This is a genomic window from Pseudomonas sp. B14(2022) (assembly GCF_012030485.1).
Lineage (GTDB): Bacteria > Pseudomonadota > Gammaproteobacteria > Pseudomonadales > Pseudomonadaceae > Aquipseudomonas.
On sequence record NZ_JAAUVM010000009.1, the window covers coordinates 1 to 55,467 of the forward strand.

Sequence of the window (55,467 nt, forward strand, 5' to 3'; positions counted from 1 at the left end):
AGCCAATCCAGAGGCTGACTGACCTTGCGCTATCGGGGGCAAGCCCCCTCCCACATTGGCCCGCGTAGGACCGTTAGTCTTTTTTCAATTTCGGATTCGGGAAGAATTGCACTGCCTGAACCTTGGGATCGGCTGGCGCTTTAAGCGCAGACGTATTCACCCGCGTGCCCAACTCCTTGGGCACCGACAGCCCTTGGTCATTGAGCGTATCGGTATACCCGCAGGCCACGCATTCGCGATGCGGCACGCTGTCCTCGGTCCACATCTTCAACTTGTCCGGTTCGCTGCACGCCGGGCACACCGCCCCGGCGATAAATTGCTTTTTGGTAGTCACAGGCCCTTCGCTCATGCTGCTGCGTCCTCACTCAGGCCGCTGTGGCGCAAGAGTGCGTCAATCGACGGTGCACGTCCGCGGAAGTCGACGAACAGCACCATCGGCGCCTGGGAACCGCCACGCGCCAGGATTGCCTCACGGAAGGCACGACCGGTCTCGGCGTTGAGCACGCCGTCTTCTTCGAATTTGGAGAAGGCATCCGCCGACAGCACTTCGGCCCATTTGTAGCTGTAGTAACCCGCGGCATAACCGCCGGCAAAGATGTGCGCAAAGCTGTTGGGGAAACGGTTGTAGGCAGGAGGACGCATCACCGACACCTCATCGCGCACGCCTTCGAGCACCTGGGCCACGCTGCGGCCATCGCCATGGGTGGCATGCAACTCGAAGTCGAACAGCGAGAACTCCAGCTGGCGCACCATCATCAGGCCGGACTGGAAGTTCTTCGCCGCGAGCATTTTTTCCAGCAGGTCCTGGGGCAGTGGCTCGCCGCTTTCATAGTGGCCGGAGATCAGCGCCAGGCCTTCCGGCTCCCAGCACCAGTTCTCCATGAACTGGCTCGGCAATTCCACCGCATCCCACGCCACACCATTGATACCGGACACGCCGGCATGCTCGACGCGGGTCAGCAGGTGATGCAGGCCATGGCCGAATTCGTGGAACAGGGTGGTCACTTCATCGTGGGTCAGCAGGGCAGGCTTGCCGCTGTCGGCCGGGGTGAAGTTGCACACCAGGTTCGCCACCGGGCTTTGCAGCACGCCGTCGATGGTGCGGCGGCGGTCGCGTGCGCCGTCCATCCAGGCACCGCCACGCTTATTGGCGCGGGCGTACAGGTCGAAGAAGAAGCGCCCGACGTGCTGGCCGTTTTCCTTGATTTCAAATAGGCGAACATCCGGGTGCCAGGTGTCGAAGCCTTTTTGCTCGGCAATCTCGATGCCGTACAAACGCTGCACAATGGCGAACAGGCCGCCCAGCACCTTGTCGATCGGGAAGTAGGCGCGCAGGGCTTCCTGGGACACGCTGTAGCGCTGCTCACGCAGCTTTTCGCCGTAGAAACCGCTGTCCCAGCTTTGCAGGTCGGCGCAGCCTTGTTCGGCGGCGTAGGCCTTGAGCTGTTGCAGGTCCTGGGCAGCGAACGGCTTGCTGCGCTTGGCCAGGTCACGCAGGAAGCTCAGCACCTGGTCGCTGGACTCGGCCATCTTGGTGGCCAGGCTCAGCTCGGAGAACGAGGCGTAACCCAGGAGCTTGGCCAGTTCCTGACGCAAGTCGAGGATCTGTTCCATCACCGGGCCGTTATCGTTCTGACCGGCATTCGGGCCTTGGTCTGACGCACGGGTGCAGTAGGCCGCGTAGATTTCTTCGCGCAGGGCGCGGTCCTGGGCGTAGGTCATGACCGCGTAGTAGCTTGGAAACTCCAGGGTGATCAGCCAGCCGTCGAGGCCTTTGGCCCGCGCGGCAGCGGCCATCTGCGCCTTGGCCGAATCGGTCAGGCCGGCGAGGGTGGCTTCCTCGGTGACGTGCTTGGTCCACGCCTGGGTGGCGTCCAGCAGTTGGTTGGAGAATTTGCTGCCCAGCTCGGAAAGCTTGCTCTGCACTTCGGCGTAACGTTTTTGCTGCTCAGGCGGCAAGTCGATACCCGAGAGGCGGAAGTCGCGCAGGGAGTGTTCAAGGATGGTTTTTTGCGCCACGTCGAAACCGGCGGCTTCCGGGCTGTTGGCCAGGGCTTCGAAGGCTTGGAACAGCGCGCGGTTCTGGCCCATCTCGGTGGAATAGGCGCTCAATGCCGGCAGGCACGCCTCGTAGGCTTCGCGCAGCTCGGCGCTGTTGCACACAGCATTGAGATGGCTGACCGGGCTCCAGGCGGCGCCCAGGCGATCATTCAGTTCGTCCATGGCCAGCACCAGACCGGCCCATGTCGGATTTTTACCCTGGCTTTGCAGGATGCCTTCGATGGCAACACGGTTGTCGGCGAGGATCTGTTCGATGGCCGGCTGCACGTGCTCGGCACGGATCGCCGAGAACGGCGGCAGGTCGTAGGACTGCAGAAGAGGGTTGTTCGCGCTCACGGTTGGCACCTTGGCTGAAGAAACATGTAAGAACAAAGATGGGGCCATCTTAATTACAATCAACGTCCACCGCAGCTATCAGCACATAAGAGAGAGGCTATCGTGACCCTTCGCACCTATCAGAACCACACGCCAACCCTGGGCGCCGGGGCTTTTGTCGATATTTCGGCGGTGGTGATCGGCGATGTCGAAATCGGCACCGACAGCTCGGTCTGGCCGCTGACCGTGATTCGCGGCGACATGCACCGCATCCGTATCGGCGCGCGCACCAGCGTGCAGGACGGCTGCGTGCTGCACATCACTCACGCAGGCCCCTTCAATCCGGACGGTTTTCCCTTGCTGATCGGCGATGACGTGACCATCGCACACAAAGTCATGCTGCACGGCTGCACGGTGGGCAACCGGATTTTGATCGGCATGGGCAGCATCGTGATGGACGGCGCCGTGGTGGAGGACGACGTCATCATCGGCGCCGGCAGCCTGGTGCCACCGGGCAAGAAGCTCGACAGCGGTTTTTTGTATGTCGGCAGCCCGGTTAAACAAATCCGCCCGCTGACTGACAAGGAACGCGCCTTTTTCACCTACAGCGCCGCGAACTACGTGAAGCTCAAAGACCTGCACCTGGCTGAAGGATTCGACCAATGACCCTCCATTACCAAACCGTGCTGTTCGACCTGGATGGCACCCTCACCGACCCGCGCGAGGGCATCACCCGCTCGATCCAGTACGCCCTTGGCAAATTGGGCATCGACGAACCCGACCTGACCCAACTCGAACACTTCATCGGCCCGCCATTGCTGCAAGCCTTCATGCAGTTCTACGACTTCGATGAGGCCAAGGCCTGGGAGGCAGTGAATTTCTACCGCGAGCGCTTCAAAGTCACCGGGCTGTATGAAAACCGCGTATTCGACGGCGTGATGCCGCTACTTGAAGACCTGGGCAAACAGGGCCGCCAGTTGTACGTCGCCACATCCAAGCCCTGGGTGTTTGCCCGCGAGATCGCGCGGCATTTCGATTTTGCCAGGCACTTCAAAGTGATCTACGGCAGCGAACTGGACGGGACACGCACCAACAAGGTCGAGTTGATTGCGCATTTGATCAGCGAAGAAGGCCTGGACCCGTCCACCACCTTGATGATTGGTGATCGTAAGCACGACCTGATCGGGGCGCGCAGCAATGGGCTGGATTCGGCGGCCGTCGGTTATGGGTTTGGTAGTTTCGAAGAGTTGAATGCTGAGGCGCCGACCTGGCACTTTGAGACGCTGGCGCAGATGCATCAGGCGTTTTTGCAGCGGCCCTGAGACCGCCATCGGGGGCAAGCCCCCGATGAGGCCCTACGGATCAACCCCTTCCAACTGCCTCAACGCAGCCTTGCGCTGCACCACCGGCAACTCGCCCATCTTCTCCACCGCCGCGTAGAACTTCGGCCAATCCCCACCTTCCTGCCTGAATAACGCCGCAAACGCCGGCACCCACCGGTCATACAGCCCGAACGGCAACAACCGCGCATTGTTCATCGGCAGGTTCATCCAGGCGTCATAACGCTTGTCTCCACCCCATTGGCTATCGCACATCTGCCGGTACGCACGACGCAAATCCTCGAATTCGGCCGCCTTGGCCTGGCGCATCGCCTCGGCAGCCAGCGGTTGCGCGTAGAGTTTTTCCAGGCGCTGACGTGTATCGAGGATCAGTTGGGTAAATTGGTCCCGCTGTTGCCGCGTCGAGTTGCCAAGCGGCGCCAGGCCCTGGGCCGCGCGCCACTGGCGGGTGCCTTCCTGCTCGACGAAGCTGGCAAACGACTCGTTGAATTCGGTGTCGTCCTTCACGTAGAACCGCTGGTGCGCCAGCTCATGGAAGATCAGCGTGGCCAGGCGTTCGTCGCCCCAGTTCATCATCGAATTCATGATCGGGTCGTTGAACCAACCCAAGGTTGAATAGGCTTCCACGCCGCCAATCGACACGTCCATGCCTTGTTGGCGCAACAACGCCGCTTCACCGCGCGCCGCGCCTTGGCTGTAATAGCCGCGATAGGCCACGCAACCGGCAATGGGGAAGCAATGGGTTTGAGGCGCCAGGGAAAATTCCTGCGTAGCGAAGACATTCCAGACTACATAAGGACGGCCAATATCGGCATACAGCCGGTAACTTTGGTTGTCAGGCAGATGCAGGTGTTCGCTGGCGAAGGTTCGAGCTTTCTGTGATTGAACCAGATGATCACGCAGCAACTGCGGCGTCGATGGATCGGCGATGACCTCGGCAACCGGCTCCCGAGCCCGCAACAGCTGCCACTGGCCGTCCGCCAATTGGCTGTAGTAACTGACGCTGGAGCAACCACTGAGCAGCACAACCAGCAACCCTGGAAGAAAACGCCTGACCATGCACCGACCGCTCCTGGGTGATTTGTTCGCCAGACTATCGCGCCTGAAGGGGATTTTTCCACGTCGTAGCGTGTTTATACTCAAAGCTCTCCTTGCGTTGAGTAACTGCCATGCGCCAGCTCCTGCTTCCCGTCGTCGCCCTGTTGCTCAGCGCCTGCGCTTCGCCCCCCCTGCCGCCGGCCGACCCGCATCAGGCCTGGGTCGATTTTGCTACGCCGACGCCGGGAGCCAAGCTGGTGATGGCGCAGCGCCTGGATGGTAAGAATCTGCCTGACGGACGCTACTTCCAGGTGCCACCGGGCAGTCACGAGCTGATGGTGCGCTTTGATTTCGAGGTGCCCACCGGCGGCAGCCTCAATGGCTTTGGGCAAACCGCCGACCGCACCTGTTTCATCACCCTGCAGTACGACCATTTCGAGGCTGGCCAACGCTATCGCCTGGAAGGGCGCTCATTGGCCTTCACGCCGAATATCCGGCTGTATAACGCCGCTCGCCAATTGCTGGCGGAAGAACGCAGCGTCAACTGTCTCTGATCAGTCGTTGTTCTTCTGATAGATGATGGCTTTGGTACCGTTCTCACAGCTGCCGACGACCATGGCGACGTCGTGCTTGTCAGCTTCTTCCTTGCTGACAATTTCCAAGGTGTAGGACGGAACGGCGTTCGCCTGGATCTTGACCTCAATCTCTTTCCTGAGCTCTTCGCAGTCTTTTGGTGCGGCCACAGCCGATGTGGCCAACACACCGCAGATGATCGCCAAGGCAAAACGTTTCATGTGTGAAGCTCCCTGAATGCATGCGCACGGGTGTGCGCCTAAGGCTGCATAGGCTATAGGACCACATTCGGGAAACACGAGTTCTGATTTAACGCAGAACAAAATGTGGGAGGGGGCTTGCTCCCGATAGCAGTGCATCAGTCAACATCGCTGTTACTGATAGACCGCTATCGGGGGCGAGCCCCCTCCCACAGTGGACCTGCTGTGTCAGCTAACCAGCGTGGCATCCAGGCTGATCTTCGCATTCAGTACCTTGGACACCGGGCACCCTTCCTTGGCCTTCTTGCTCAATTCATCGAACTGCGCCTGGCTGGCGCCTGGGATCTTGGCCTTGAGCACCAAGTGCACGGCGGTGATCGCGAAGCCGCCATCGATCTGGTCCAGGGTCACTTCGGCCTGGGTGTCGATGCTGTCAGCCTTGAGCCCAGCGTCGCCCAGAATCATGGAAAAGGCCATGGAGAAACAGCCAGCGTGGGCCGCGCCGATCAATTCTTCGGGGTTGGTGCCCTTGCCGCCTTCGAAACGGGCCTTGAAGCCGTAGGGTGCTTCGCGCAGCACGCCGGTTTCGGTGGAAATGGAGCCCAGGCCAGTCTTCAGATCACCTTCCCAATGCGCGGATGCCTTTTTAACGATACTCATAGCTTTCTCCTCGAACGGTGGTTTTGCGTCGGTAAGGTTCTGAGGATAGACGCCAAGGCAAAGTTCATTTGTAAGAGAGACCTAGCGATTAAGTAGGAAATTTAACCCTCGCTATTGAATCTCGGGTATATGCCCTCATTGCATAGGACATGCACATGAAGCGGCAGGTTTTGGTTCGTCTAAGAAGCCTGCGCCCCCCTTTGGAGAAGCAGGCTTATGAAATCGCTGTCCGACGTAAAGTTCTCGACCCTCGACCTCGTGCCGGTGCGCGCCAACGGCAGCCCGGCGCAGTCGCTGCGCAATTCCCTGGATTTGGCCCAGCATGTGGAAAAGTTCGGCTACCACCGTTTCTGGGTGGCGGAACACCACAATATGGATGGCATCGCCAGCTCGGCCACCTCGGTATTGCTGGGTTACCTGGCCGGCGGTACCTCGACGATTCGCGTCGGCTCCGGCGGCGTGATGCTGCCCAACCATGCACCGCTGGTGATCGCCGAGCAGTTCGGCACCCTGGAAAGCCTCTACCCCGGGCGTATCGACCTGGGCCTGGGCCGCGCGCCCGGCTCCGACCAGATGACCGCTCGCGCTCTGCGCCGCGAGCGCTCCGGCAGCGCGGATGACTTCCCGGAAGACGTGGCCGAGCTGATGGCCTACCTCGGGCCACGCACACCGGACCAACGGGTGATTGCGGTGCCCGGCACCGGCACCAACGTACCGGTGTGGCTGCTGGGCTCCAGCCTGTTCAGCGCGCAACTGGCGGGCGAACGCGGTTTGCCCTACGCCTTCGCCTCCCATTTCGCACCGCGTTTGATGCACGAGGCGATTCGCGTGTACCGCAATCACTTCAAGCCTTCGGCTGTGCTGGACAAGCCTTACGTGATGCTCGGCATTCCGCTGGTGGCGGCCGACACCGATGAGCACGCCGACTTCCTGGCCACCTCGGTGTACCAACGCATCCTCGCCTTGATGCGCGGGCAGAGCCTGGTGCAGCGCCCACCAGTGAAAACCATGGACGGCCTGTGGCTGCCCCATGAAAAAGACGCGGTCGGCAGCTTCCTTGGCCTGGCGATGGTGGGTAGCCCAGCGAAGATCCGCGCCAAGCTGGAAGTGTTGATCGAACAGACCGGCGCGGACGAATTGATCTTCACCTGCGACCTGTACGAGCACGCCGACCGGATTCATTCCTACGAGCTGCTGGCGCAGTTGATGAAGGGCTAAACCCCCGACTAAAAAAAACCGACGCACCCGCGTCGGTTTTTTATGTCTGCGACACGGGATTAACCGCGCTTGTAGACGATTTCCTTGGTACCACCTTCACAGGTACCGACCACTTTAGCGTCGGTCGAGGTGCCTTTATCCACAACTTCCAGCGAATAACCCGAAGCGCCCTTGGCGTCGATTTTCGCTGCAATTTCGCTTTTCAGCTCTTCACAAGGCTTGCCCGCCGCCAGGGCCGTGCCCGCAATGCTCAACAAACCTACCGCTAACAGGAGCTTCTTCATCCGTCACTTTCCTTGCGCTGATTGAAACGAGCGTGCCGACGCTGCTGGCATCGGCACCCATTGTTTGTAGCGCAAGTTATGGCAATCGGCCAGCCGGCAAGTTCAACCGACGCGATCAACTACTGGCAATTCGGAACCCCACCTTGAGCGTAACCTGATAGTGCGCGACCTTGCCGTCCTTGATATGACCACGGGTTTCCGTCACCTCAAACCATTCCAAGTGCTTGATGCTCTTGTTGGCTTCGGCCAGGGCATTGTTGATTGCGTCTTCGATGCTGGTGGTGGACGAACCTACCAATTCCACTTTCTTGTAGGTGTGATGATCAGACATGGTGTTTCTCCTGAGGGTCGTCAATAAAGCCTAGCAGTCATTGTTCATACTGCTTCTGGCGACCGTTCCTACCTGAAAGTTCAGATTTACTGCACTTTCTGAAACGGCCGCAGTCGGTATCTACACACGCCACTCAATCACTTCAGGAGATTCCAAATGGCCAACACTTCTTTACGCAAAGCGTCGCTGGAAAGCATGGAAGCCGAGATTTCGAGCCTGCTCAAGTCCCTTGAGAGCCTCAAGGACGATGCGTCCGATGAGTCGCGCAAAACGCTGAAGGCCCTGAAAAGCAATGCCGAGAATGCCCTCAAGCACTCTCGTCACCTGATCAGCGACGCCTACGAAGAAAGCAAAGTCAAAATCCGTGAAACCGGTGTTGCCACCCGGGACTACGCACAAGAGCACCCATGGACTACCGCCGGCGTCGCCGTTGGCGCGTTGGGCCTGCTGGCGGCTTACCTGCTGTGCAAACGCGGTGACTGATTGACCGGCTATACCGGCTGGCGCGCCAGCTCAGCCTTGAGCCAGTGCGCCAACTGACTCGCGCGCCCGTCTGCGGCGCGCTTGGGTAGCCACAACGCCAGGTGCGCCGGGGTTTCACTGAAACCCCACGGCGCCACCAGGCGACCCGCGCGCAGGTCCTCTGCCACCAGCGGCTGCGGCGCAATCGCCACGCCCAACCCCGCCACCGCCGCCTCCAGCAAATAATACAAATGCTCAAAACCTTGGCCGTGTTTCAACGCGCCGGGCTCGATGCCGTGCTGTTGCGCCCAACTGGGCCAGGCTTGCGGGCGTGAAGTGGTGTGCAATAAGGCTTCGCCACACAAGGCTTGCGGCGGCGCCTGGCGCAGGCGTTCGTACCCGGCAAAACGCGGGCTCATCACCGGCCCGATACACTCGCTCGCCAGCTCATACACTTGCATATCCGCCGGCCACGGTGGTTCGGCGAAGACCAGCAGGGCATCGAGACCGGGGCGTCGGGGGTCGAGGTCGCCGTCACCCGCCGACAGGTGCAGGCGCAGGTCCGGCAGGTCGGCATTCAAGCGACCCAGGCGCGGGATCAACCAGCGCGCCAGCAGGCTGCCCGAACAACCGAGCACGAACGGCGCATCAGCGCTGGCCTGGGTGAGTTCGGCGCAGACGTCGCGCAAGCGCTCGAACGCCTCGGCGCTGGCATCTCGCAACCGCACACCTGCATCTGTGAGTTTAATGCCGCGTCCATCCTTGATGAACAAGCTGACCCCCAAATGCTCTTCCAGCACCTTCAATTGGCGGCTGACCGCGCCGTGGGTCACGTGCAGTTGCTCGGCAGCCTGGCTGACGCTGTTCAGGCGCGCGGTGGCTTCAAAGGCGCGCAGGGCATTGAGGGGTGGGAGGTCTCGGCTCATCTGTGAGTTTTCCTGACATGTTGCAGCGATCTTATCGGTTTTCAGCACCGGATGTGAGGGGTAGAGTGACCGTCATTGCTTCTCACACAAATTCCTACCTGGAGCGTCCCATGACTCAGTCCCAGACCGATCTGCGCAACGGCCCTGACGCCAACGGCCTGTTTGGCGCGTTCGGCGGCCGCTACGTCGCCGAAACCCTGATGCCGTTGATCCTCGAACTGGCCCGCGAATACGAAGCGGCCAAGATCGATCCGGCGTTCAACGAAGAATTGGCCTACTTCCAGCGTGACTACGTCGGCCGCCCAAGCCCGCTGTATTTCGCCGAGCGCCTGACCGAGTTCTGCGGCGGTGCCAAGATCTACCTCAAGCGCGAAGAGCTGAACCACACCGGCGCACACAAGATCAACAACTGCATCGGCCAGATCCTGCTGGCGCGGCGCATGGGCAAGAAACGCATCATCGCCGAGACCGGCGCCGGCATGCACGGTGTGGCGACCGCTACCGTGGCCGCGCGTTTCGGCCTGCAATGCGTGATCTACATGGGCACCACCGACATCGAGCGCCAACAGGCCAACGTGTTCCGCATGAAGCTGCTGGGCGCTGAAGTGATCCCAGTGGTCGCCGGCACCGGCACCCTCAAGGACGCGATGAACGAAGCCCTGCGCGACTGGGTGACCAACGTCGACGACACCTTTTATCTGATCGGCACCGTGGCCGGCCCACACCCATACCCAGCGATGGTGCGTGACTTCCAGGCCGTGATCGGCAAGGAAACCCGCACCCAGCTGCAAGCTCAGGAAGGCCGCCTGCCGGACAGCCTGGTGGCATGCATCGGCGGTGGTTCCAACGCCATGGGTCTGTTCCATCCGTTCCTGGACGACACCAGCGTCGAGATCATCGGCGTTGAAGCCGCCGGCCACGGCATCGAGACCGGCAAGCACGCCGCCAGCCTCAACGGCGGCGTACCGGGTGTGCTGCACGGCAACCGTACCTTCCTGCTGCAGGACGACGACGGCCAGATCATCGACGCCCACTCGATTTCCGCCGGCCTCGACTACCCAGGCATCGGCCCGGAACACGCCTGGTTGCACGATATCGGCCGCGTCCAGTACACCTCGGTGACTGACCACGAAGCCCTGGATGCCTTCCACAAGTGCTGCCGCCTGGAAGGGATCATTCCTGCCCTGGAAAGCGCCCACGCCCTGGCCGAAGTGTTCAAGCGCGCGCCGACCCTGCCGAAGGATCACCTGATGGTGGTCAACCTGTCCGGCCGTGGCGACAAAGACATGCAGACCGTGATGCACCACATGGAACAGTCTCAGCAGGAGAAACACTAAATGAGCCGCCTGCAAACCCGCTTTGCGCAACTCCAAGAACAGAACCGCGCCGCCCTGGTGACCTTCGTCACTGCCGGCGACCCGGGCTATGACACTTCGCTGGCGATCCTCAAGGGCTTGCCTGCTGCTGGCGCCGATGTGATCGAGTTGGGCATGCCCTTCACCGACCCAATGGCCGACGGCCCGGCCATTCAACTGGCCAACATCCGTGCGCTGGAAGCCAAGCAGAACCTGCTGAAAACCCTGCAGATGGTGCGTGAGTTCCGCGAGGACAACAACGATACCCCGCTGGTGTTGATGGGCTACTTCAACCCGATCCACAAATACGGTGTGCCTGAGTTCATCGCTGACGCCAAAGAGGCCGGCGTCGACGGCCTGATCGTGGTCGACATGCCGCCCGAGCATAACGGCGAGCTGTGCGACCCGGCCCAGGCCGCCGGTATCGACTTTATCCGCCTGACCACGCCGACCACCGATGACGTGCGCCTGCCGACCGTGCTCAACGGCAGTTCCGGGTTTGTGTACTACGTATCCGTGGCTGGTGTGACCGGTGCCGGCGCCGCTACCCTGGAACACGTCGAAGAAGCCGTGGCCCGCCTGCGTCGGCATACCGACCTGCCGATCAGCATCGGTTTTGGTATCCGCACACCGGAACAAGCGGCGGCCATCGCGCGCCTGGCCGATGGCGTGGTGGTCGGCTCGGCCCTGATCGATCACATCGCCAATGCCAGTAACGATCAACAAGCGATCGATGGCGTATTGAGCCTGTGCGCGGCGCTGTCGGAAGGTGTGCGCAACGCCCGTAAGTAAGCGCCATGTAGCGAGAGGTAAAGTTCCTGATACAGAGGAATCAACGCGAGCAATCACGGCCTAAACAGCAAGACCAAGGGATTTCGAACCGCGTTCGAGATCCCTTTTTTGTATGTGTGCCCTGAGGAATACCCGATGAAAATGCCTAAATCCGTGATTGCAGGTCTTGGTGTGCTGGTACTTGGCGCCAGCGCCCTGGTGCAAGCCGCGCCGCCTGACCCGCGGGGTGACGACCGTGGCGCCCCGCAGGGCCAGCACGAGCAACGTGGCGACGACCATCGCGGCCCGCAGGACGACCGTCGCGGCGGCCCGCCCCAGGACTTCGGCCCGGTACGCCAGATCATTCGCGACAACCACGGCCAGTTCTCCCGTGGCGCACCGCCGCCGCCGAATGTGCGTCTGGTGCGCGGCCGCCCCCTGCCGCATGGCTACTACGGCGAGCGCTTGGACAACCGTGCCCTGGCGCGCCTGCCGGTCTATCCAGGTTATGAATGGCGCCGTTCGGGGCCGGACGTGGTACTGATCGCTGTAGGCACGGGCATCGTCTACGAAATCCTTGACGGCGTACTCAACTAAAACCACGCAATAACGTTGTAGCAACGTAGCTTCCTGTGGCAAGCCCGCTCGCCACGGGAAGTCTGCTCGCCATTAGAGGTCAGTCTCCAGAAAGCAATCTTCCCGCTACCGGCTTAAAGCTCGATGCGTTCAACTTTACCTACGAGCAATATGTAAGAAAGCGCCCCAAGCAATGCCAGTACCGCGATATAGGTAATCGCCGGCGCAAACGAATCGCCGCTGGCCAGGAAGCCGATAACGATTGGTGTGGTAATCGCCGCCAGGTTGCCGATGAAGTTGAACACACCGCCAGTCAGTCCCAGCAGACGTGCAGGGGCAAGGGTCGAAACCAGGGACCACGTGATTGAGGCCAGGCCGTTGCCGAAGAACGCCAAGGCCAGGAAGGCGATGACCAACGGTGTCGATTCGACGAAGTTGGCGCCAATGATCGCCGTAGAGATCAGCAGGCCGCTGATGATCGGCAACTTGCGGGCAAACCCCACCGAGGCGCCACGGCGGATCAGCCAGTCGGAAAACAACCCCGAGCACAACACGCCGACGAAGGCCGCGAGGAAGGGCAGTGATGCGAGCATGCCGGACTTGATGAAGTCCATGCCGCGGTATTTCACCAGGTAGGTCGGGAACCAGGTCAGGAAGAACCACAACGTGGAGTTCAGGCAGAACTGCCCCAGGTAGATGCCCCACAATTTGCGCTTGCTCAGGACAATGCCCAGGTCGACCCAGCTGAATGGCGCCTTGGTCTTACCCGCTTGTGCACTGAGGTCCACCAAACCGCCACCTTCGCGGATCAACTCGATTTCGGCTGCGTTGACGCCTTTGAAGTCCCGGGGCTCGCGATACACGGCATACCAGATCGCCGCCCACAGAATGCCCACTCCGCCAGTGACGACAAACACCATGTGCCAGCCGTAATGATGCTGCAACCAGGCCAGGACCGGCGTCAGGAACGCCAACCCGACAAACTGCCCGGAGGTGTAAAAGCCAATGGCCGTGGCGCGCTCACGCTCGGGAAACCAACTGGTGACCACGCGGCTGTTGATAGGGTAGGCCGGTGCTTCCAGGGCGCCTACCGCCATGCGCAGCACAAACAGCGCAATGAAGCTGGCGGCAAAGCCGAGCATCACGGTGGCGATGGACCAGAGCAACAGGGCGGCGGTGTAGAGGATGCGCGGCGGCACCCGGTCCACCAGCCAGCCGCCGGGAATCTGCATGGCGGCGTAAGTCCAGCCGAACGCCGAGAAAATCAGCCCGACATGTACCGGATCGATGCCCAGCTCGCTGGTCAGCGCCGGGGCGGCAATCGACAGGTTGCTGCGGTCGAGGTAGTTGATCACGACGGTGATAAACAGCAACACCATGATGAAGTAGCGCTTTCGGGTAGGCGTGACTAAAGAAGCCTGCCCGCTCAAGGATTCAGGTTGCATGGTAGGTGCCTATTCTTATGTTTGTTTAGGAAGGGACTTCTGAAGAAACCGGCTCAAAATGTGGAAGGGGGCAAGCCCCCTCCCACATGTTTGACCGTGTTCTTTCAGGCAGAAATCACCACTCGGCGAAACTGCCGTCGGCGTGGCGCCAGATCGGGTTGCGCCAGCGGTGACCGATGGCTGCACGTTCGATCACGTATTCCTCGTTGATCTCGATCCCCAGGCCCGGCCCGTTGGGGATCTTCACAAAGCCCTGGTCATAGTCGAACACGCCCGGGTCGCGCACGTAGTCGAGCAGGTCGTTGCTCTCGTTGTAGTGAATGCCCAGGCTTTGCTCCTGGATAAACGCGTTGTAGCAAACCGCATCCAGTTGCAGGCACGCCGCCAACGCAATCGGGCCCAGCGGGCAGTGCAGCGCCAGGGCCACGTCGTAGGCTTCGGCCATGTTGGCGATCTTGCGGGTTTCGGTGATACCGCCCGCGTGGGAAGCATCCGGCTGGATGATGTCGACGTAGCCTTCGCTGAGCACGCGCTTGAAGTCCCAGCGCGAGAACAGGCGCTCGCCCAGGGCAATCGGAGTGCTGGTCAGCGGCGCCAGTTCCTTGAGGGCTTCGTAGTTTTCGCTGAGCACCGGCTCTTCGATAAACATCAGCTTGTAGGGGTCCAGTTCTTTCATCAGCACCTTGGCCATGGGCTTGTGCACACGACCATGGAAGTCGACGCCGATGCCTACGTTGGGACCGACCGCATCACGCACAGCCGCGACGTTGGCCAGGGCCAGGTCGACTTTTTCGAAGCTGTCGACGAACTGCAACTCTTCAGTGCCGTTCATTTTCACCGCAGTAAAACCACGGGCCACGGCCTCTTTGGCGGCGCGGGCGGTGTCGGCGGGGCGATCGCCGCCGATCCACGAGTACACGCGGATCTTGTCACGCACCTGGCCACCCAACAGGTCGCTGACGGAAACGCCCAGGGCCTTGCCCTTGATGTCCCACAGCGCCTGGTCGATGCCGGCGAGGGCGCTCATGTGCACGGCGCCGCCTCGATAGAAGCCACCGCGGTAGAGCACGGTCCAGATGTCTTCGATATTGCGTGGGTCTTTGCCGATCAGGTAGTCGGACAGTTCCTCGACAGCAGCGGCCACGGTGTGAGCGCGGCCTTCGACCACGGGCTCACCCCAACCGGTCACGCCCTGGTCGGTCTCGACCTTGAGGAAGCACCAGCGCGGCGGGACGATAAAGGTCGTCAGTTTGGTGATTTTCATCTGTTATCTCTCTTATAGATGCAGCGCCTGCGGGCGCGGAACTTGATCTCAGTTCAGGGCTTTCCAGGCGGCGACATAAGCCTGGGCGCGGCTCGCTACCTGATCCACTGTCATACCCGGTTTGAACAACCCGGAACCCAGCCCGAACCCCTTGGCGCCGGCGTCGATAAACACCTGCATGTTGTCCGGGGTAATGCCGCCCACCGGCAGCAGCAACGTGCCTGCAGGCAATACCGCCAGCCAAGCCTTGATCACAGAAGGGCCCATTTGCTCGGCCGGGAACAGCTTCAACACGTCGGCACCTTCGTCCAACGCCGCGAACGCTTCGGTGGGCGTGGCCACACCCGGCGACAGGTACAGGCCGGCGGCTTTCGCGACGCGCAAGACCTTGGCATCGCTATGGGGCATGACGATCACTTGGCCACCGGCAGCTTTCACTTGTTCGACCTGCCCAGGCGTCAATACCGTGCCGGCGCCGATCAGGCAATCGGCGGGCAGGCTGTCGCGCAGGGTGCGAATGCTGGTGTAAGGGTCCGGCGAATTGAGCGGGACTTCGATCACGCGAAACCCGGCGTCGTACAGCACTTGGCCGACCGCCTGGGCTTCGTCCGGGCGTATGCCGCGAAGAATGGCGATCAAACCGTTTTGTGCGAGTGCTTGCTTGAGCATGTCAGGCCTCCATTGCAGGTTGAGTGAGTCCGGCGGCCACTGCCAGTTGCCACAGCCCGCGCTCGGTCGCTTCCTGCGCCAGGCTGACGTGGGCGAAACCGCAGAGGGCGAGGGCGCGTTGGTAGCGCACGCAGAGCAGGCCGGCGCCCACCAGGATGATGGGTATGTGCCGTGCACTGGCTGGCAAGCCGGCCAGTTCATGGCCGATCAGCAGGCCGGACAGGTAGTCGGGCTGCTGCTCAGGGGTGAGTTCGCCGGTCAGTCCCAGAGTGCGCGCACTGAACAGGGTCGACAGCACGCCACGCTGGCCATCGTTCGACAGCGCCACTTGAACACCGCGGTCAAAGGCCTCGGCCTGGAACTGCTCGGATACCTTTTGCGTACGACCAAGCAGGCTGTGCTTGCTCAGCACCGCGAACAGTTCACCGGTCATGAAGGTGTCGAAATGAGTGATGCAGCCTTCCACCACCTCGACCCATTTGGAATGGCTGCCGGGCAGGCCGATCAGCATTTCACCGCTGGCCGACAGGCTTTGCAGCACGCCCAGCACCTGGGTTTCTTCACCGCGCATCACATTGGGCAAGCCGACCTGCTCGATCACTCCGGGCACGATATGCACATCGACACCGCGCAGGCTGCGCACCTTGTGCAACGCCTGGCCCAGGCTGGCGACGTCGACCGGCGTACTGCGATACGCCGCCTCGCTCCAACCCTGGGCGCTGCCGACCATGCCGCAGGCGATCACCGCCAGGTTTGGCTCGGCGTCGAGCCAGTCGCCGCACGCTGCATCAAACGCCAACTCGAAGCCATCGCTGCAGCGAACGCCGCCGATGTCCCGGGGCTCGCTGGGCAAATGCATGATGCCCGACGCCAGCGAGCGCTGTTCCAGCACTACGCCCGCGGGACCGAGTTTGTAAGCACGAAGGGAGCTGGTCCCCCAATCGAGCGCGATCAATTGCGCCTGCATCGCTTCACCTGAAATGAGTGGGTGCTGAAAAAAGCAGATGGGCGAATATAAACCTACGGCTGGCAATATCTCAATATATAAATAACTGTCCCACATATTGAGATTAAACGAGATAAATCCTACAGGCTCCTCGCTTTTTACTGCGGGAGGAAACTGGTTCTATCTGATAAGGAGGGGTTAAAAAGCCGACAAGTCCAGCTCGCGCATCGCACCCATCCAGATCGCGTAATCGGTGTGATCCTTCAGGTCATCGCCGGTTTCAGGGTGCAGGAACACCACCAGCCCATTGCGATGCAGCGCCAGCCACGGCAGCACCACCCCAATGTATTCGGGGTCGAACGCCAACTGGCAGCTCCAGTCCGGGTGCGGGCCTACGGGCCGCTCATGCACGCGGCCCATGCGCAGCGGGAACAGTTTCGCGCCGTCCTCGCACAAGGCACGCGCCTGATCGAGGGTGCTGGCATCGAAGTAGATATGGGCATGGTAGCCCTTGATACGTTGCATGACGGACTCCGGATCCAATGTGCGGCAAATCCTAGACCGCAATCGACGGCAGGGCCAGTCCGGTCAGGGACTGCGCGCTGCTGGCCTGTTCTGCCTGCAACCAGTCGACGAAACGTTCGACCAACTGCCCACGCCGCTTGCGCTGGGGCTGCACCACGTAATAGCCAAAGCGCGAAACCACCGTGTTGCCGATCGGTCGGCACAACCAATTCTGTTCCAGCAGGTTATCCACCAAATGGCGCCAGCCGATCGCCACCCCTTGGCCGGCAATCGCTGCCTGGATCAATAAGGTGTAGTTGTCGAATCGCAGCTGGCCGGGCGTGGGCGCGGCGGTGATGCCCAGTTCGCGGAATACGCCGCTCCAGTCGAACCACTGGTTGTTGTTTTCCTGGCGCAGGTGCAGCAAAGGAACGTCGTGCAAGTTCTGCAGGGTCAGCGGCGTGGCCTGGTCCTTGAGCCACTGCGGGCTGCACACCGGAAACACTTCCTCGTTGAACAGCCAAAGGCTGTCGCCCTGCTTGAAACGACCATCGCCAAACAGCACCGCCACATCGATATCGCTGCGCAAGGTGGCGTGGTTGCGCTCGCTGGTCACCAGGCTCACGTCCACCTGCGGGTTGGCAGCGTGGAAGCGATGCAGGCGCGGCATCAGCCAGTAGGCAGCGAACGCAAAGTCTGTGGCCACTTGCAGCACTTCGTGCTGGTCCTGCTGGGTAATCACACTGAGGCCCTGGTTGATGCTCTGCAAACCGCCTTGCACATGCTCGAACAGCAGGGCGCCGGCGTCGGTCAGCTCGATGCCCCGATAGATGCGGTCAAACAGGCGGATCGCCAGTTGTTCTTCCAGGCGCTTGATCTGCTGGCTGATGGCCGGCTGAGTGGTGCCCAACTCCATCGCTGCTGCAGTAAAGCTGCGATGGCGCGCGGCCGCCTCGAACGCGCGCAGCAGGTCGAGGGACAGGTCTCCAAGGGCTTCATACATAAGCTGTGCTTATCCTAGACATTGCTCGTCATGGGCTTTACCCCATTTTTCATGGGCTGCATGCTCATTCGCATAAACACCGCCTATGGAATGCCGAAGACCTATGAAGCGCAAGAACATTCTTTTCATCATGGCCGATCAAATGGCCGCGCCGATGCTTCCGTTCTACGGACCTTCCCCTATCAAGCTGCCGAATTTGAGTCGCCTCGCCGAACAGGGCGTGGTGTTCGACGCGGCCTATTGCAACAGCCCGCTGTGTGCACCGTCACGCTTCACCCTGGTCAGCGGCCAATTGCCGAGCCAGATCGGCGCCTACGACAACGCGGCGGATTTCCCTGCAGATGTGCCGACCTATGCCCACTACCTGAGGCGCCTCGGTTATCGCACCGCGCTGTCGGGCAAGATGCACTTCTGCGGCCCCGACCAACTGCACGGCTATGAAGAACGCCTGACCAGCGACATCTATCCCGCCGACTATGGCTGGGCGGTGAACTGGGATGAGCCGGACGTACGCCCCACCTGGTACCACAACATGTCCTCGGTGCTGCAAGCCGGCCCGTGCGTGCGTACCAACCAGCTGGATTTCGACGAAGAGGTTGTGTTCAAGGCCCAGCAATACCTGTTCGACCACATCCGCGAAGACGGCGACCAGCCGTTCTGCCTGACCGTGTCGATGACCCATCCCCACGACCCGTACACCATTCCCAAGCCGTTCTGGAACCTGTACGACGACAACGACATCCCTTTGCCTGCAACGCCGAACCAGGAAGATCTCGACCCGCATTCCCAGCGTCTGCTCAAGGTCTATGACCTGTGGGACAAGCCGCTGCCTGTGGATAAAATCCGCGACGCCCGCCGCGCCTACTTCGGCGCGTGCAGCTACATCGACAGCAATGTCGGCAAGCTGCTGCAAACCCTGGAAGACACCGGCCTGGCCGACGACACCATCATCATCTTCTCCGGCGACCACGGCGACATGCTCGGCGAGCGCGGCCTCTGGTACAAAATGCACTGGTTTGAAATGGCCGCCCGCGTGCCGCTGCTGGTCAGTGCCCCGGGGCAATTTGCGCCGGGCCGGGTGACCAAGGCCGTGTCTACCGCCGACCTGCTGCCGACCCTGGTGGAACTGGCCGGCGGCGAACTGGACCCGCGCCTGCCGCTGGACGGCCGCTCGCTGGTCCCGCACTTGCAAGGGCAGGGCGGGCACGACGAAGTCTTTGGCGAATACATGGCCGAAGGCACCATCAGCCCACTGATGATGATTCGCCGCGGCGCCTGCAAATTCATCTACAGCGAAGACGACCCTTGTCTACTGTTCGATGTGCACAACGACCCGCACGAGCGGGAAGACCTCAGCCAGTCACCGGAACACCGGCCACTGTTCGAGGCGTTTTTGAATGAAGCGCGGGCCAAATGGGACATCCCGGCGATCCACCAGCAGGTACTCGCCAGCCAACGCCGTCGTCGCCTGGTGTTCGAGGCGCTGACCGAAGGCAAGCTGAAGAGCTGGGATCACCAGCCACTGGTAGACGCCAGTCAGCAATACATGCGCAACCATATCGACCTCGACGACCTGGAGCGCAAGGCACGTTATCCACAACCCTGCCAAAACCAATAACACTGAGGGAAGGCCATGCAAAAGTTAACTGCGGTAGTGGGCATGTTAGTGCTGAGTAGCGCCAATGCGTATGCGGACACCAGCTGTGACACGGTAAAGATGGCCGACCCAGGCTGGAGCGATATCGCCGCCACCAATGCCATCACCGGGTTTCTGCTCAACGGCATGGGCTACAAGGCCAAGGTCGACACCCTGGCGGTGCCGATTACCTTCGGCGGGCTCAAGGACGGCCAGGTGGATGTGTTCCTGGGTAACTGGATGCCGGCGCAGCAAGGTTTCTACGACAAGTTCGTGGCCAACGGCGATGTGGTGCAACTGGCGAAGAACCTCGACGGCACCGAGTTCACCCTCGCCGTGCCGGATTATGTCTGGGATGCCGGGGTGCATGACTTTGCCGACCTGAACAAATTTGCCGACAAGTTCGACAAGAAGATCTACGGCATAGGCTCGGGCGCGCCGGCGAATATCTCGCTGCAGGAGATCATCAAGAAGAATGACTTCGACCTCGGCCAGTGGAAGCTGATCGAATCCAGTGAACAGGCGATGCTGGCGGAAGTATCACGGGCGGTGAAGAAGCAGAAATTCGTCACCTTCCTCGGCTGGACACCGCACCCGATGAACGTGCAGTTGAAAATGCACTACCTCAAAGGCGGCGAGAAATACTTTGGTGACACCGGCAGCGTGTATACCTTGACCCGTAAAGGTTATGCACAGGCCTGCCCCAACGTAGGCAAGCTGCTGACCAACCTGAGTTTCACCCAGGATATGGAGAACAGCATCATGGCTGAGGTGGTCAACAAAAAAGTCAGCAATGCCGAGGCGGCGAAGGCGTGGATCAAGGCGAACCCGGCGGTGCTGGATAAATGGCTGGATGGCGTGAAAACCGTGGATGGCAAGGACGCGTTGCCGGCAGTAAAAGCCAAACTCTAGGGCCTTGCGCTATTCCAATGTGGGAGGGGGCTTGCTCCCGATAGCGGAGTGCCAGTCAGAGAGATTTAGACGGGTCCACCTAAATCGGGAGCAAGCCCCCTCCCACAAGGACCCGTGTGTACTGATACCCTGAGTCAAACCTTTTCAGCCGAGTTATAAATGCCCCGGCCCAACCGCCATACACTCTTCCCCTTCCTCAGTTGGCTTGCGCGCCAGACGCGCGCCAGCGTCGGCCGGGACGCGCTGGTCGGCCTCAGCGGCGCCGTGCTCGCGCTGCCCCAATCGATTGCCTACGCGCTGATCGCCGGTCTCCCACCAGAGTACGGTCTGTACGCCGCGATCATCCCGGTGCTGATCGCGTGCCTGTGGGGTTCATCCTGGCACCTGATCTGTGGCCCCACGGCGGCGATTTCCATCGTGCTGTACGCCAGCGTCAGCCCATTGGCCGTGCCGGGGTCTCAGGACTACATCACCCTGATCCTGTTGCTGACATTCCTGGCCGGGGTGTTCCAGTGGCTGCTGGGCATGCTGCGCTTTGGTGCGCTGGTGAACTTCGTCTCGCATTCGGTGGTGCTGGGTTTCACCTTGGGCGCCGCCGTGGTGATTGCCCTGGGGCAGCTGCCTAATCTGCTGGGCCTGGATTTACCGAGCCAGGCCACAGCGATCAATAGCCTGCTGGCGCTGATCGACCACGCTGGCGAGTGGGACCACGCATCCCTTGCCCTTGGGCTCGGTACTTTGCTGGTGGGCGCACTGCTCAAATACCTTGTGCCTCGCTGGCCAACGCTGCTGATCGCCCTGGGCTTGGGCAGCCTGGCAGCCTGGCTGTGGCCGGGGGCGTTCGGGCATGTGGCGCTGGTCAGTTCGTTTATCGGCAAGCTGCCGCCGTTCAGCCCGTTGCCGCTGGATCTGGACATGATCCTGCGCCTGCTGCCCAGCGCCGTTGCGGTGGGCATGCTCGGGCTGGTGACCAGCCTGTCGATTGCGCGTTCGCTGTCGGCACGCTCGCAACAATTGCTTGATGCCAACCAGGAAGTTCGTGCGCAGGGTTTATCCAACATCGTTGGCGGATTTTTCTCCGGGTATCTGTCGGCAGGGTCCTTCACCCGCTCCGGCCTCAGCTATGAGGCAGGCGCCTGTTCGCCGCTGGCAGGGGTATTTTCCGCATTATGGGTGGCCTTGTTTGCGCTGTTTGGCGCCGCACTGATCGCGCATATTCCCATCCCGAGCATGGCCGCCAGCATCTTGCTGATTTCCTGGGGCCTGGTGGATCGGCGGGGTATTCGTGCGTTGTTCCGCGTGAGCCGTGCAGAATTCGTGGTGATGAGCCTGACCTGTGTCGCCACCTTGCTGCTTGAGTTGCAAACGGCGATTTATGCGGGCGTGTTGGCGTCGTTGTTTTTCTACCTCAAGCGCACCTCACAGCCACGGGTTCAACAATGGCGTGATGGAGAAGAGGATGTGCTGCGGGTGGGCGGGTCGATCTTCTTTGGCGCCAGCCATTACCTGCAAGTGCGCCTGCAAAGCTTGCAGGGTGAGCGGGTGGTGATCGAGGCGCAGCAGATCAACTTTATCGACTATTCCGGGGTGGAGATGCTGCACCAGGAGGCGCGTCGCCTTAGGGGGCTGGGCCGTAGCCTGACATTGCGCCGCGCCAGGCCGCAGGTGGTGGACGAGTTGAAAAAACTGGAGGGGGCCGATAAATGCCCCATCCAGTTTGAAGATTGATTACTGCGCCAACTGCCGGCGCAGTTCAGCCAACACCGGCGCCGAATCCGGGCGCACACCGCGCCACAGGAAGAACGCTTCAGCCGCTTGCTCCACCAGCATGCCCAGGCCATCCATCGCCACGGCTGCGCCTTGCTCACTGGCCCAACGGCAGAACGCAGTCGGTTCCTTGGCGTACATCATGTCGTAGCAAAACGTGTTGCCCGGTTCGATCAGGCTGCCGGCAATCGGCGGTACATCACCTGATAGGCTGGCGGACGTGGCATTGATGATCACGTCCACCGGCTCACGCAGCCAGTCGAAACCACTGGCAGACACCGGGCCCAGGTCGTCGAACAACTCGGCGAGCAATTCGGCTTTTTCCACGGTGCGGTTGGCGATGATCAACGAAGCGGGCCGTTCAGCCAGCAACGGCTCCAACGCGCCCCTTACCGCGCCACCCGCGCCCAGCAACAGGATGCGTTTGCCTTGCAGATTCAAGCCGGCGTTTACCGTCAGGTCACGTACCAGGCCGGCGCCGTCGGTGTTGTCGCCGAGCAACGTGCCGTCAGCCAGTTTGCTCAAGGTGTTCACCGCCCCGGCACGCTGGGCGCGTTCGGTGAGGCTGTTGGCCAGGCGGTAGGCGTCTTCCTTGAACGGCACGGTAACGTTGGCACCTCGGCCCTGTTGGAAAAACTCACGGGCACAGCCGGTGAAATCCTCCAGGGGCGCGAGCATGGTGCTGTAGTCCAGTTGCTCGCCGGTCTGCTCAGCGAACATACGGTGAATCAGCGGCGACTTGCTGTGGCCGATGGGATTGCCGAACACCACATAACGATCCATCAGACAGCCGCCTTGGGCGCGGCGACGCCCAGCCAGTCGCGGTCTTGCAGGAAGTAGTCGGTGAGGCGCGCTTCTTCGCTGCCGGCCTCGGCTTTCCAGTCGTAGCTCCAGCGCACTTGGGGCGGCAGCGACATCAGGATCGACTCGGTACGGCCGCCCGATTGCAGGCCGAACAAAGTGCCACGGTCATAGACCAGGTTGAATTCCACGTAACGGCCGCGACGAAATTCCTGGAACTGGCGTTGCTGTTCGGTATAAGCGCTGGCTTTGCGGCGCTGCACAATCGGCAGGTAGGCGTCGATGTAGGCATCGCCGATGGCGCGGATAAACGCGAAGCAGGTGTCGAAGTCCCACTCGTTCAAGTCATCGAAGAACAGGCCGCCGATGCCACGGGGCTCGTTGCGGTGCTTGATGTGGAAGTAGGTATCGCACCAGGCCTTGTAGCGCGAGTAAACGTCCGGGCCAAAGGGCGCGCAGGCCTGCTCGGCCACGCGGTGCCAGTGAATGCAGTCTTCTTCGTTGCCGTAGTAGGGCGTGAGGTCGAAGCCGCCACCGAACCACCACACCGGCTCTTCGCCTTCTTTTTCGGCGATGAAAAAACGCACGTTGGCGTGGGACGTCGGCACGTGCGGGTTGTGCGGATGAATCACCAGCGACACGCCCAGGGCTTCAAAGCCGCGACCGGCCAGTTCAGGGCGATGCGCACTGGCTGACGGAGGAAGGCCGCTGCCGAATACGTGGGAAAAGTTAACGCCGCCCTTTTCGATGACCGAACCGTTTTCGATCACACGGGTGCGACCGCCACCGCCGGCAGGCCGGGTCCAGGCGTCTTCGATAAAGCGAGTGTCCGTCTCGAAGGTTTCCAGGGCGCTGCAAATGCGGTCTTGCAGGTCGAGCAGGTAGGCCTTTACAGCCTCGGTGCGGGTAGTCATGGCATCACCTTGAATCGGGCAAAGCTACGCGAGGCCGTGGGGCGTCGGCGGCAAATGGGCGCACAGGATACCACTGCACTCCATGTCGCCACAGTTGACGAAGATCAAGCTTAGGAGTCCGATAGGGAGCTACGCGAGATCGACCCAAGGAGATGTGCAGATGGCCAAACGTATCCAGTTCAGCGCCCATGGCGGCCCCGACGTACTTGAATATGTGGACTACACACCGGCAGAGCCGGGCCCGCAGCAGGTTCGAGTGCGTAACGAGGCGATTGGCCTGAACTTCATCGATACCTATTTCCGCAGCGGCCTTTACGCGCCGCCGGCCCTGCCATCAGGGTTGGGCGCAGAAGGCGCCGGCGTGGTTGATGCGGTGGGCAGCGAAGTCACGCAATTTAAAGTCGGTGACCGCGTGGCCTACGGCAGTGGCCCGCTCGGGGCCTACAGCGAATTGCACGTGCTGCCCGCCGCCAACCTGGTGCACCTGCCGGACGACATCAGCTTCGAACAAGCCGCCGGTGCCATGCTCAAGGGCCTCACCGTGCAATACCTGCTGCGCCAGACCTATGAGCTGAAAGCTGGCGAGACCATCCTGTTCCACGCCGCTGCTGGTGGCGTGGGCTCCCTGGCCTGCCAATGGGCCAAGGCACTGGGCGTGAAGCTGATCGGCACCGTCAGCTCGCCAGAGAAAGCCGCCCTGGCCAAATCCCTCGGCGCGTGGGAAACCATCGACTACAGCAAGGAAAACGTCGCACAACGCGTGCTGGAATTGACCGACGGCAAAAAGGTGCCCGTGGTGTACGACGGTGTCGGCAAGGACACCTGGCTGACCTCATTGGACAGCGTGGCACCACGTGGTCTGGTGGTGAGCTTCGGCAATGCTTCGGGCGCGGTGGATGGGGTGAACCTGGGGATACTCGCGGCCAAAGGCTCGCTGTACGTAACACGGCCGACCCTGGCGACCTACGCCAACAACCCGGCGAACTTGCAGATGATGGCGGATGATCTGTTTTCGATGATCAAGAGCGGCAAGGTGCGCATTGATATCAACCAGCGGTATTCGCTGGCAGACGCGGCGAAGGCACAGACGGAGTTGTCGGGGCGGCGTACCACTGGGTCGACAATTCTGTTGCCTTGAGGGAATCTTCGGGGGCAAGCGCCTCCCACATTTGACCGTGTTGTCATGACGGACGCGGTTCAATGTGGGAGGTCGCTTGCCCGCGATGGATGCGACGCGGTCTCAGGAAGGCCGCACCACCTCACCCGTTGCCAAATCACGAATCAGGCTCGGGTTCTTGCGCCCACCCAAGGCACCACCCAAAACCAAATCCACCTGCCCGCGGAAATACTGCTCCACACGAATCCGCGTGCGTGCCGCCGGGCGGCCCTGGGGGTTGGCTGAGGTAGAAATCAACGGTCCCACCAGCGCGCACAAATCCCGCACCAGTGGATGATCGCTCACCCGCAGCGCCACCGTGTCGTGCACACCGGTGACCCATTCCGGCAACAAATCCTGATGCGGTACCAGCCAGGTATTCGGCCCAGGCCAGGTGCTGGCCATACGTTCGATCCAGGTATCCGGGAAGTCTTCGAACAGAAAGTCGAACTGGCGAATATTGTCTGCCACCAGGATCAGGCCCTTGTCCACTGAACGGTTCTTGATCGCCAGCAGCCGATCCACCGCCTCTTCGTTCCAAGGATCACAGCCCAAGCCCCAGACCGCTTCGGTTGGATAGGCAATCACCGCGCCTGCGCGAATTTCTCGTGCGGCTTCCAGCACACGCCACCTGTTGACCATTGTTTACTCTCCGGACTAAAGCTCTGGGCAGTTTACCGATCTTCTTTACAAAACCTAGTTCCAAAAAACCGGCCGCTACAAAAGCTGGTGACGCGCAAGCCAGCGCCCGCTTTCGCAGATCACCTGGCCTTCCAACTCCAACTCCGTGAGGGTCGCCAGCACCTGGGCCAACGAGCGCCCGCTGGCAATCGCCAGGGCTTCGCTGGTATGGGGTGCCGCGTGCAACAGCGCCACCAAAGGATGTATGACGGGCATCGGCGCCGGGCGCGACAATGCCTGCCAGCCACGCAAACCTTCGAGGATGTGTTCAATGGTCTCCACCAGCATCGCGCCATCACGGATCAACTGGTGACAGCCCTTGGCTCCGGGATGATGGATGGAGCCCGGGATCGCATACACCTCTCGCCCTTGCTCGGCCGCAAGCTTAGCGGTGATCAGCGAGCCGCTGGCCATGCTGGCTTCCACCACCAGCACGCCCAGGGATAGGCCGCTGATGATGCGGTTGCGCCGAGGAAAGTTACCGGCCTGGGGCGCGGCGTCCAGCGGAAACTCAGAAACCACGGCGCTGCCCTGGGCAATCATCGCCGCCGCAAGCCGCCGATGGCGCTGTGGATAAAGATTTTCCAGGCCCGTGCCGAGTACACCGATTGTATGCCCCCCCACATCCAACGCTGCTTGATGGGCCGCACCGTCGATACCCAGCGCAAGGCCACTGGTGATGACAAAACCGGCGCTCGCCAGGCTGCGGGAAAATGCAGCGGCCGTGTCCATGCCGGGGCGGGACGCACGGCGGCTGCCGACCATCGCCAGTTGCGGTTTTTCCAGGATTCCGGGGTCGCCGGCGACGAATAAAAGTGGCGGGGCGTCGTCTATCTGGGCGAGCAGTGCCGGGTACTCAGGTTGGTCCCACATCAGCAAATGCTGGCCCTGACGCTCCAACCATGCCAATGCCTCACTGGCACCGTCGCGAATTTCATGGCTACGTCGGGCATCGGCGCTGATGGGCGGCAATCCCAGAGAACGCCAGGCACTGGCAGGGGCACTGATGGCCTTTGAGGCACTACCGAACGCTTCGATTAACAACCTAAAACGCTTCGGGCCTACTTCCGGCAGCCTGTGCAAGCGTAGGCGGGCTTCCAGTTCTGAAGGGGAAATTTCACTGCTGTTTATCGGAAACATCTGATCATCCTTGACCGGAACAAGCTGTGGATAACTCTGTTGGTAACTTATTTAGCAGGCTATTTATTGCGCTTGAGGGGCAGTCTCGAAACGGTCCGTTATCGCCAGTGCGCGCGAGGCACTGAGGACCAGGCCGTAGCTGAGCTTTTCGTAGGTGCGAAACACCAGCAGGGTGCCGGCACGCTCATCGGGAAGCTTCACCGGAGCGCCAGTGAGGGTGTCGCGTACGGTGCCGCCGGTTTTGATAACGCTCAGCAACTGGCCTTCGACCAGCCCCTCGCGACGACCTTTATTCAGGGTCACGGCGTCCAGTACGCCGATATGGGTGACGCCTTTGGGAACGTCGATGATGTGTCCTTCTATAAAAGGCACGGGCTTCGACCGTTCTACGCGGTCCAGTGCGACAGGCGGTTGAGCACGGAGCAAACGGTCACCGGGGCGTACTTCCTGGGTCACGCGCTGCAGGGCCAGGGTGCTCAGGTCGCCAGCCGTCACAAACCGTGCGGTGCCGATGTCGTCGGCGTTGATCCCCAACAGCTCCCGGGTTTGCGGATCGGTGTAGACCTTGCCTCGGCGAAAGATCCCGTAGCTTGGCTGGGCCGGGTCCAACACGCCCCTGGCGTATACACGCTCACCCTGGGCGCCCAATACCCGACCTGCATCCGCCGCGACGACGTAGGGCGCGTTGTCCAAGTCCATGGGAGTATCGAGAATGCGATTGTGTAACAAGAAACGTTGAATGGCCTGTTGCGTCGCTTGATCCAGCCGCGGGCCGGGTTGTGGAAGCAGGGCCATGGCGAACGGGGCCCATAGCAGCAAGACGAGTAGCGATTTCCTCATGGGGTGAATCTCCTTTATTATGTGCGTTCGCGTGAAATGCCACAGCCTTCGCGGCTTTCGGGCGTTTCACACCGGCCGTATGGGTCCATTCCCACCGCCGATTTGCCTCTACCTCACATGTGCAGCAATTACGCTTATGGCTATTTTGAACATCCTCGAATTCCCCGACTCGCGCCTGCGCACAATCGCCAAGCCGGTGGCCGTAGTGGACGACAAGGTTCGTCAGCTGGTCGATGACATGTTTGAAACAATGTATGAAGCCCCGGGTATTGGCCTCGCCGCGACCCAGGTCAACGTGCATCAGCGCGTCGTGGTCATGGACCTGTCGGAAGATCGCAGCGAACCACGGGTGTACATCAACCCCGAGTTCGAACCGCTGACCGACGAGATGGGCGAATACCAGGAAGGTTGCCTGTCGGTGCCGGAGTTCTACGAGAACGTCGAACGCCCGTTGCGCGTGAAGATCAAGGCCCTGGACCGCGACGGCAAGCCGTTCGAACTGATCGCCGAAGGCCTGCTGGCCGTGTGCATCCAGCACGAATGCGACCACCTCAACGGCAAGCTGTTTGTCGATTACCTGTCCACGCTCAAACGCGACCGGATCAAGAAGAAGCTGGAAAAAAAGCATCGCCAGCAAGCTTGATGCCCTCCTTCCAAAGGCTTGCTGCGGCAAGCCTTTTTCTTTTGTGACTGCTTTTAACCGAGACTTCCCATGACCGAGCCATTGCGCATTGTTTTTGCCGGCACGCCTGAATTTGCCGCCGAACACCTCAAGGCCCTGCTTGCCAGCCCTTATGACATCGTCGCGGTGTACACCCAGCCGGACCGCCCGGCCGGTCGCGGGCAAAAACTAATGCCGAGCCCGGTCAAGCAGTTGGCGCTGGAACACAACATCCCCGTGCTGCAACCGCCGACCCTGCGCAACGCCGAGGCCCAGGCTGAACTGGCGGCGCTGCAACCGGACCTGCTGGTGGTGGTGGCCTACGGTTTGATCCTGCCCCAGGTCGTGCTGGATATTCCCCGCCTGGGTTGTATCAACAGCCACGCCTCACTGCTGCCACGCTGGCGCGGTGCAGCGCCGATCCAACGTGCCGTGGAGGCAGGCGACAGCGAAAGCGGCGTGACCGTGATGCGCATGGAGGCGGGTTTGGACACCGGCCCGATGCTGCTCAAAGTCACCACCCCGATCACGGGCGCAGACACGGGTGGCAGCCTGCACGACCGCCTCGCCGAGATGGGCCCGCCCGCCGTGATTCAGGCCATTGCCGGTCTCGCTGCCGGAACCCTGCACGGTGAGGTGCAGGACGACAACCTGGCCACCTACGCCCACAAGCTGAACAAGGACGAAGCCCGCATCGACTGGAGCCGCCCGGCGGTGGAGCTGGAACGCCTGGTGCGTGCCTTCAACCCGTGGCCGATCTGCCACAGCGCCCTCAATGGCGAAGCCTTGAAAGTGTTGGCCGCGACCTTGGCCGACGGCAAAGGCGCACCCGGTGAAATCATCGGCGCCAGCAAGGACGGCCTGCTGGTCGCTTGCGGCGAACAGGCGCTGTGCCTGACCCGTCTGCAATTGCCCGGTGGCAAAGCGCTTAATTTCAGCGATTTGTACAACAGTCGACGTGAGAAATTTTCCCTGGGCACGATCCTCGGGGTGGCAGCCCAATGAACCCACGTCTGGCCGCCGCCAAGGCTCTGGCCGCCGTACTCAACGGCAAGGCTTCGCTGAACAGTTCGCTGCCCATGCAGTTGGACAAGGTCGAAGACCGCGATCGCGGTTTCACCCAAGACCTGGCCTTCGGCACCGCCCGCTGGCAACCACGGTTGTCGGCACTGGCAGCCAAGCTGCTGCAAAAGCCGTTCAAGGCGGCCGATGCTGATGTCGAGGCGCTGCTGCTGGTCGGTCTCTATCAACTGCTCTACACCCGCGTGCCGGCCCACGCCGCCATCGGTGAAACCGTCGGTTGCGCCGACAAGCTGAAAAAGCCCTGGGCCAAGGCCCTGCTCAACGCGGTACTGCGCCGCGCCCAGCGCGAAAGCGAAGCACTGCTGGCCGAGTTGGAACATGACCCGGTGGTGCGCACCGCTCACCCGCGCTGGCTGCAAAAATCCCTGAAGGCCTTCTGGCCCGAGCAATGGGAAGCCATTTGCGCGGCCAACAATGCGCACCCGCCGATGATCCTGCGGGTCAATCGTCGCCATCACAGCCGTGATGCGTATCTGCAATTGCTGACGAACGCAGGTATCAACGCCACGCCATGCGTATACAGCACCGACGGCATCGTGCTGGAAGCGGCCACCGACGTGCGCAGCCTGCCGGGCTTCGCCGAAGGCTGGATCAGTGTGCAGGACGAAGCCGCGCAACTGGCCGCCGACCTGCTAGACCTGGCTCCCGGTCAGCGTGTACTGGACGCCTGCTGTGCTCCGGGCGGTAAGACGTGTCATATCCTCGAAGTTGAAAAGGACCTGGCCGGTGTAGTGGCTGTCGATCTGGAAGCCAAGCGCCTGGTACGCGTACGGGAGAACCTCGCACGCCTGGGCCTCAGCGCCGAGCTGATCGCCGCCGACGGCCGCGACACCGACAGCTGGTGGGACGGCAAACCGTTCCAACGCATCCTGCTCGACGCGCCGTGTTCCGCCACCGGTGTCATCCGCCGTCACCCGGACATCAAGCTCACCCGCCAACCCGACGACATCGCCGCCCTGGCGGTGCTGCAAGGTGAACTGCTCGACACACTGTGGCCGACCCTCGAAGTCGGCGGCATCCTGCTTTACGCCACCTGCTCCACCATGCCGACCGAAAACACCGAAGTCATCCAAGCCTTCCTCGCCCGCACCAGCGGCGCGCGGGAACTGGACCTCGCCACGGCCGCCGGTATCAAGCAGCCCCATGGCCGCCAGTTACTTGCGCAGGAAAGCGGGCATGATGGTTTCTACTACGCCAAACTGATCAAGATCGCCGCCGCGCGCGGCTGAACGGGTTTAAGGGAGTGACCGGATGAAAATCATCATCCTTGGAGCAGGGCAGGTTGGCGGCACACTGGCCGAACATTTGGCCAGTGAAGCCAATGACATCACCGTGGTCGACACCGATGCCGAGCGCCTGCGCAACCTGGGCGACCGCCTGGACATCCGCACTGTGCAAGGGCGTGCATCGTTTCCTACCGTGCTGCGTCAGGCGGGCGCCGACGATGCCGACATGCTGGTTGCCGTTACCAACAGCGATGAGACCAATATGGTCGCGTGCCAGGTGGCCCATACCCTGTTCCACACCCCGACCAAAATCGCCCGGGTGCGTGAAGCCGCCTACCTGACCCGCGCCGGGCTGTTTGATAACGACGCTATTCCGGTTGACGTGTTGATCAGCCCGGAACAAGTGGTGACCCATTACATCAAGCGCCTGATCGAAATTCCGGGCGCCTTGCAGGTGATCGACTTCGCTGGCGGCAAGGCGCAGTTGGTGGCTGTGAAGGCCTATTACGGTGGGCCGCTGGTGGGTCAGCAGTTGCGTCAACTGCGTGAACACATGCCGAATGTGGAAACCCGCGTAGCCGCGATTTTTCGGCGTGACCGGCCGATCCTGCCCCAGGGCGATACGGTGATCGAGGCCGATGACGAAGTATTCTTCATCGCTGCCAAAGCGAATATTCGTGCCGTCATGAGTGAAATGCGTCGGCTCGATGAGAACTACAAACGCATCGTCATCGCCGGCGGCGGACAGATTGGCGAGCGCCTGGCCGAAGCGATCGAGAGTCGTTACCAGGTGAAGATCATCGAGATGAGCCCGGCACGCTGCCGGCATTTGTCCGACACCCTGGACAGCACTGTCGTACTGCAAGGCAGCGCCTCGGACCGCGACCTGCTGATGGAAGAAAACATCGCCGACGCCGACATCTTCCTGGCCCTGACCAACGATGACGAGGCCAACATCATGTCGTCGCTGCTGGCCAAGCGGCTGGGGGCGAAGAAGGTGATGACCATCATCAACAACCCGGCCTATGTCGACCTGATCCAGGGCGGCGATATCGACATCGCCATCAGCCCGCAACTGGCCACCATCGGTACCTTGCTCGCCCACGTGCGCCGGGGCGATATCGTCAGCGTGCACTCCCTGCGCCGGGGGGCGGCGGAGGCCATCGAGGCGATTGCCCACGGTGATTCGAAATCGAGCAAAGTGATCGGCAAGGCCATCCGCGATATAGGCCTGCCGCCGGGCACCACCATTGGCGCAATTATTCGTGATGAGGAAGTGATCATCGCCCACGACGACACGGTGATCGCCACGGGTGACCACGTGATCCTGTTCCTGGTGGATAAAAAACATATCCGCGATGTGGAGAAGTTGTTCCACGTGGGATTGAGCTTTTTCTGATCAACCGGAGTGACCGACATGCTCGAATCCCTGGAAAAAATGCTCGCCAAGGGGGTGGATAACTCGCTGCTGCGCTTTGGGCTGGGCAAGGGTTATCTGGACTTGAAGGACAATACCAAGGCGGCGGAGCATCTAGGCAAGTGCGTCGAGTTCGATCCGAAGTATTCGGCGGCGTGGAAGTTGTTGGGCAAGGCGCAGTTGGGTCAGGGTGATAGCGCCGCAGCGCGACAGGCGTGGGAGAAGGGCATCGAAGCGGCCCAGGCCCATGGCGACAAGCAGGCCGAGAAAGAGATGACGGTGTTCCTGAAGAAACTCGACCGCCAAAGCTAAGCAGATCGAAAATGTGGGAGGGGGCTTGCTCCCGATAGCGGCGGTTCAGTCAAATATGCATTGGCTGACACACTGCTATCGGGGGCAAGCCCCCTCCCACATTTGGTTTGGTATTGGCTCTGGGTCAATACCACCGCTCTTCACCCGGCGGGCGTTTCTTGAAGCGCTTCATGCTCCACATGTACTGGCTCGGGTAAGCGCCGACGTAGCGCTCCACCACCTTGCTCATCGCCGCGCAGGAGGTGGCGGTGTCGGTGCTGTACATGTCTTCCGGCGCCGCTTCCAGGATCACTTTGTAGCCCGAACCGTCCGGCAGCCGCAGTGCGTGCAGGAACACCCCCACGGCCTTGTGGCCGGCGAGCATGTTCGGCACGAACTTGCTGGTGAGCGCCTGGGTGGCGAAGAACGGCACGAAGATCCCCGCGGATTCGGCCGGCTCCGGGTCGGCCGGAATACCCACCTGGCCGCCTTTGCGCACTTCCTTGATCACACTGAGGATGCCTTCCTTGGTGGACGCCGCCACGCGGTTACCCAGTTGTACGCGCTGCTTGCGCAGCAACTCATCCACCGCCTTGAGCTTGGGCGGGCGGTAAAAAATGATCGGTTTGCACTGGCTGCAATAGAAGTGGTTCAACACCTCCCAATTGCCCAGGTGGCTGGTGATGCCGACTACACCTTTGCCCGAGGCCAGAGCTTCGTGCAGCACCTCAAGGCCTTCGACTTCGCGCACCAGGTCGATGGAACGCTGGGCCGGCCAGATCCAGGCGCAGGCGCTTTCGGTCAGGGACTTGCCGATGTCCTTCAGGCTCTGGCCGACCAGGCGCTCGCGCGCGGCGGGGTCCATGTCGGGGAAGCATTTTGAGAGGTTGATCCGCACCGTTTCACGGGAGCGGTTGGGGGTTTTCCACATGACCCAGCCGATGGCCGAACCCACGGCTTGCACCGCGCGCCATGGCAGCAGGGCAAACAACCGAAGAGCGCCTACCAGCAAGGCGCCTTTAAACTTTTCCACAGGTCACTCCTGATCGTGTGTGGTGCGCAAAGCCGCCATTCTAACCGGCGTTGGCCAAGTCAGCGTAACGGTCGCAGTCCTGAGTGTGGTCCATGACCATGCCCGAGGCCTGCATGAACGCGTAACAGATGGTAGGGCCGACAAAGGTGAAGCCGGCTTTCTTGAGTGCTTTGCTCATGGCTTCAGCCTCCGGCGTAATCGCCGGGACTTCGCTGCGATCCTTGAAGTGATTGACCTTGGGCACGCCGCCGACAAACGACCAGAGCAACCCCACCGGATCTTCAAGCGCCAGCCAGGCCGCAGCGTTGCGCCGGGTGGCGTTGAGCTTGAGGCGGTTACGCACAATGCCTGGGTCGAGCATCAGTGCTTCGATCTCGGCATCGGTCAGCTGTGCCAAACGCCGGGCATCAAAACCAAACAAGACCTTTCGATAATGCTCGCGTTTGCGTAAAACGGTGATCCAGGACAGGCCCGCCTGGAACCCTTCGAGCAAAAGCAACTCGAACAAACCCTGCGCATCGCGCAGCGGCGTTCCCCACTCCTGATCGTGATAAGCCATGTACAGCGGATCTTCAGAACACCAAAAGCAGCGTGGCATAAGGCTCCAGGGGATGGTGGCGCGGCCGAATCGGGTATACTCCCGCTCTTTAAATCGCAGCCCAAGTAACAGGTGAATTTCGTGAGCCAGCCTACGCCAGCCGTGCGTACCTTCCAAGACTTGATCCTCGCCCTCCAGCAATACTGGGCCGAGCAAGGTTGTGTGGTACTTCAGCCCTACGATATGGAAGTAGGCGCCGGCACTTTCCACACCGCTACATTCCTGCGGGCAATCGGCCCGGAAACCTGGAACGCCGCTTACGTGCAGCCCAGTCGTCGACCGACTGACGGCCGCTACGGCGAAAACCCGAACCGTCTGCAGCACTACTATCAATTCCAGGTAGTCCTGAAGCCGAACCCGGACAACTTCCAGGAACTGTACCTGGGCTCGCTCAAGCACGTGGGCCTCGACCCACTGGTGCACGACATCCGTTTCGTCGAAGACAACTGGGAATCCCCAACCCTGGGCGCCTGGGGCCTGGGCTGGGAAGTCTGGCTCAACGGCATGGAAGTGACGCAATTCACTTACTTCCAGCAGGCCGGCGGCATCGAGTGCTACCCGGTGACCGGCGAGATCACCTACGGTCTTGAACGCCTGGCCATGTACCTGCAGGGCGTGGATTCGGTCTACGACCTGGTGTGGGCTGACGGCCCGTTCGGCAAAGTGACTTATGGCGATGTGTTCCACCAGAACGAAGTGGAGCAATCGACCTACAACTTCGAACACGCCAACGTCGACAAACTGTTCGAACTGTTCGACTTCTATGAAAGCGAAGCCAAGCGCCTGATCGAACTCGACCAGCCGCTGCCGTTGCCAAGCTATGAAATGGTGTTGAAGGCGTCCCATACCTTCAACCTGCTGGACGCCCGCCGTGCCATCTCGGTAACCGCGCGTCAGCAATACATCCTGCGTGTACGCACCCTGGCACGTTCCGTCGCCCAAGCCTACCTGCTGGCTCGCGCCAAGCTGGGCTTCCCGATGGCCACCCCGGACCTGCGTGATGAAGTGTTGGCTAAGCTGGAGGCTGCACAATGAGTGCTCAAGATTTCCTGGTTGAACTGGGCACCGAAGAGCTGCCACCCAAGGCACTCAATACCCTGGCCGATGCGTTCCTGGCCGGTATCGAAAAAGGCCTGCAGAGCGCCGGCCTGAAGTTTGAAGCGAAAAAAGTCTACGCCGCACCGCGCCGCCTGGCCGTGTTGCTGACCGCGCTGGAAACCCAGCAGCCGGACCGCAGCATCAACCTCGACGGCCCACCACGCCAGGCGGCTTTCGACGCCGAAGGCAACCCGACCCAAGCCGCACTGGGCTTCGCCAAGAAGTGTGGCGTCGAGCTGAGCGAGATCGACCAGAGCGGCCCGAAACTGCGTTTCAGCCAGGTCATCAAAGGCAAGCCGACCGCCAGCCTGTTGCCGACCCTCGTCGAAGACTCCCTGAACGATCTGCCGATCCCCAAGCGCATGCGCTGGGGCGCGCGCAAGGAAGAGTTCGTGCGCCCGACCCAGTGGCTGGTGATGCTGCTCGGTGACCAGGTCATCGACTGCACCATCCTCGCCCAGAAGGCTGGCCGTGATTCCCGCGGCCATCGCTTCCACCATCCAGAAGCGGTGCGCATCACTTCGCCGGCTAACTATGCCGCCGATCTGCGGGCTGCTTACGTGCTGGCCGATGCCAACGAGCGTCGCGAGCTGATCAGCAAGCGCACCGAAGAACTGGCCCGCCTGCAGGAGGGCACCGCCATCGTGCCGCCAAGCCTGCTCGATGAAGTGACCGCGCTGGTTGAATGGCCGGTGCCGCTGGTGTGCTCGTTCGAAGAGCGTTTCCTCGACGTGCCGCAGGAAGCACTGATCACCACCATGCAGGACAACCAGAAGTATTTCTGCCTGCTGGACGTGGACGGTAAGTTGCTGCCGCGCTTTATCACCGTGGCCAACATCGACAGCAAGGACCCGCAGCAGATCATCGCCGGTAACGAGAAAGTCGTTCGCCCGCGCCTGACTGACGCCGAGTTCTTCTTCAAGCAAGACAAGAAGCAGAAGCTGGAAGACTTCAACCTGCGCCTGCAGAACGTGGTGTTCCAGGAAAAACTCGGCAGCGTCTACGACAAGGCTGTGCGCGTTTCCAAGCTGGCGGCCTACATTGCCCCGCGTATTGGCGGTGATGCCGCCTGGGCTGCGCGTGCAGGCTTGCTGTCCAAGTGCGACCTGGCCACCGAGATGGTCGGCGAGTTCCCAGAGATGCAGGGCGTCGCCGGTTACTACTACGCCCTCAACGATGGCGAGGCGGACGATGTCGCGCTGGCGCTGAACGAGCAGTACATGCCGCGTGGCGCCGGCGCCGAGCTGCCGACCACCCTGACCGGTGCGGCCGTGGCCATCGCCGACAAGCTGGATACCCTGGTCGGTATCTTCGGTATCGGCATGCTGCCCACCGGTAGCAAAGACCCGTATGCCCTGCGTCGTGCGGCCCTGGGCGTGCTGCGTATCCTGATCGACAAGAAGCTGGACCTCGACCTGACCCAGGCCGTGGTGTTCGCGGTCGGCCAGTTCGGTGGCAAGGTCAAGCAAGCCGGCCTGGCCGAGCAAGTGTTGGAGTTCGTGTTCGACCGCCTGCGTGCGCGTTATGAAGACGAAGGCGTGGACGTTTCCGTCTACCTGTCGGTACGTGCCCTGCAACCGGGTTCGGCGCTGGACTTCGATCAGCGCGTACAAGCCGTACAGGCCTTCCGCAAGCTGCCGGAAGCCGATGCCCTGGCCGCCGTGAACAAGCGAGTGTCGAACCTGCTGAGCAAGGCCGAAGGCCTGGGCAACGCCGATGTCGACCCTGGCCTGTTTGCCGACGCCAAGGAGTTCTCGCTGAACTCGGCCATTGCCAAGGCAGAGAATGCGGTGAAGCCGCTGATCGCCGAACGCAATTACGCCGAAGCCTTGGCACGCCTGGCTACCTTGCGTGAGCCGGTGGATGCGTTCTTCGAAGCGGTGATGATCAATGCCGAAGATGCCGGCGTGCGGAAAAACCGCTACGCCATGCTGGCGCGTCTGCGTGGCTTGTTCGTCAACATCGCTGACATTTCGACGCTGAGCTGATCATGTTGAAACTGCTGATTCTCGATCGGGACGGGGTGATCAACTACGACTCCGACGCTTACATCAAGTCGGTGGCGGAATGGATTCCACTGCCCGGTTCGATCGAGGCCATCGCGCAGTTGAGCAAAGCCGGCTGGACGGTGGCCATCGCCACCAACCAGTCCGGTATCGCCCGTGGCTATTACGACATCGCCACCCTGGACGCCATGCACGCGCGCTTGCGCACGCTGGTGGCGGAGCAGGGCGGTGAGGTGGGGCTGGTGGTTTACTGCCCTCACGGGCCGGATGAGGGCTGCGATTGCCGCAAACCCAAACCCGGCATGTTGAAAACCATTGCAGAACATTACAAGGTGCCTTTAGCTGGGATATGGTTCGTCGGGGACAGCCTCGGTGACCTGGAGGCGGCCAAAGCCGTCGACTCTCAGCCAGTTTTGGTAAAGACCGGGAAAGGCGAAAAGACCCAGGCGAAAAACCTGCCGGTAGGCACCTTGATTTTTGACGATCTGGCGGCGGTTGCCGCAGAACTTATCAACAACTAGCCGCCCTCGACTTCCTGGCCAAGGACTGTTCGGGAGTGCGCTTTTAACAGGCGGGCCATGTCCCGCAACGGTAAATGCCGCCATGTCGATTTTGCAGGCCATCAGAACCTTTTTCTTTTACCTGCTGTTGGGCACCAGTTCGTTTCTCTGGTGCACCCTGAGCTTTTTTATTGCGCCGTTCCTGCCGTTCAAGGCGCGCTATCGCTTTATCAACGTCTATTGGTGCCGCTGCGCGTTGTGGCTGACCAAGGTGTTCCTGAACATTCGTTTCGAGATCAAGGGCGCTGAAAACGTACCGGACCAGCCGTGCGTGATTCTGTCGAATCACCAGAGCACTTGGGAGACCTTCTTCCTCTCGGCTTACTTCTCGCCCTTGAGCCAGGTGCTCAAGCGTGAGCTGCTGTACGTGCCGTTCTTCGGCTGGGCCATGGCCATGTTGCGCCCGATCGCTATCGACCGTGACAACCCCAAGGCGGCGCTCAAGCATGTCGCCAAGAAGGGCGATGAGCTGCTCAAGGACGGCGTGTGGGTGCTGATCTTTCCGGAAGGTACACGAGTCCCCTTTGGGACCGTAGGCAAGTTCTCCCGTGGAGGTACGGCATTGGCGGTCAACGCCAACCTGCCGGTGCTGCCGATTGCGCATAACGCCGGCAGGTTCTGGCCGAAGACAGGTTGGGCAAAACGCGCAGGCACTATCACTGTGGTGATAGGCGAGCCAATGTACGCAGAAGGGGAAGGCCCACGCGCGATTGCCGCGCTGAATGACCGTGCCCAGGCATGGAATGAAGCGCAGCAGCGGGCCATGGGCTCTCTGCCGCCGGAGCCGATTGTGGTGGAGACGCCGGTGGTATGAGTATCTGTGGATAACCTGTGCACGGTTTGTTGGCGAATTGGCTTTTTTTGATCCTAATAAGTTGATTTACTTAGATATTTCCAAAACAGATAAAATCTAAAAAAACGTGCATAAGTTTTTCCGCATTAAAAAACCGGTCCTTGAGACCGGTTTTTTATGCACAGCAGAAAAGTACGTTTTAGCAGTCGTCCAGCAAGGGCAGCTGCAGGCTGAAAGTGGTGCCTTTGCCCACGGTGCTTTCACACCCGATACGGCCCCCATGACGCTCAACGACCGCCTTGACCATGCTCAGTCCCAACCCCAACCCTTCGCTGCCTTGGGCCGAGTCAAAGCGCTTGTACTGGCTGAACAGCTCAGGCAAATCCTCGGCGGCTATCCCGGGGCCCTGGTCGCTGATGCGGCATTCCAACCAGCCTTGCGCGCTGCTGTGTCGCAGCCGAACGGTGGTACCGGACCGGGAGTATTTGATCGCGTTCTCCAGCACATTGAACAATGCGCGGGTGAGCAATGATTGATCGGCTGACACCATCCCTTCGTCAGCCTCGTCCAGATCGTGGACCAAGTGAATACCTTTGAGGTGGGCGATCACTGCCACTTGATCAAAGGCATCCATTACCAACATGGCGAACAGCGTAGGCTCGAACTGGTAGCCATCGGCCTCAGCCCTAGCCAGTTGCACAAATGATTCGGTCAGACCCAAGGCGCGGCGTACCTGCTGCTCGATCTGGGCAAAAATCGGCGACTCACTGTTGTGCACATCCAACAGTGCGAGGATCGCCGAGTGGGGTGCGCGCAAGTCGTGGGAGAGGAAGCGCAGCATGGTTTCCCGATGCTGCTGGGCCTCGCGTTCCTTGCTCAGGTCGGTGAGGCTCAGCAGCCAGCCCAGCGCCACATCCCCTTCCGCCGGCAGCAGGGGGGCAAGCTCCATGCGCAGGCTGCGTTGGTGGATATCACGAAACTCAACGAGTTCCAGCGTTGAGAGGGTGGGGCGTACGCCATTGTGCAGCGGCGGATAACCGAGGTCAGCCAGCTGCTCCAGAAGGTTATGGTTGATCAAGTCATTGCCGAACACTTCCCGCGCAATGCGGTTGGCCAACAGGATATTAGCCTGGGTGTCTGTGATCAGTGTCGCCACCGGCAAGCATTCCAACCCATCGGCCATAAAACGTCGGGTGTCCCGCGTACGACTTACGGCTTGCTCCAGGGCAAAGATACGGCCCTGCAATACGTCACCTTTGTTGGCGGGTGCGCGACGGCGTTCGGGCAAGACTTTGGGTTCGTTATCCAGGCGCGCCAATTCCCAGCCGAAGTAGGCCAGGATCACACTCAAACGACGCCAGTTCCAGATCAGGTAGCTGAGCAGCAAACCGATCAAGCAGGCCGCAGGCGACCACCAGTAGCCCAGGCGCAACAAGGCCGCTGAACCCACCAAGGCCATGAACATGCACCCCAGGGTCATCCACAGCGCATAGCGCGGGCGGTAGAGCAGCAGGCCCAGCAGCATCGCCACCAGGGACGTTGCGATCAGTGCGGCCAGCCATCCGGGCAAGTCCACAATACTTCGATCTTGCAGCAAGCCATTGAGCACATTGGCCTGGATCTCCACACCCGCGGTGGTGCCTGCCATAGGAGAGAGCGGTGTGACAAAACGATCGCCCATGCCCGACGCTGTCGCCCCCACCAGAATCAGACGGCCCCGCAACCGCTCGGGAGGGACCTCACCGCGTAATACGCTGACATAAGACACGCTCGGGAAATGGGTGTCGGCAGCAATAAACGGGATACGGACGGCATGCTCCCGGTGCCAATCCTGGGTGATCGACGTCAGGGCCTGCCCGGGCATCTCGGCCGATTGCCCGCTCATCGCGAAGGCCAGCCACGCTAACTGAAGCGCTGTGGCGCCGGCTGGCCCCTCACGCATATACAGCCTGCGCACCACGCCATCGCTATCCGCCTCCACATTGATATGCCCGACACCCTTGGCACATTTGAGCAGTGACAGCATTTGTGTCCCGGGCTGGCTGTAGCTGGTGGAATCGTCACGGGCCAAGGGCAACAATACGTTGCCGGCGTTGCACACCGAGTCGGCCAAGCGCTTGTCATTAACCGGGTTACCGGGCTCGCTGAAGATCACATCAAACAAGATACCGGCCGGCTGCGCTGCGCTAAGACGATCGATCAGGTCGGCGTGCAAACTACGCGGCCAAGGCCACTGGCCGAGTTTCTTCAGGCTAGGGTCATCGATGGTCACCAGCAGGATGCGCGGGTCCACCGGCAGTGGCGCCAGGCGGCGAAGGCTGTCGTATAGCGGGTTGTTCAAGGCCAGACCTGGACTCATCGAGAGGTAGGCAGTGATTGGCAACAGCAGCAAACCAATCCATAACCACTCCCGTACCAGACCGTGGAACAGGCGCTGGGCATGGGTGGGTTGGCGCTTTTCGGCCTTTCCCCAGAGCATCATGGATCAACGCGCCGGTGTTGTTGGCAGGCGGTAGATGATGGCATAGGCCCCCGATTCCTCCTCAGGCGTTGCACGTCGTAAGCCGACATACGTACGTGATAGAACGACGCTTTGAGCCCAGTGAAGCTCATTTTCGGCGCGGTGGAAAAAATTTCCTGCTTGATGTTCATAACGGCGGGGATTCCAAAGGGCATCCACTATCAGGGCACAGGAGTTTACGACAGCGCATGCGTCGGCTGATCCTTTTCCTTAACGCCTGGAGTCGGTATCTTTCCCACATAGGTATGGAAGACTTTCAATGGCGTATTCGCTTATTGATCCCAGCCTACCGAGAGATCCAAGGGGTCGACGAACCTGAGCACAATTCTTCAGATTCAATGACCGGCATCTGCGCAGTACGTGCCCCTCAATATACGACTGCCGTACTCTTCAAAAAGAAAGGACCCTCCCATGCGTGTCGCAATACTGGATGACGAACCCGCAGAATTGCGACGGGTGGAACAGACACTGCGACAAATCCCCAGCACCGCCGAACAATCCTGGACCCTGCATTGCTTCGAGCGCGGCGAAGACCTGCTGCGTCAATTGCGCCGGGAGACCTTCGACCTGTTGATACTCGACTGGCAACTGCCCGACATCACCGGTATTGCTTTGCTACGCTGGACCCGTGAGCACATGGAGTCACCACCCGCTGTCATCATGCTCACCAGCCGTGATGCCGAAAGCGATATCGTTACCGCATTGAACAGTGGCGCCGACGATTACGTCAGCAAGCCCTTTCGCCCTAACGAACTGAAGGCGCGAGTTACAGCCGTTCTGCGTCGGCATGGCCTGCAGAAATCGGCGACCCCCGAAGTGCAGAGTTTCAATGACCTGACCTTCGACGACGCAGAGTTGACCGTCACGCGTGCAGGCAAACCGATCAACCTCACCGAGCGCGAATACCGTCTGGCGAGCTGCTTGTTCGCCAACCTGGCTCGGCCGCTATCGCGCGAGTACCTTTATGAGCGGTTCTGGACCCATGAAGAAATGGTGTCCTCTCGGCCGCTGGATACGCATATCTATCGGCTACGCAACAAGCTCGGGCTTACCGCTGATAGGGGTTGGCAGTTGTTGACGATCTATGGGTATGGGTATCGGTTGGAGAGCGTAGCTGCGGCTTCTTCTGGATAAAAACCATGATGTTCCACGTGGAGCATTTTGCAGACCATTCGCAATAAAAAAGGCCAACGCATAGCGTTGGCCTTTTTTATTTTTGGGGGCGCGCCTGGATCAGAAGTCCAGGTTAGACACCGCCAAGGCATTGCTCTCGATGAAGTCACGACGAGGTTCGACCGCATCACCCATCAGGGTGTTGAAGATCTGGTCTGCGCCAATGGCGTCTTCGATGGTCACACGCAGCATACGGCGCTGGGCTGGGTCCATGGTGGTTTCCCACAGTTGGTCCGGGTTCATTTCGCCCAGACCTTTGTATCGCTGGATAGTGTGGCGCTTGGTGCTTTCCGCCATCAACCAGTCCAGGGCTTCCTTGAACTCCTTCACCGCTTTCTTACGCTCGCCACGCTGAATATAAGCACCGTCGTCCAGCAGGGTGCTCAGTTGCGCGCCGAGGGTCACAACGGTCTTGTAGTCGTTGCTGCCGAAGAAGTCGCGGTTGAAGGTGACGTAGTTCGACAGGCCGTGGGAGATCAATTCGACCTCTGGCAGCCAGACATTACGCTCACGGTCTTCACGCAGGCTGGCTTTGTACACCAGGCCGGATTTTTCGACAGTGCGCAGGCGTACTTCGTACTGGGCCAGCCATTCTTGCATGTGGGCGTGGTCGCCCAACTGCTCCAGGCTTACGGACGGCAGGTAGATGAAGTGCTCGGTCAGTTCCTGTGGGTACAGGCGCGACAGGCGCTTGAGCGTCTTCATCACCATACGGAAGTCGTTAACCAGACGCTCCAGCGCCTCGCCGGAGATGCCCGGGGCTTCGTCGTTCAAGTGCAGGCTGGCATCTTCCAGGGCCGACTGCGTCATGTACTCTTCCATGGCGTCGTCGTCTTTGATGTACTGCTCTTGCTTGCCTTTCTTCACTTTGTACAACGGCGGCTGGGCGATGTAGATGTAGCCACGCTCGATCAGCTCCGGCAACTGACGGAAGAAGAAGGTCAGCAGCAGGGTACGGATGTGCGAACCGTCGACGTCAGCATCGGTCATGATGATGATGTTGTGATAGCGCAGCTTGTCGATGTTGTACTCGTCACGGCCAATACCGCAGCCCAGTGCCGTGATCAAGGTGCCGACTTCCTGGGAGGAAATCATCTTGTCGAAGCGAGCCTTCTCAACGTTGAGGATCTTACCTTTCAACGGCAGGATAGCCTGGGTGCGACGATTACGACCCTGCTTGGCGGAACCGCCAGCAGAGTCACCTTCCACCAGGTACAGTTCGGAGAGGGCAGGGTCCTTCTCCTGGCAGTCAGCCAGTTTGCCTGGCAAGCCGGCAATATCCAGCGCGCCTTTACGACGAGTCATCTCACGAGCTTTACGCGCCGCTTCACGGGCACGCGCGGCGTCGATCATCTTGCCGACAACCAGTTTGGCTTCGTTCGGGTTTTCCAGCAGGAAGTCGGAGAAGTACTTGCCCATCTCCTGTTCAACCGCTGTCTTCACTTCGGAAGACACCAGCTTATCTTTGGTCTGGGAGCTGAATTTAGGGTCCGGCACTTTCACCGAAATAATCGCGGTCAGACCTTCGCGCGCATCGTCACCGGTGGTGGCAACTTTATGCTTCTTCGCCAGGCCTTCGGCTTCGATGTAGGTGTTCAAGTTACGCGTCAGCGCGGAACGGAAACCCACCAAGTGAGTACCACCGTCACGCTGTGGAATGTTGTTGGTAAAGCACAACAGGTTCTCGTTGAAGCTGTCGTTCCATTGCAGGGCGATTTCCACGCCAATGCCGTCTTCACGCTGGATGTTGAAGTGGAATACCTGGTTGACCGCAGTCTTGTTGGTGTTCAGGTATTCAACGAACGCACGCAAGCCGCCTTCGTACTTAAACAGTTCTTCCTTGCCGCTGCGCTCGTCCTTTAGGACGATACCCACACCGGAGTTAAGAAAGGACAGTTCACGAATACGCTTGGCCAGGATGTCCCAGCTGAAGTGGATGTTCTTGAAGGTATCAGCCGATGGCTTGAAATGGATCTGGGTACCGGTGGTTTCACTGTCACCAACGATTTTCATCGGCTCCTGTGGCACACCGTGGACATAGGTCTGCTCCCAGATCTTGCCACTGCGGCGAACGGTCAGGATCAGCTCTTCGGACAGAGCATTCACCACCGACACCCCCACACCGTGCAAACCACCGGAGACTTTATAGGAGTTGTCGTCGAACTTACCGCCGGCGTGGAGCACGGTCATGATGACCTCTGCCGCCGAAACGCCTTCTTCTTTGTGCACGTCTACCGGGATGCCACGACCGTTGTCGCGCACAGTAATGGATTCGTCCGGATGGATGATGATGCTGATGTCGTCGCAGTGACCGGCCAGAGCTTCGTCGATGGAGTTGTCGACCACCTCGAACACCATGTGGTGCAGACCGCTACCGTCATCAGTGTCGCCAATGTACATACCGGGACGTTTGCGTACGGCATCCAAACCTTTCAGCACTTTAATGCTGGTCGAGTCGTACGTGTTTTCTTCGCTCATGCCTTCACTCCCGATGGTCGTGGGTCTGGGTGATACGGCCTTGTTCCACGTGGAACAAAGCGACTGGCGTTTCCGTCTGCCAGCCTTCCCTCAATAATTCGTGGTCTACACAGGTGATAAACACCTGGCAGCGTAATTCTTCCAACAAGCGGCATAACGCACGGCGATGTTGCTCGTCGAGTTCAGACGGCAAGTCATCCACCAGATAAATACACTGACCACGTCGGGCTTGGCTAACCAGATGACCCTGGGCGATACGCAGTGCACACACCACCAACTTCTGCTGGCCGCGGGACAAGATGTCCGCAGCATTGTGTGCGCCTAATCTAAGACGCAAATCAGCCCGTTGGGGTCCGGCCTGGGTATGGCCAATTTGCTGATCCCGCTGCAGGGACGTCGCGAGCACTGCACTCAGCTCACGTTCTTTATCCCAACCACGGTAGTAACTCAGCGTCAGCCCCTCGAGATCCAACAACTCGCTCAAGGTCTGCTCAAAGACTGGTTTCAAGGCTTTGATATAGGCGCGGCGGTATTCATCTATTTCGTCGCTGGCCAGGCACAATTCCCGGTCCCAGGCCGCTTGCGAAGCGGCGTCAAGTGTACCATGCCGCAGCCATGAGTTCCGCTGCCGCAGGGCCTTCTGCAGGCGCTGCCAAGTGGCCATGAATCGCGGTTCCACGTGGAACACTCCCCAGTCGAGGAACTGCCTGCGGATTTTTGGCGCGCCTTCCAGCAAGCGAAAGCTGTCAGGGTTGATCAGTTGCAATGGCAGGATCTCTGCCAGTTGCGCAGCACTGCGAGCATTCTGCCCGTCGATGCGAATCTGGAACTCACCGCCGCGATCACGAGAAATCCCCAGGCTGCTGTGCCCACCTTCTGCAAGTTCAACCTGGCCAAATACTGTGCAGGCCAGTTGTTCATACTGAATCACCGGCAACAAGCGGGCACTGCGAAAGGAACGGGCAAGCCCTAGCAGGTGGATGGCTTCCAGCACGCTGGTTTTGCCACTGCCGTTGGCGCCGTGAAGGATATTGATGCGGGGGGAGGGGGAGAAGGTCACCGGGTGCAAATTGCGCACCGCGGTGACCGAGACGCGACTAAGGGACATCTAGCTTCTGCTGAGCATGATTACAGACGCATCGGCATAACAACGTAAGCCGAGTCGTCATTATCGGATTCCTGCACCAGGGCGCTGCTGTTGGAGTCGGACAGGATCAGGCGAACCTGTTCGGTGGTCATCACACCCAGCACGTCCAGCAAGTAGCTCACGTTGAAGCCGATTTCCAAAGTGCCGCCGTTGTAATCAACGCCCACTTCCTCTTCCGCTTCTTCCTGCTCCGGGTTATTGGCCTGGATTTTCAACTGACCGTTGGCCAGTTGCAGACGAATACCACGGTACTTCTCGTTGGAGAGAATCGCAGTACGGCTGAACGCTTCACGCAGGGCCTGGCGATCACCGATCACCAACTTGTCGCCGCCTTTAGGCAGAACTCGCTCGTAATCCGGGAACTTGCCGTCAACCAGCTTGGAGGTGAAGGTGAACTCGCCGGTGGTCGCGCGGATATGGTGCTGACCCAGTACGATGCTGACATTGCCATCCGGCTCAGTGAGCAGGCGCGCCAGTTCGAGAATACCCTTACGCGGCACTATCACCTGATGACGATCAGGTTGACCGATATCGGCGCGCATCGAGCACATCGCCAGACGGTGGCCGTCGGTGGCCACGGCGCGGATGATGCCTTCCGACACTTCCAGCAGCATGCCGTTGAGGTAGTAACGCACGTCCTGCTGAGCCATGGCGAAGCTGGTACGCTCAATCAGACGGCGCAGTTTGCTTTGCTCCAGGCTGCAGGTCAGTGAGCCCGGGCCTTCTTCCACAGTCGGGAAATCATTGGCCGGCAAAGTAGACAGCGTGAAACGGCTGCGTCCCGCCTTGACCACCAACTTCTGCTCATCAACCTTAATGTCGATCAGCGCGTCGTTCGGCAGGCTTTTGCAGATGTCCATCAACTTGCGTGCAGGTACTGTGATCTCGCCAGGTTCAGCGGGTTCTTCCAGTTGCACGCGACCGACCAGCTCGACTTCCAGGTCGGTACCGGTCAGGGATAATTGCTGGCCTTCGACCACCAGCAATACGTTGGAGAGCACCGGCAAGGTCTGTCGGCGCTCGACGACGCCTGCGACCAGTTGCAGGGGTTTCAACAGGGCTTCGCGTTGAATGGTGAAATGCATGGTCTAGTCCCTTGCCTTAATAAGCTGCGCTGGTGTCATCAAGTAGTCAGTGTACGCAGCAGGTTCTTGTAGTCCTCGCGAATATCCGCGTCGGATTCCTTAAGCTCGTTGATCTTGCGGCACGCGTGCAAGACCGTGGTGTGGTCGCGGCCGCCAAACACATCACCGATTTCCGGCAGGCTATGGTTGGTCAACTCCTTGGAGAGTGCCATGGCCACCTGACGCGGACGAGCCACCGAGCGCGAACGGCGCTTGGACAACAGGTCGGAAATCTTGATCTTGTAGTACTCGGCCACGGTGCGCTGGATGTTATCCACACTCACCAGTTTGTCCTGCAATGCCAGCAAGTCCTTCAGGGATTCGCGAATCAGCTCGATGGTGATGTCGCGGCCCATGAAGTGAGAGTGCGCAATGACACGCTTGAGCGCACCTTCCAGCTCACGCACGTTGGAGCGAATGCGTTGGGCGATGAAAAACGCAGCGTCGTGGGGCAGATCGACTTTCGCCTGATCGGCCTTTTTCATCAGGATCGCAACGCGGGTTTCCAGCTCCGGCGGCTCTACCGCAACGGTAAGGCCCCAACCAAAGCGCGACTTCAAGCGTTCTTCCAGGCCTTCGATTTCCTTCGGGTAACGGTCACTGGTCAGGATGACCTGTTGGCCACCTTCGAGCAGGGCGTTGAACGTGTGGAAAAACTCTTCCTGGGAACGCTCCTTACGCGCGAAGAATTGAATGTCATCGATCAGCAATGCATCAACGGAGCGGTAGAACCGCTTGAACTCGTTGATCGCATTGAGCTGCAGGGCCTTGACCATGTCAGCCACGAAGCGCTCCGAGTGCAGGTATACAACCTTGGCATTCGGGTTCTTCTTTAATAGATGGTTACCCACAGCGTGCATCAAGTGGGTCTTACCCAAGCCAACGCCGCCATAAAGGAAGAGCGGGTTGTAACCGTGCTTGGGGTTGTCTGCGACCTGCCAGGCGGCCGCGCGGGCCAGCTGGTTGGATTTACCTTCGACGAAGTTCTCAAAGGTGAACGTGCGGTTCAGGTAGCTGGTGTGCTTGAGCGCGCCTTCGACCTGTACCGTGCGCTGCTCGGCGCGGACCGGAGCCTGCTGGGAACTGGCGCCCGCCATCGGATCGAAGCTGTCGCGGGACGGCTCTTCATTTATAGGCGCGTTTTTCTGCGACGAGGATTTCGAAGGCGTCTGGGCAACCGGCGCTGGCGAGTTATTAACAGGCGCCGCGGCGACTTGAGCCTGCGAGGCACTCGCTGCGAGCGGAGCATTCGGTGCAGCACGAGGTGCCGAGCTGCGTTTGCTGCCTATCAATAAGGAGAGCACGGGCGCGAGGCCATTGCCGTGTTCATCGAGCAATTCGAGAACGCGGCTCAGGTACTTTTCGTTGACCCAGTCGAGAACAAAACGATTGGGCGCATAGACACGCAACTCGTCGCCTTCGGCTTCGACCTGTAGCGGGCGGATCCAGGTGTTGAATTGCTGGGCAGGCAGCTCATCGCGCAAAAGCTCAACGCACTGCTGCCAAAGTTCCACTGACACGGATATCCCCTAAGTTGAAAGCCGGTGAGGCAAAAACAGCCGCCATTGTAGCGGCCAGCAGCCCACTTATCCACATGTAGGTTGCTCACAGGCCAGCCAAAATCAATGCCTTAACTGCAAAAAATGCGACAGATGGTCTGTGCATAAGCTCTGTGGATAAGCGTGCCTGAGCTCGTTGTACAAGTGGGGGCGAAAGTCTGTGGGTAACTGGCCTGTGGATAACATGCCATTCCACACACAGCTTATCCGACAGCGCAGCACAGGCAGAGCACCGTTTCTCCCCCGTGTTGTCATTCTCTGTACATCACGTGGAATAAGGCCTCAAGGCAGTTATCCACAGAGGATGGCCTGCCTAGCTTTTATAAGCTTTACAGAAAAGCTTTAAATAACTTCCTTCTTTATTTTTATATCTATGGCATTGCTCATGGAAGCAGAACGGAAAGAAAAGGGCTGGAGGTCCGTAAAGATCTAATTGAAGGAAAAGCTGGTTGGAAATTGACCTAGAGGCTTGCTTTCTCTAGAATCGCCGGTCTCTTAAAACGGGGGCCATTCCGGCCCGTTGTGGACGAACCAGGTAACAACGCCATGAAACGTACTTTCCAACCAAGCACCATCAAACGCGCCCGTACCCACGGCTTCCGTGCTCGCATGGCTACCAAGAACGGCCGTGCTGTCCTGTCGCGTCGCCGCGCCAAAGGTCGTGCGCGTCTGGCAGTTTGATAATCCGGTACTGGTGGTGAGTCAGGACTTCAGTCGGGAAAAGCGTCTGCTAACCCCCCGGCACTTCAAGGCAGTCTTTGACTCCCCCACCGGCAAGGTTCCGGGGAAAAATCTCCTGCTCCTTGCGCGTAACAACGATCTTGATCACCCCCGTCTCGGGTTGGTGATCGGCAAGAAGAGCGTAAAGCTCTCCGTTGAGCGCAATCGCCTCAAGCGTCTGATGCGCGAATCGTTTCGCCTCCACCAGGACACTCTGGTTGGTTGGGATATTGTTATCGTCGCGCGCAAAGGCTTGGGGGATGTAGAAAACCCCGAATTGATTCAGCATTTCGGCAAGCTCTGGAAACGTCTGGCGCGTACCAACAAGCCAGCACCAGCAGTCAGCACCGAAACTGTAGGGGTAGACAGTACCGATGCGTAAACTGGCACTCGTTCCGATCCAGTTTTACCGCTATGCCATTAGTCCTCTGATGGCCAGCCACTGTCGTTTCTACCCCAGTTGTTCCTGCTACGCGTTAGAGGCCATAGAAAATCATGGTCTTCTGCGCGGTGGCTGGCTGACCTTTCGTCGTTTAGGTCGCTGTCATCCGTGGAATCCCGGTGGTTATGACCCGGTTCCACCTATCCCTACCTCCCGTTCTTCTTCGATGGCCGAGTAATCATGGATATTAAACGCACGATCCTGATCGTCGCCCTGGCAATCGTGTCCTACGTCATGGTCCTTAAGTGGAACCAGGACTATGGCCAAGCTGCCCTGCCGACTCAGAATGTTGCTGCCAATGCTGTTCCAGCGGGACTTCCCGATACAGTTAGTGGCACCAATACTGCCGCCAGTGATGACATTCCACGCGCAGCGGGCGAAACAAAAGCACCTGCCGAAGTTGCAGTTGCCACAAGCACCGACCTCATCCAGATCAAGACGGATGTATTGGACTTGGCTATCGACCCGCAAGGTGGCGATGTTGCCAAACTGACACTTCCGCTGTATCCGCGTCGTCAGGATCACCCGGAAATTCCATTCCAGTTGTTCGATAACGGTGGCGAACGCGTTTACCAGGCACAAAGTGGCCTGATCGGCACCAACGGTCCTGATGCGAGCGCAACCGGTCGTCCGATTTTCTCTTCGGAGAAGAAGAGCTACCAACTGGCAGATGGCCAAGACCAACTGGTCGTGGACTTGAAGTTCAGCAAGGACGGCGTCAACTACATCAAGCGTTTCACACTCAAGCGCGGGCTGTACGACATCGTTGTCACCTATTTGATCGACAACCAGAGCGCTCAGCCTTGGACCGGCGCAATGTTTGCGCAGCTCAAGCGTGACGCCAGCTCCGATCCATCGTCCAGCACTGCGACCGGTACCGCGACTTACCTGGGCGCAGCCCTGTGGACAAGTTCGGAGCCGTACAAAAAAGTATCCATGAAAGACATGGATAAGGTGGCCGAAGACAAAACCAAGGCACCGATCACCTATAACGTGAACGGTGGTTGGGTAGCCTGGCTGCAACACTACTTTGTGACCGCGTGGATTCCTCAGCCTGGTCAGAACAATGCAGTACTGGCGCGCAAGGACAGCAAAGGTAACTACATCATTGGCTACACCGGCCCGGCGTTGACTGTCGCTCCAGGTGCCAAGGCTGAAACCAGCGCAACCCTGTACGCCGGCCCGAAAAGCCAAGCGGTGTTGAAAGAGTTGTCCCCAGGTCTGGAACTGACTGTGGATTACGGCATCCTGTGGTTCATTGCCCAGCCGATTTTCTGGCTGCTGCAACATATCCACAGCATCGTCGGTAACTGGGGCTGGTCGATCATCTTCCTGACCATGCTGATCAAGGGGATCTTCTTCCCACTGTCGGCCGCCAGCTACAAGTCGATGGCGCGCATGCGTGCCGTGGCCCCTAAACTGGCCGCGCTGAAAGAACAACATGGCGATGACCGGCAGAAAATGTCGCAGGCCATGATGGAGCTGTACAAGAAAGAGAAGATCAACCCGCTGGGTGGATGCTTGCCGATTCTGGTGCAGATGCCGGTATTCCTGTCGCTTTACTGGGTACTCCTGGAAAGCGTGGAAATGCGTCAGGCACCGTTCATGCTGTGGATAACTGACCTGTCGATCAAAGACCCGTTCTTTATCCTGCCGATCATCATGGGCGCGACCATGTTTATCCAGCAGCGCCTGAACCCGACACCACCGGATCCGATGCAGGCCAAAGTGATGAAAATGATGCCAATCATCTTCACCTTCTTCTTCCTGTGGTTCCCAGCTGGTCTGGTTCTGTACTGGGTGGTCAACAACGTGTTGTCGATCTCTCAACAGTGGTACATCACACGTAAAATCGAAGCGGCTACCAAAAAAGCCGAGGCGTAATTTACTCTGTGGATAACCACTCAAGACGCCCCCTAGTGGGGCGTTTTGCTTTCCGTCATTTTTATTCTGGAACCTGCTGATGAGCGCTACTCGTGAAACCATCGCTGCTGTCGCTACCGCTCAGGGTCGCGGCGGCGTCGGTATCGTTCGTATTTCCGGACCGCTCGCCGGCATTGCCGCGAAGGCCATCAGCGGGAGAGAGTTAAAGCCGCGCTATGCCCATTACGGCCCGTTCCTGGGCTCTGATGAAGAAGTATTGGACGAAGGCCTGGCCCTGTATTTCCCGGGCCCCAACTCCTTCACGGGTGAAGACGTACTGGAATTGCAGGGGCATGGCGGCCCAATCGTTCTGGATATGTTGTTGCAGCGCTGCCTGCAATTGGGCTGCCGCCTGGCTCGTCCTGGAGAATTCAGTGAGCGGGCATTCCTTAACGACAAGCTCGACCTGGCACAGGCTGAAGCAATTGCCGACTTGATCGAGGCCAGTTCTGCACAGGCAGCACGCAACGCATTGCGCTCTTTGCAGGGCGCTTTTTCCCTGCGTGTGCATAACTTGACCGAACAGTTGATAAGCCTGCGCATCTACGTCGAGGCGGCGATTGATTTTCCTGAAGAGGAAATCGACTTTCTTGCCGATGGCCATGTATTGGCGATGCTGGATAAGGTCCGCGATGAATTATCCACAGTCCTGCGTGAAGCCGGGCAGGGCGCGTTGCTGCGCGACGGCATGACGGTGGTGATCGCTGGGCGCCCCAATGCCGGCAAATCCAGCCTGCTGAACGCCCTGGCGGGTCGAGAAGCTGCCATCGTCACCGAGATTGCCGGTACCACCCGGGACATTTTGCGCGAACATATCCACATTGATGGCATGCCGTTGCACGTGGTCGATACCGCGGGTTTACGCGACACCGACGACCAGGTGGAAAAGATCGGCGTCGAGCGTGCGCTCAAGGCTATCAGTGAGGCGGACCGTGTGTTGCTGGTGGTAGATGCCACGGCGCCGGAAGCTATAGATCCATTCGCACTGTGGCCGGAATTCCTTGAGCAACGGCCAGACCCGTCCAAAGTCACCTTGATTCGGAATAAGGCTGACCTGACCGGTGAAGCCATAGCGATGGAAACCAGCGAGGATGGCCATGTCACCATCAGCCTGAGTGCGAAATCGGCCGGTGATGGACTGGAGTTGCTGCGCGACCACCTCAAGGCCTGCATGGGGTACGAGCAGACCTCGGAAAGCAGCTTCAGTGCACGTCGCAGGCATCTGGAGGCGCTGCGTCACGCAAGTGCAGCGTTGGAGCACGGTCGGGCTCAATTGACCTTGGCGGGGGCTGGTGAGCTGTTGGCTGAGGACTTGCGTCAGGCGCAGCAGCTGTTGGGAGAAATCACCGGCGCGTTCAGCTCGGATGATCTGCTGGGACGGATCTTCTCCAGCTTCTGTATCGGCAAGTAGGAGCTGGCTTGCCCGCGATGAAGGCCTGAAGAATATTTTGATTCTTCAGGCCTTCATCCTTCACCAGTTGTACGAAACAGTGCCAAGCAGTGTGCGACTGTCACCCCAATAGCAGCGGCCCGCGTCGTTGCAGCCAGAAACATACTCCTTGTCGAACAGATTCTTGGCGTTCACGTCCACTGACCAGTGCTTGTCGATCTGATAGCCCACGGCTGCGTCCACCAGAGTGACGCTCCCAGCATCCAGCTTTCCGTACAGGCTTGGCTGGGTGTAAGAAAACGTACTGTCGAAATAGCGCACACCGCCGCCCAGGGACAAACCCTTGAGTTGGCCATCGAGAAAGCGGTACTTGCCCCACGCCGAGGCCTGGTTGCGCGGAACCCCCGTCATCTGATGCCCCTCAACCAGCGAGGTAGCCGAGTCCTTGGTAATACGAGCGTCAGTGTAGGTATAGGCTGCGGTCACATTCAGGTTGGGCGTGATATTGCTGTTCACCTCGACCTCGGCACCTTTGGCCCGGCTTTCGCCCACCTGGCGGTAGCTGTTGGTGGTGGCGTCGAGGTAGGTGTCGTCTTCCTTGCGCAAGTCATACACCGACAGGGTCATCGCTGTATCCCAGCCGACCGGCTCGTACTTCACACCCACTTCGTACTGACTGCTGGTGATCGGCTTCAACGGTGAACCGGCGTTGGAGATCTGCTGTACAGGCACAAATGCGGTGGAGTAGCTGACGTACGGCGTCAGGCCGTTGTCGAACTGGTACATCACCCCGCCCTGGTAGGTAAACTTGCGGTCTTCGGAGCCGGTGTTGCTGGCTTTGTTGACCTTGTCGCGGAAATCACTGTCGACCCAGTCCTGGCGGCCGCCCAGCAGGAACAACCAGTGGTCATACTTGCTCTGGATTTGTGCATAAACACCCTTCATCTGCTGCTCGAGCAAGGTGTTTTGCACAGCCACCGGGGTAAGCGGCTCACGCAGGTACACGGGGTTATACATATTGATGGTTCCGGCGAAACCTGCGTCCCAATCCTGGTTGAACGAGGTGCGGTCATAACTGGCGCCGAACAGCACCGTATTTTCCAGGCCCCCGACCTGGAATTTGCCTTCCAACTGGTTATCCAGGGAGTAGACCATCGACTTGTTGTAGCGGTCGTAGGCCGTCATGTTCAGTTGGGTGCCGAAACCGCCATTGTTCAATGTGCTCGGCCAGGTTTCGTGACGGTTGATGCGCGATTGCATGTACCGCGAGTTCTGTCGGAACTGCCACTCATCATTGAAGCTGTGGCTGAATTCGTATCCGCTGCTCCAGGCTTCACGTTCGAACGTATTCCAGTCTGGGTCGCCGAGCATGGTGTGCTTGGACAGCTTTCCGTTTGGATTTGTAAGCAAGGTCCCCGCAGCGGGTAGGCCAAGTTCGAGATTGGTGTGGTCCTTTTGGTAATTGGCCAACAGAGTGAGCGTGTTGAAATCGTCGAAATTCAGGGTCAGTGAAGGCGCGATATACAGGCGATCATCAGGAACATGGTCAGTCTGCGTGTCAGACTTGCGGCCAAGCATCACAACCCGGCCAAGGATATTGCCGCTGTCGTTTAGTGGACCAGAGATATCCACACCCAACTGACGCCGATTATTCGAGCCATAACCGAGCTGCACTTCACCTTGCGGCGTGGCAGTCGGATGTTTGCTCACCAGGTTCACTAAACCGCCAGGCGCGTTTTCACCGTACAGCAGGGAAGAAGGCCCACGAAAGATTTCGACCCGTTCCAGGCCATAGGGCTCACTGGTGGTGTCGTACCGATTGCCTTGTACGCGCAGGCCATCTCGCAGCAGGCCGTAGCCGTAATCCGTGGCATTGAAACCGCGGATAAAGAACAAGTCCCCCGCAAGACCGTCGCCAGCAGCAAAGGGCGGTGCGAAGATACCTGGCACGTAACCCAATACTTCAGTCAGGGTCTGCGACTTCTGGTCTTTGATGCGCTGGCCGGTGACGACCGATACCGAACGCGGTGTTTCCGACAAAGGCGTGCTGGTCTTGGTACCGATACGGCTGTTTTGCGCTTTGTAGCCCACATCCCCGGCAATCTCTTGATTGAACCCCGCCTGTTGATAAGTGCTGACCGTGGTGGGCGCGAGCGTGAGTTGCCCTGTAGGAATGGCCTGCAGGACATAGCTGCCAGGCGCCTGGACCAGCGCTTGTAACCCCGAGTTCTGCAGCAACAGTGCAAAACCTTGCTCAACCGAATAGTCACCTTCCAGCCCGGTTGTGTTCAAGCGCGCGGTTTGGTGGGGCGAGAAAGACAGAATCACATTCGCCCTGGCGGCAAATTGACTCAAGGCATTGTCCAGGGGACCGGCCGCAATGACGTAATGCTGCACCGCGCTGGCGGCCATGGCGTCACTGGATAGCAAAACACC

Annotated in this window: 54 protein-coding genes and 1 pseudogene (1 of these 55 only partly in view); 27 read left to right on the forward strand and 28 right to left on the reverse strand. The window is 59.9% G+C overall.

Annotated features, from left to right (window positions below; genetic code table 11):
- Nucleotides 1-73: 73 nt before the first annotated feature.
- Together HCF10_RS15005 and prlC are read right to left on the reverse strand one after the other, a co-directional pair.
- Nucleotides 74-349, reverse strand: a complete 276-nt coding sequence (locus tag HCF10_RS15005) for a YheV family putative zinc ribbon protein (RefSeq protein ID WP_167655865.1) — start codon at nucleotides 347-349, stop codon at nucleotides 74-76.
- Complete coding sequence (prlC, locus tag HCF10_RS15010; protein ID WP_167655866.1) at nucleotides 346-2,397, reverse strand: oligopeptidase A; 2,052 nt, start codon at nucleotides 2,395-2,397, stop codon at nucleotides 346-348. The genes HCF10_RS15005 and prlC overlap by 4 nt, the downstream gene beginning before the upstream one ends.
- A gap of 102 nt (nucleotides 2,398-2,499) precedes the next feature.
- Between prlC and HCF10_RS15015 the strand changes: the two genes are divergently transcribed.
- On the forward strand, nucleotides 2,500-3,042 hold the full coding sequence (locus HCF10_RS15015; RefSeq protein ID WP_027608127.1) for a gamma carbonic anhydrase family protein: 543 nt from the start codon (nucleotides 2,500-2,502) through the stop codon (nucleotides 3,040-3,042).
- A complete protein-coding gene (locus tag HCF10_RS15020; RefSeq protein ID WP_167655867.1) occupies nucleotides 3,039-3,698 on the forward strand; it encodes an HAD family hydrolase in 660 nt (219 codons plus the stop codon). The genes HCF10_RS15015 and HCF10_RS15020 overlap by 4 nt, the downstream gene beginning before the upstream one ends.
- A gap of 33 nt (nucleotides 3,699-3,731) precedes the next feature.
- On the opposite strand, the gene HCF10_RS15025 is transcribed toward HCF10_RS15020, so the two are convergent.
- Complete coding sequence (locus HCF10_RS15025) at nucleotides 3,732-4,775, reverse strand: aminopeptidase (RefSeq protein WP_167655868.1); 1,044 nt, start codon at nucleotides 4,773-4,775, stop codon at nucleotides 3,732-3,734.
- Between the two features lie 110 nt (nucleotides 4,776-4,885).
- On the opposite strand from HCF10_RS15025, the gene HCF10_RS15030 reads away from it, so the two are divergent.
- Nucleotides 4,886-5,308, forward strand: a complete 423-nt coding sequence (locus tag HCF10_RS15030; RefSeq protein WP_167655869.1) for a PA0061/PA0062 family lipoprotein — start codon at nucleotides 4,886-4,888, stop codon at nucleotides 5,306-5,308.
- Here HCF10_RS15030 and HCF10_RS15035 read toward each other — a convergent pair whose 3' ends face one another.
- On the reverse strand, nucleotides 5,309-5,548 hold the full coding sequence (locus HCF10_RS15035; protein WP_017734725.1) for a DUF1161 domain-containing protein: 240 nt from the start codon (nucleotides 5,546-5,548) through the stop codon (nucleotides 5,309-5,311).
- Nucleotides 5,549-5,755: 207 nt separating this feature from the next.
- Entirely contained in the window at nucleotides 5,756-6,187 is a 432-nt protein-coding gene (locus HCF10_RS15040; RefSeq protein ID WP_167655870.1) for an OsmC family protein, read from the reverse strand.
- A 216-nt stretch (nucleotides 6,188-6,403) separates the two neighbouring features.
- Between HCF10_RS15040 and HCF10_RS15045 the strand changes: the two genes are divergently transcribed.
- Complete coding sequence (locus tag HCF10_RS15045; RefSeq protein WP_145338362.1) at nucleotides 6,404-7,405, forward strand: LLM class flavin-dependent oxidoreductase; 1,002 nt, start codon at nucleotides 6,404-6,406, stop codon at nucleotides 7,403-7,405.
- Nucleotides 7,406-7,464: 59 nt separating this feature from the next.
- Here the strand turns inward: HCF10_RS15045 and HCF10_RS15050 are convergent, their stop codons facing one another.
- Nucleotides 7,465-7,689, reverse strand: coding sequence for a DUF1161 domain-containing protein (locus tag HCF10_RS15050; protein WP_131699601.1), 225 nt, complete (start codon nucleotides 7,687-7,689; stop codon nucleotides 7,465-7,467).
- Nucleotides 7,690-7,804: 115 nt separating this feature from the next.
- On the reverse strand, nucleotides 7,805-8,020 hold the full coding sequence (locus HCF10_RS15055; RefSeq protein ID WP_027608132.1) for a dodecin: 216 nt from the start codon (nucleotides 8,018-8,020) through the stop codon (nucleotides 7,805-7,807).
- Between the two features lie 156 nt (nucleotides 8,021-8,176).
- Between HCF10_RS15055 and HCF10_RS15060 the strand changes: the two genes are divergently transcribed.
- Complete coding sequence (locus HCF10_RS15060; protein WP_003170746.1) at nucleotides 8,177-8,503, forward strand: DUF883 family protein; 327 nt, start codon at nucleotides 8,177-8,179, stop codon at nucleotides 8,501-8,503.
- 8 nt (nucleotides 8,504-8,511) lie between these two features.
- Here the strand turns inward: HCF10_RS15060 and HCF10_RS15065 are convergent, their stop codons facing one another.
- A complete protein-coding gene (locus HCF10_RS15065) occupies nucleotides 8,512-9,408 on the reverse strand; it encodes a LysR family transcriptional regulator (protein ID WP_131699602.1) in 897 nt (298 codons plus the stop codon).
- Nucleotides 9,409-9,518: 110 nt separating this feature from the next.
- Here HCF10_RS15065 and trpB point away from each other — a divergent pair, with 110 nt between their 5' ends.
- The 3 genes from trpB to HCF10_RS15080 all read left to right on the forward strand — a co-directional run bounded on the left by trpB (nucleotide 9,519) and on the right by HCF10_RS15080 (nucleotide 12,131).
- Complete coding sequence (gene trpB / locus HCF10_RS15070) at nucleotides 9,519-10,745, forward strand: tryptophan synthase subunit beta (RefSeq protein WP_131699603.1); 1,227 nt, start codon at nucleotides 9,519-9,521, stop codon at nucleotides 10,743-10,745.
- Entirely contained in the window at nucleotides 10,746-11,555 is an 810-nt protein-coding gene (gene trpA, locus HCF10_RS15075; RefSeq protein ID WP_167655871.1) for a tryptophan synthase subunit alpha, read from the forward strand.
- A gap of 135 nt (nucleotides 11,556-11,690) precedes the next feature.
- Nucleotides 11,691-12,131: an anti-virulence regulator CigR family protein gene (locus HCF10_RS15080; protein ID WP_167655872.1), complete on the forward strand. Its 441-nt coding sequence runs from the start codon at nucleotides 11,691-11,693 to the stop codon at nucleotides 12,129-12,131.
- 113 nt (nucleotides 12,132-12,244) lie between these two features.
- Here the strand turns inward: HCF10_RS15080 and HCF10_RS15085 are convergent, their stop codons facing one another.
- The 6 genes from HCF10_RS15085 to HCF10_RS15110 all read right to left on the reverse strand — a co-directional run bounded on the left by HCF10_RS15085 (nucleotide 12,245) and on the right by HCF10_RS15110 (nucleotide 17,941).
- The gene (locus HCF10_RS15085; protein WP_131699606.1) at nucleotides 12,245-13,555 is read right to left on the reverse strand and encodes an MFS transporter; all 1,311 of its coding nucleotides are present in this window, start codon (nucleotides 13,553-13,555) and stop codon (nucleotides 12,245-12,247) included.
- 115 nt (nucleotides 13,556-13,670) lie between these two features.
- Nucleotides 13,671-14,819, reverse strand: a complete 1,149-nt coding sequence (dgoD, locus tag HCF10_RS15090) for a galactonate dehydratase (RefSeq protein WP_003170741.1) — start codon at nucleotides 14,817-14,819, stop codon at nucleotides 13,671-13,673.
- Between the two features lie 48 nt (nucleotides 14,820-14,867).
- Nucleotides 14,868-15,488, reverse strand: coding sequence for a 2-dehydro-3-deoxy-6-phosphogalactonate aldolase (locus HCF10_RS15095; RefSeq protein WP_167655873.1), 621 nt, complete (start codon nucleotides 15,486-15,488; stop codon nucleotides 14,868-14,870).
- Nucleotide 15,489: 1 nt separating this feature from the next.
- Nucleotides 15,490-16,455 carry a 2-dehydro-3-deoxygalactonokinase gene (locus HCF10_RS15100; RefSeq protein ID WP_131699608.1) on the reverse strand — a complete coding sequence of 322 codons (966 nt, stop codon included), beginning with the start codon at nucleotides 16,453-16,455 and terminating at the stop codon, nucleotides 15,490-15,492.
- Nucleotides 16,456-16,632: 177 nt separating this feature from the next.
- Nucleotides 16,633-16,959: a DOPA 4,5-dioxygenase family protein gene (locus HCF10_RS15105; RefSeq protein ID WP_131699609.1), complete on the reverse strand. Its 327-nt coding sequence runs from the start codon at nucleotides 16,957-16,959 to the stop codon at nucleotides 16,633-16,635.
- Nucleotides 16,960-16,990: 31 nt separating this feature from the next.
- A complete protein-coding gene (locus tag HCF10_RS15110; RefSeq protein WP_167655874.1) occupies nucleotides 16,991-17,941 on the reverse strand; it encodes a choline sulfate utilization transcriptional regulator in 951 nt (316 codons plus the stop codon).
- Between the two features lie 103 nt (nucleotides 17,942-18,044).
- On the opposite strand from HCF10_RS15110, the gene betC reads away from it, so the two are divergent.
- The 3 genes from betC to HCF10_RS15125 all read left to right on the forward strand — a co-directional run bounded on the left by betC (nucleotide 18,045) and on the right by HCF10_RS15125 (nucleotide 22,217).
- On the forward strand, nucleotides 18,045-19,559 hold the full coding sequence (betC, locus tag HCF10_RS15115; RefSeq protein WP_167655875.1) for a choline-sulfatase: 1,515 nt from the start codon (nucleotides 18,045-18,047) through the stop codon (nucleotides 19,557-19,559).
- Between the two features lie 15 nt (nucleotides 19,560-19,574).
- Nucleotides 19,575-20,489, forward strand: a complete 915-nt coding sequence (choX, locus tag HCF10_RS15120; RefSeq protein ID WP_167655876.1) for a choline ABC transporter substrate-binding protein — start codon at nucleotides 19,575-19,577, stop codon at nucleotides 20,487-20,489.
- 159 nt (nucleotides 20,490-20,648) lie between these two features.
- Nucleotides 20,649-22,217: a SulP family inorganic anion transporter gene (locus tag HCF10_RS15125; protein ID WP_167655877.1), complete on the forward strand. Its 1,569-nt coding sequence runs from the start codon at nucleotides 20,649-20,651 to the stop codon at nucleotides 22,215-22,217.
- Here HCF10_RS15125 and aroE read toward each other — a convergent pair whose 3' ends face one another.
- The gene (aroE, locus tag HCF10_RS15130; protein WP_167655878.1) at nucleotides 22,218-23,039 is read right to left on the reverse strand and encodes a shikimate dehydrogenase; all 822 of its coding nucleotides are present in this window, start codon (nucleotides 23,037-23,039) and stop codon (nucleotides 22,218-22,220) included.
- Complete coding sequence (hemF, locus tag HCF10_RS15135; protein ID WP_053127403.1) at nucleotides 23,039-23,971, reverse strand: oxygen-dependent coproporphyrinogen oxidase; 933 nt, start codon at nucleotides 23,969-23,971, stop codon at nucleotides 23,039-23,041. Before hemF ends, aroE begins: the two co-directional genes overlap by 1 nt.
- A 160-nt stretch (nucleotides 23,972-24,131) precedes the next feature.
- Between hemF and HCF10_RS15140 the strand changes: the two genes are divergently transcribed.
- The gene (locus HCF10_RS15140; protein WP_167655879.1) at nucleotides 24,132-25,109 is read left to right on the forward strand and encodes a quinone oxidoreductase family protein; all 978 of its coding nucleotides are present in this window, start codon (nucleotides 24,132-24,134) and stop codon (nucleotides 25,107-25,109) included.
- A gap of 102 nt (nucleotides 25,110-25,211) precedes the next feature.
- Here the strand turns inward: HCF10_RS15140 and HCF10_RS15145 are convergent, their stop codons facing one another.
- The 3 genes from HCF10_RS15145 to HCF10_RS15155 form a co-directional block, all read right to left on the reverse strand.
- Entirely contained in the window at nucleotides 25,212-25,769 is a 558-nt protein-coding gene (locus HCF10_RS15145) for an L-threonylcarbamoyladenylate synthase (RefSeq protein ID WP_027608149.1), read from the reverse strand.
- A gap of 75 nt (nucleotides 25,770-25,844) precedes the next feature.
- Nucleotides 25,845-26,948: a DNA-processing protein DprA gene (dprA, locus tag HCF10_RS15150; RefSeq protein WP_131699615.1), complete on the reverse strand. Its 1,104-nt coding sequence runs from the start codon at nucleotides 26,946-26,948 to the stop codon at nucleotides 25,845-25,847.
- Between the two features lie 63 nt (nucleotides 26,949-27,011).
- On the reverse strand, nucleotides 27,012-27,788 hold the full coding sequence (locus HCF10_RS15155; protein ID WP_145338370.1) for a peptidoglycan-binding protein: 777 nt from the start codon (nucleotides 27,786-27,788) through the stop codon (nucleotides 27,012-27,014).
- 136 nt (nucleotides 27,789-27,924) lie between these two features.
- On the opposite strand from HCF10_RS15155, the gene def reads away from it, so the two are divergent.
- The 5 genes from def (at nucleotide 27,925) to HCF10_RS15180 (ending at nucleotide 32,487) form a co-directional block, all read left to right on the forward strand.
- On the forward strand, nucleotides 27,925-28,431 hold the full coding sequence (def, locus tag HCF10_RS15160) for a peptide deformylase (RefSeq protein WP_053127413.1): 507 nt from the start codon (nucleotides 27,925-27,927) through the stop codon (nucleotides 28,429-28,431).
- Nucleotides 28,432-28,500: 69 nt separating this feature from the next.
- Nucleotides 28,501-29,454: a methionyl-tRNA formyltransferase gene (gene fmt / locus HCF10_RS15165; RefSeq protein ID WP_131699617.1), complete on the forward strand. Its 954-nt coding sequence runs from the start codon at nucleotides 28,501-28,503 to the stop codon at nucleotides 29,452-29,454.
- A complete protein-coding gene (rsmB, locus tag HCF10_RS15170; RefSeq protein ID WP_167655880.1) occupies nucleotides 29,451-30,761 on the forward strand; it encodes a 16S rRNA (cytosine(967)-C(5))-methyltransferase RsmB in 1,311 nt (436 codons plus the stop codon). The genes fmt and rsmB overlap by 4 nt, the downstream gene beginning before the upstream one ends.
- 22 nt (nucleotides 30,762-30,783) lie before the next feature.
- Nucleotides 30,784-32,157, forward strand: a complete 1,374-nt coding sequence (gene trkA, locus HCF10_RS15175; RefSeq protein WP_090401312.1) for a Trk system potassium transporter TrkA — start codon at nucleotides 30,784-30,786, stop codon at nucleotides 32,155-32,157.
- 18 nt (nucleotides 32,158-32,175) lie between these two features.
- Complete coding sequence (locus HCF10_RS15180) at nucleotides 32,176-32,487, forward strand: tetratricopeptide repeat protein (RefSeq protein ID WP_131699620.1); 312 nt, start codon at nucleotides 32,176-32,178, stop codon at nucleotides 32,485-32,487.
- 124 nt (nucleotides 32,488-32,611) lie between these two features.
- Here the strand turns inward: HCF10_RS15180 and HCF10_RS15185 are convergent, their stop codons facing one another.
- Entirely contained in the window at nucleotides 32,612-33,499 is an 888-nt protein-coding gene (locus tag HCF10_RS15185; RefSeq protein ID WP_131699621.1) for a lysophospholipid acyltransferase, read from the reverse strand.
- A 40-nt stretch (nucleotides 33,500-33,539) separates the two neighbouring features.
- Nucleotides 33,540-34,097 carry a DNA-3-methyladenine glycosylase I gene (locus HCF10_RS15190; protein WP_145338372.1) on the reverse strand — a complete coding sequence of 186 codons (558 nt, stop codon included), beginning with the start codon at nucleotides 34,095-34,097 and terminating at the stop codon, nucleotides 33,540-33,542.
- An 81-nt stretch (nucleotides 34,098-34,178) separates the two neighbouring features.
- Between HCF10_RS15190 and glyQ the strand changes: the two genes are divergently transcribed.
- The 4 genes from glyQ (at nucleotide 34,179) to HCF10_RS15210 (ending at nucleotide 38,575) form a co-directional block, all read left to right on the forward strand.
- On the forward strand, nucleotides 34,179-35,132 hold the full coding sequence (gene glyQ / locus HCF10_RS15195; protein WP_003187265.1) for a glycine--tRNA ligase subunit alpha: 954 nt from the start codon (nucleotides 34,179-34,181) through the stop codon (nucleotides 35,130-35,132).
- Nucleotides 35,129-37,183, forward strand: coding sequence for a glycine--tRNA ligase subunit beta (gene glyS, locus HCF10_RS15200; RefSeq protein ID WP_131699623.1), 2,055 nt, complete (start codon nucleotides 35,129-35,131; stop codon nucleotides 37,181-37,183). Before glyQ ends, glyS begins: the two co-directional genes overlap by 4 nt.
- Entirely contained in the window at nucleotides 37,183-37,722 is a 540-nt protein-coding gene (gene gmhB / locus HCF10_RS15205) for a D-glycero-beta-D-manno-heptose 1,7-bisphosphate 7-phosphatase (RefSeq protein ID WP_178116801.1), read from the forward strand. The genes glyS and gmhB overlap by 1 nt, the downstream gene beginning before the upstream one ends.
- Before the next feature lie 82 nt (nucleotides 37,723-37,804).
- Complete coding sequence (locus HCF10_RS15210) at nucleotides 37,805-38,575, forward strand: lysophospholipid acyltransferase family protein (protein ID WP_131699624.1); 771 nt, start codon at nucleotides 37,805-37,807, stop codon at nucleotides 38,573-38,575.
- 178 nt (nucleotides 38,576-38,753) lie between these two features.
- Here the strand turns inward: HCF10_RS15210 and HCF10_RS15215 are convergent, their stop codons facing one another.
- Nucleotides 38,754-41,036 (reverse strand): CHASE2 domain-containing protein, encoded by a 2,283-nt coding sequence (locus HCF10_RS15215; protein ID WP_167655881.1) that lies wholly within the window; start codon nucleotides 41,034-41,036, stop codon nucleotides 38,754-38,756.
- 3 nt (nucleotides 41,037-41,039) lie between these two features.
- Nucleotides 41,040-41,200, reverse strand: a pseudogene (locus HCF10_RS31435) (hypothetical protein); the annotation flags it as partial.
- Between the two features lie 286 nt (nucleotides 41,201-41,486).
- On the opposite strand from HCF10_RS31435, the gene HCF10_RS15220 reads away from it, so the two are divergent.
- Complete coding sequence (locus HCF10_RS15220) at nucleotides 41,487-42,209, forward strand: response regulator transcription factor (protein WP_131699626.1); 723 nt, start codon at nucleotides 41,487-41,489, stop codon at nucleotides 42,207-42,209.
- A 99-nt stretch (nucleotides 42,210-42,308) separates the two neighbouring features.
- Here the strand turns inward: HCF10_RS15220 and gyrB are convergent, their stop codons facing one another.
- From gyrB to dnaA, 4 genes are read right to left on the reverse strand one after another with little or no spacing between them, the layout of a single operon-like run.
- Nucleotides 42,309-44,726 (reverse strand): DNA topoisomerase (ATP-hydrolyzing) subunit B, encoded by a 2,418-nt coding sequence (gyrB, locus tag HCF10_RS15225; RefSeq protein ID WP_027608163.1) that lies wholly within the window; start codon nucleotides 44,724-44,726, stop codon nucleotides 42,309-42,311.
- Between the two features lie 4 nt (nucleotides 44,727-44,730).
- Nucleotides 44,731-45,834, reverse strand: a complete 1,104-nt coding sequence (recF, locus tag HCF10_RS15230) for a DNA replication/repair protein RecF (RefSeq protein WP_012721452.1) — start codon at nucleotides 45,832-45,834, stop codon at nucleotides 44,731-44,733.
- A 20-nt stretch (nucleotides 45,835-45,854) separates the two neighbouring features.
- Complete coding sequence (gene dnaN, locus HCF10_RS15235) at nucleotides 45,855-46,958, reverse strand: DNA polymerase III subunit beta (protein ID WP_065926810.1); 1,104 nt, start codon at nucleotides 46,956-46,958, stop codon at nucleotides 45,855-45,857.
- A gap of 38 nt (nucleotides 46,959-46,996) precedes the next feature.
- Nucleotides 46,997-48,517: a chromosomal replication initiator protein DnaA gene (gene dnaA, locus HCF10_RS15240; protein ID WP_131699627.1), complete on the reverse strand. Its 1,521-nt coding sequence runs from the start codon at nucleotides 48,515-48,517 to the stop codon at nucleotides 46,997-46,999.
- A 585-nt stretch (nucleotides 48,518-49,102) separates the two neighbouring features.
- Here dnaA and rpmH point away from each other — a divergent pair.
- The 5 genes from rpmH (at nucleotide 49,103) to mnmE (ending at nucleotide 53,052) form a co-directional block, all read left to right on the forward strand.
- Nucleotides 49,103-49,237 carry a 50S ribosomal protein L34 gene (gene rpmH / locus HCF10_RS15245; protein ID WP_003213577.1) on the forward strand — a complete coding sequence of 45 codons (135 nt, stop codon included), beginning with the start codon at nucleotides 49,103-49,105 and terminating at the stop codon, nucleotides 49,235-49,237.
- A gap of 16 nt (nucleotides 49,238-49,253) precedes the next feature.
- Nucleotides 49,254-49,658 carry a ribonuclease P protein component gene (rnpA, locus tag HCF10_RS15250; RefSeq protein ID WP_053128141.1) on the forward strand — a complete coding sequence of 135 codons (405 nt, stop codon included), beginning with the start codon at nucleotides 49,254-49,256 and terminating at the stop codon, nucleotides 49,656-49,658.
- Nucleotides 49,651-49,896: a membrane protein insertion efficiency factor YidD gene (gene yidD / locus HCF10_RS15255; RefSeq protein WP_010207715.1), complete on the forward strand. Its 246-nt coding sequence runs from the start codon at nucleotides 49,651-49,653 to the stop codon at nucleotides 49,894-49,896. Before rnpA ends, yidD begins: the two co-directional genes overlap by 8 nt.
- A 2-nt stretch (nucleotides 49,897-49,898) precedes the next feature.
- The gene (gene yidC, locus HCF10_RS15260; RefSeq protein ID WP_131699628.1) at nucleotides 49,899-51,602 is read left to right on the forward strand and encodes a membrane protein insertase YidC; all 1,704 of its coding nucleotides are present in this window, start codon (nucleotides 49,899-49,901) and stop codon (nucleotides 51,600-51,602) included.
- A gap of 79 nt (nucleotides 51,603-51,681) precedes the next feature.
- Complete coding sequence (mnmE, locus tag HCF10_RS15265; RefSeq protein WP_145338375.1) at nucleotides 51,682-53,052, forward strand: tRNA uridine-5-carboxymethylaminomethyl(34) synthesis GTPase MnmE; 1,371 nt, start codon at nucleotides 51,682-51,684, stop codon at nucleotides 53,050-53,052.
- A gap of 60 nt (nucleotides 53,053-53,112) precedes the next feature.
- On the opposite strand, the gene HCF10_RS15270 is transcribed toward mnmE, so the two are convergent.
- On the reverse strand, nucleotides 53,113-55,467 hold the 3' portion of the coding sequence (locus tag HCF10_RS15270; RefSeq protein WP_167655882.1) for a TonB-dependent siderophore receptor. It continues 84 nt past the right edge of the window; the window shows 2,355 of its 2,439 coding nt (coding positions 85-2,439); its start codon lies beyond the right edge, outside the window; the stop codon is at nucleotides 53,113-53,115.

What these genes read in the sequence shown, in the direction of transcription:
- HCF10_RS15005 (WP_167655865.1), bottom strand. Translation starts at nt 349, where the DNA reads ATGAGCGAAGGGCCTGTGACTACCAAAAAGCAATTTATCGCCGGGGCG.
- HCF10_RS15020 (WP_167655867.1), top strand. Translation starts at nt 3,039, where the DNA reads ATGACCCTCCATTACCAAACCGTGCTGTTCGACCTGGATGGCACCCTC.
- HCF10_RS15025 (WP_167655868.1), bottom strand. Translation starts at nt 4,775, where the DNA reads ATGGTCAGGCGTTTTCTTCCAGGGTTGCTGGTTGTGCTGCTCAGTGGT.
- HCF10_RS15030 (WP_167655869.1), top strand. Translation starts at nt 4,886, where the DNA reads ATGCGCCAGCTCCTGCTTCCCGTCGTCGCCCTGTTGCTCAGCGCCTGC.
- HCF10_RS15035 (WP_017734725.1), bottom strand. Translation starts at nt 5,548, where the DNA reads ATGAAACGTTTTGCCTTGGCGATCATCTGCGGTGTGTTGGCCACATCG.
- HCF10_RS15040 (WP_167655870.1), bottom strand. Translation starts at nt 6,187, where the DNA reads ATGAGTATCGTTAAAAAGGCATCCGCGCATTGGGAAGGTGATCTGAAG.
- HCF10_RS15045 (WP_145338362.1), top strand. Translation starts at nt 6,404, where the DNA reads ATGAAATCGCTGTCCGACGTAAAGTTCTCGACCCTCGACCTCGTGCCG.
- HCF10_RS15050 (WP_131699601.1), bottom strand. Translation starts at nt 7,689, where the DNA reads ATGAAGAAGCTCCTGTTAGCGGTAGGTTTGTTGAGCATTGCGGGCACG.
- HCF10_RS15055 (WP_027608132.1), bottom strand. Translation starts at nt 8,020, where the DNA reads ATGTCTGATCATCACACCTACAAGAAAGTGGAATTGGTAGGTTCGTCC.
- HCF10_RS15060 (WP_003170746.1), top strand. Translation starts at nt 8,177, where the DNA reads ATGGCCAACACTTCTTTACGCAAAGCGTCGCTGGAAAGCATGGAAGCC.
- HCF10_RS15065 (WP_131699602.1), bottom strand. Translation starts at nt 9,408, where the DNA reads ATGAGCCGAGACCTCCCACCCCTCAATGCCCTGCGCGCCTTTGAAGCC.
- trpB (WP_131699603.1), top strand. Translation starts at nt 9,519, where the DNA reads ATGACTCAGTCCCAGACCGATCTGCGCAACGGCCCTGACGCCAACGGC.
- trpA (WP_167655871.1), top strand. Translation starts at nt 10,746, where the DNA reads ATGAGCCGCCTGCAAACCCGCTTTGCGCAACTCCAAGAACAGAACCGC.
- HCF10_RS15080 (WP_167655872.1), top strand. Translation starts at nt 11,691, where the DNA reads ATGAAAATGCCTAAATCCGTGATTGCAGGTCTTGGTGTGCTGGTACTT.
- HCF10_RS15085 (WP_131699606.1), bottom strand. Translation starts at nt 13,555, where the DNA reads ATGCAACCTGAATCCTTGAGCGGGCAGGCTTCTTTAGTCACGCCTACC.
- dgoD (WP_003170741.1), bottom strand. Translation starts at nt 14,819, where the DNA reads ATGAAAATCACCAAACTGACGACCTTTATCGTCCCGCCGCGCTGGTGC.
- HCF10_RS15095 (WP_167655873.1), bottom strand. Translation starts at nt 15,488, where the DNA reads ATGCTCAAGCAAGCACTCGCACAAAACGGTTTGATCGCCATTCTTCGC.
- HCF10_RS15100 (WP_131699608.1), bottom strand. Translation starts at nt 16,455, where the DNA reads ATGCAGGCGCAATTGATCGCGCTCGATTGGGGGACCAGCTCCCTTCGT.
- HCF10_RS15105 (WP_131699609.1), bottom strand. Translation starts at nt 16,959, where the DNA reads ATGCAACGTATCAAGGGCTACCATGCCCATATCTACTTCGATGCCAGC.
- HCF10_RS15110 (WP_167655874.1), bottom strand. Translation starts at nt 17,941, where the DNA reads ATGTATGAAGCCCTTGGAGACCTGTCCCTCGACCTGCTGCGCGCGTTC.
- betC (WP_167655875.1), top strand. Translation starts at nt 18,045, where the DNA reads ATGAAGCGCAAGAACATTCTTTTCATCATGGCCGATCAAATGGCCGCG.
- choX (WP_167655876.1), top strand. Translation starts at nt 19,575, where the DNA reads ATGCAAAAGTTAACTGCGGTAGTGGGCATGTTAGTGCTGAGTAGCGCC.
- HCF10_RS15125 (WP_167655877.1), top strand. Translation starts at nt 20,649, where the DNA reads ATGCCCCGGCCCAACCGCCATACACTCTTCCCCTTCCTCAGTTGGCTT.
- aroE (WP_167655878.1), bottom strand. Translation starts at nt 23,039, where the DNA reads ATGGATCGTTATGTGGTGTTCGGCAATCCCATCGGCCACAGCAAGTCG.
- hemF (WP_053127403.1), bottom strand. Translation starts at nt 23,971, where the DNA reads ATGACTACCCGCACCGAGGCTGTAAAGGCCTACCTGCTCGACCTGCAA.
- HCF10_RS15140 (WP_167655879.1), top strand. Translation starts at nt 24,132, where the DNA reads ATGGCCAAACGTATCCAGTTCAGCGCCCATGGCGGCCCCGACGTACTT.
- HCF10_RS15145 (WP_027608149.1), bottom strand. Translation starts at nt 25,769, where the DNA reads ATGGTCAACAGGTGGCGTGTGCTGGAAGCCGCACGAGAAATTCGCGCA.
- dprA (WP_131699615.1), bottom strand. Translation starts at nt 26,948, where the DNA reads ATGTTTCCGATAAACAGCAGTGAAATTTCCCCTTCAGAACTGGAAGCC.
- HCF10_RS15155 (WP_145338370.1), bottom strand. Translation starts at nt 27,788, where the DNA reads ATGAGGAAATCGCTACTCGTCTTGCTGCTATGGGCCCCGTTCGCCATG.
- def (WP_053127413.1), top strand. Translation starts at nt 27,925, where the DNA reads ATGGCTATTTTGAACATCCTCGAATTCCCCGACTCGCGCCTGCGCACA.
- fmt (WP_131699617.1), top strand. Translation starts at nt 28,501, where the DNA reads ATGACCGAGCCATTGCGCATTGTTTTTGCCGGCACGCCTGAATTTGCC.
- rsmB (WP_167655880.1), top strand. Translation starts at nt 29,451, where the DNA reads ATGAACCCACGTCTGGCCGCCGCCAAGGCTCTGGCCGCCGTACTCAAC.
- trkA (WP_090401312.1), top strand. Translation starts at nt 30,784, where the DNA reads ATGAAAATCATCATCCTTGGAGCAGGGCAGGTTGGCGGCACACTGGCC.
- HCF10_RS15180 (WP_131699620.1), top strand. Translation starts at nt 32,176, where the DNA reads ATGCTCGAATCCCTGGAAAAAATGCTCGCCAAGGGGGTGGATAACTCG.
- HCF10_RS15190 (WP_145338372.1), bottom strand. Translation starts at nt 34,097, where the DNA reads ATGCCACGCTGCTTTTGGTGTTCTGAAGATCCGCTGTACATGGCTTAT.
- glyS (WP_131699623.1), top strand. Translation starts at nt 35,129, where the DNA reads ATGAGTGCTCAAGATTTCCTGGTTGAACTGGGCACCGAAGAGCTGCCA.
- HCF10_RS15210 (WP_131699624.1), top strand. Translation starts at nt 37,805, where the DNA reads ATGTCGATTTTGCAGGCCATCAGAACCTTTTTCTTTTACCTGCTGTTG.
- HCF10_RS15215 (WP_167655881.1), bottom strand. Translation starts at nt 41,036, where the DNA reads ATGATGCTCTGGGGAAAGGCCGAAAAGCGCCAACCCACCCATGCCCAG.
- HCF10_RS15220 (WP_131699626.1), top strand. Translation starts at nt 41,487, where the DNA reads ATGCGTGTCGCAATACTGGATGACGAACCCGCAGAATTGCGACGGGTG.
- gyrB (WP_027608163.1), bottom strand. Translation starts at nt 44,726, where the DNA reads ATGAGCGAAGAAAACACGTACGACTCGACCAGCATTAAAGTGCTGAAA.
- recF (WP_012721452.1), bottom strand. Translation starts at nt 45,834, where the DNA reads ATGTCCCTTAGTCGCGTCTCGGTCACCGCGGTGCGCAATTTGCACCCG.
- dnaN (WP_065926810.1), bottom strand. Translation starts at nt 46,958, where the DNA reads ATGCATTTCACCATTCAACGCGAAGCCCTGTTGAAACCCCTGCAACTG.
- rpmH (WP_003213577.1), top strand. Translation starts at nt 49,103, where the DNA reads ATGAAACGTACTTTCCAACCAAGCACCATCAAACGCGCCCGTACCCAC.
- yidD (WP_010207715.1), top strand. Translation starts at nt 49,651, where the DNA reads ATGCGTAAACTGGCACTCGTTCCGATCCAGTTTTACCGCTATGCCATT.
- yidC (WP_131699628.1), top strand. Translation starts at nt 49,899, where the DNA reads ATGGATATTAAACGCACGATCCTGATCGTCGCCCTGGCAATCGTGTCC.
- mnmE (WP_145338375.1), top strand. Translation starts at nt 51,682, where the DNA reads ATGAGCGCTACTCGTGAAACCATCGCTGCTGTCGCTACCGCTCAGGGT.